The following is a 56,774-nucleotide window of genomic DNA, read 5'->3' as shown; positions in this document are numbered from 1 at the left end:
GCATACAACCAGATTGCATTGATTATGAAAGATAAATAACTCACAGAAAGGAATGCATCTATGACTGCGTTTGAGATTGCGAAACAGGCAGTAAAGATTCTCGACAGCAAAAAAGCAGAAGAAATTAAGATGATTAAGATTGCAGATATTTCTGTTTTGGCAGATTATTTTGTCATCGCAACCGGCACAAGCAGCACGCACGTGAATTCTTTGGCCGATGAGGTAGAATTTAAACTCGAAGAGCTTGGAATCCAAGTCAGGCATAAAGAAGGGTACCACTCCAATTCATGGATTCTTCTGGATTACGGCAACGTTGTGGTTCATGTGTTTACTCCGGAGTCACGCAGTTTCTATGATTTGGACCGGCTATGGCGCGATGGCGAAAACATCGACATTTCAGAATTTCTGAAGTAATTTGAAATGCCGGAATCGTTTCCGGCATTTTTAATAAAAGTCGAATCAAAAATAGGGGCGAATAAAATGAAGTATGATCCGAAACAGATAGAAAAGAAATGGCAGGATGAATGGGAAAAAACAGGCGTTTTCCATGCTTCCAATGATTACTCGAAACCGAAATATTACGCGCTGATTGAGTTCCCGTATCCCTCGGGACAAGGCTTGCACGTCGGGCATCCGCGTTCCTACACGGCAATGGATATTATTGCACGCAAACGCCGCATGCAGGGCTACAATGTTCTGTATCCGATTGGCTGGGATGCATTTGGCCTGCCAACTGAGAATTATGCAATTAAAAATCATATTCACCCCTCAGTTGTTACCAAACAAAACATTGCGCGTTTTAAAAAGCAACTTAAGTCACTCGGCATTTCGTTTGACTGGTCGCGCGAAATCAATACAACTGACCCGGAATACTACAAATGGACACAGTGGATTTTCCTGCAGTTATTCAAACACGGCCTTGCCTATAAGAAGGAAATGGCCGTTAACTGGTGTACATCCTGCAAATGTGTTCTTGCAAACGAAGAGGTTGTCAACGGTGTCTGCGAGCGCTGCGGCAGCGAAGTCGTCCGGAAGGTAAAATCGCAGTGGATGCTGAAAATCACGGACTATGCGCAACGCCTTATTGATGATCTTGCTTTAGTCGATTACCCGGACCGTGTGAAAGCGCAGCAGAAAAACTGGATTGGCCGTTCAACCGGTGCCGAAGTTGATTTCTCTACAACAGCAGGGGACAAGCTTACCGTTTACACAACACGCCCGGATACACTTTACGGCGTAACCTACATGGTGCTTTCTCCGGAACATCCATATCTGGAAAAATGGAAAGACAAAATCAAGAATATTGAAGAGGTTCGCGCGTACCAGGCAGAAGCAGCGAAAAAGTCGGATTTCGAGAGGACCGAACTTGTAAAGGATAAAACCGGCGTTCGGCTCGAAGGAGTCAACGGAATTAACCCGGTAAACGGAAAGGAAATTCCGATTTTCATTTCCGACTATGTTCTTGTTACCTATGGAACAGGCGCTATTATGGCTGTTCCGGCACACGATACCCGTGACTGGGAATTTGCCAAGAAATTCGGCCTCCCGATTATTGAAGTTGTCAAAGGCGGAAATGTACAGGAAGAGGCCTTTACAGACTGCAACACCGGAATTATGGTGAATTCCGGTATCCTAGACGGACTCACAGTAGAAGAAGCTAAGAAGAAGATTATTGAATATCTGACGGAAAAGGGAATCGGAAGGCCGAAGGTCAACTACAAACTGCGCGACTGGGTTTTCTCCCGCCAGCGTTATTGGGGCGAACCGATTCCGATTGTAATCTGCCCCAAGTGCGGTTATGTGCCGGTTCCTGAGAGCGAACTTCCTCTCCGTTTGCCGGATGTAGAATCGTACGAGCCCACCGATAACGGAGAATCGCCGCTGGCGCACATGACAGACTGGGTCAACACAACTTGCCCGCACTGCGGAGGTCCCGCAAAGCGTGAAACGGATACCATGCCTCAGTGGGCCGGTTCTTCTTGGTATTTCCTCCGTTACATGGATCCTCACAACAACGAAAAGTTTGCCGACGAGAAAGCGATCAAATACTGGTCTCCTGTGGATTGGTACAACGGCGGCATGGAGCACACGACTCTACACCTGCTTTATAGCCGCTTCTGGCATAAGTTCCTTTACGACATCGGCGTTGTACCGACTCCGGAACCGTATCAGAAACGCACCAGTCATGGAATGATTCTCGGTGAAAACGGGGAGAAGATGAGCAAATCCCGCGGCAATGTCATCAACCCGGACGAAATTGTCAACGAATATGGCGCCGATACCATGCGCCTCTATGAAATGTTCATCGGCGACTTTGAGAAAGCCGCTCCCTGGAGCACACACGGAATCAAAGGCTGCCGCCGCTTCATCGAGCGCTACTGGAACCTGCAGGATATCCTCTGCGACGGCGAAGAAATTCGTGAAGAGCTCCAGATTCCGTTCAACAAGGCCATTAAAAAGGTCGGAGAAGACGTCGAGAACCTAAAATTCAACACGGCGATTGCTACGCTGATGTCACTGATTAACGACATCACGGCTGTCGGAAGCATTACGCGCGGAGAGCTCCGTATTTTCACCGTTCTGCTGAACCTCTTTGCCCCGCATGTCTGCGAGGAGGTTTGGTCTGTGCAGAACCTTGGCAGCGGCATGGTTTGCCAGCAGCCTTGGCCGAAATACGATGAGTCGAAGTGCGCCGATGCGACCATCGAGATCGCCGTTCAGGTTAACGGCAAGGTTCGTGCTCGTCTCACGCTGCCTTCAGACGTAACGAAAGAACAGGCACTTAATGAAGCGAAGACAAACGACAGAATTTCTCAGGTAATTGCCGGAAAAAATATTGTAAAAGAGATTTATGTACCCGGTAAACTTGTTAACTTGGTTGTAAAATAACTGCAACGGTTAAGGCCGCTTCCGAATGGAAGCGGCCTTTTTAGCAGTATACAGGCCGGCCTGCGTTCATAAATGAAAAAGGGCTTTCCGCTGTAACAAGCGAAAAGCCCTTTCCTAATATTCAAGCGTAATGTGCCACAGGGGTCAATCATAACCGAAAAACATGTCCCATATATATAAAGCAGTTAAAGCTTCTGCCCACAATGCGGACAGAAACGACTGCCCGGCGGTACCGCAGTACCACAGAAGGGACAATAATGCGATGCGCGCCTTGCCAGCCGGAATATTTTTTCAGGGTTTACTTCTGCGTTCGGGTCGTGCTCCAGCCGTTTTCCTTCTTCTCTGCTGATTTCGTAAACGGAGCCGCAGTTTGGGCAGGAGATAAAATAACGTTTCCCGAATCGAAACATGGGAATAAAAAAGAAAATAAACCGCTGACTTGCACAAGTGACAACCGCCATGGCATCTTTGATTCCACAGCAGGGGAAATATCGGCACTTCCGAGGGCCCAAATCTCGGGTGTCGCTCGTTATCGCAAAGAAGAAGAACATGAAATCACCTCACGAATATGACTGAAAGGAAGAAAAGAATGGTTATCCGTCTGTTGCGCAGACATGTTATTTTGGCATGTGTTATTATCCTTGCCGCTGTTATTGCAACAACTATGCTTGTAAATCTCAGTAAAGAACAAAAGAGTGTGTCAAGTTCAAATGCTTTACAGATTAACAGCGAATCGCCGATGGAAAGCGCCGCATCCAATTCTTCCGCCGTACAGACCTCCGGTTCCGTTGAAATGCGCGCTGTATGGGTTCCATACCTAAGTCTCAATATGAGCAACGAAACAGACAAAAGCGAACAGGCATTCCATAAAAAGTTCGATTCTATCGTCAGCACAGCCAAATCTTGCGGGATGAATACACTCATTGTTCAGGTAAGGCCGTTCGGCGATGCTTTTTACCAATCTGATTATTTTCCATGGAGCCATCTATTAACGGGAAAGCAAGGTGTTTCACCCGGATATGACCCACTAAAGTACATGGTTGAAGCAAGTCATAAGGCTGGGTTAAAAATCCACGCGTGGGTGAATCCACTGCGCATTCAGACGTCTGGTACGCCATCAATCTTATCGGAAAATAATCCATATTACAAATTCAGAAGCGATAACGCAAAATCCGATTATGTGTTAGATTTTCAGAACGGAGCGTATTACAATCCGGCTTATCAAGAAGTGCGCCAGCTTGTCGCTGACGGGGTAAAAGAAATCGTGCAGAAATATGACGTAGATGGGGTACAGTTCGACGATTATTTTTACCCGACGCAGGAGGCGCCCTTTGACCAGAAATCATACACTGCGTATTGTAATAATGCAAAAAAATCTGGGACGCCGCTTTCACTTGGAGATTGGCGCAGAGCAAACATCAGCGCACTTGTATCTCTTGTTTACCGAGAAGTCAAATCTGCCAATCCGAAGGTGGAGTTTGGAATTGCCCCTCAGGGCAATATAGAAAACGACATGAATATGGGCGCCGATGTCTATTCTTGGTGTGCATCGAAGGGATATGTTGATTATATCTGCCCACAGCTTTATTACAATTTCCAGAATCCTACGCTTCCGTTTAATACCGCAGCCGATAACTGGAAAAATATCGTGAAGAACAAAAATATAAAGTTATATTTTGGCTTGGCAATCTACAAAGCGGGTTCAGACGCCGACAGCGGTACATGGAAAACATCTTCGACCATCATCGCAAATCAGATTAAATATGGGCGCGATTCTAAATGCGATGGGTTCATGTTCTATTCGTGCGATTACCTTACGAGCGATCAGGCTAAGCAAGAGGTACAGAACGTCATTAAACTGCTGAATTAATTATGCCAGTTCACCGACGCAGTAATCCTTTTCTGCCTTTTTTATCGTGACAAACCGGATTTTCCCGGAAAGATTCGTTTTCGATGATGCCCGAACCGGAGTATAGTTTTCGGTATATCCCTCGTAAACGCCGTCTTCACATTCACGCTCAAATAGCACCGGCTCCACTTTGGCAATTTGCTGTTCAAAGAAGGCATGGCGCGTTTCGGCAGCGGCAGCAATCATTCTTTTGCTGCGTTCCTCACCAACCTGCGGCGGAACTTGGTTTGCAGCTTTTGCTGCCGGTGTGCCCGGGCGTCGTGAGTAGATAAAGACATGCACTTTTGCAAAGCCGATCTCTTTTTCAAAAGCAAGAGATTCGGAAAATTCTTCTTCTGTTTCACCCGGGAAACCGACCATAATGTCGGTTGTAATGGCGGCGTTTGGAAATACAGATCTGAGATTTTGAACAATTGTGCGGTACTCGTCTGGAGTGTAGTGCCGATTCATGCGCTTCAAAGTGGCGGCACATCCGCTTTGAAGGGAAAGGTGAAACTGCGGGCAGAGCTTTTTCTGTTTGCTCAGGCGCTGAATTACCTCCGGGCCAAGCTGCTCCGGTTCTAAGGAACCGAGTCGGACACGCTCAATTCCTTCCTGTGCACAGGCGGCTTCAACCGCATCGCAGAGAGAAAGGCCAAGTTCCTGACCGTAAGCGGAGAGATTGATTCCGGTCAGCACCACTTCACGGTATCCGTTTGCGGCAATTTGCCTCAGTTCGTGTTTGAGGTCTTCTAATGGTTTGGAACGCACACGGCCGCGTGCATAGGGAATAATGCAGTAAGAACAGAATCGGTTGCAGCCGTCCTCAATTTTTACAAACGCACGCGTTCTTTCGTAGAAGTTATCTACCTCAATTGATTCAAACTTATTTCCGTGAGGAGTAATGTCGATTACGCGCTGACGTGAATTGAGGAATTTTTGTACATCGGACAAAAGAGCGGAGCGGTTAGAATTTCCAAGGACCACATCTGCTTCGGTCAGACTTTCCGATACTTCCGGGAAAGCCTGCGGCATACATCCGGTCAGAACGATTACTGCATTTGGATTTTCGCGACGAGCATGACGCAGTGCCTGACGCACCTTGCGGTCGCTCACGGCGGTAACTGTGCAGGAATTGACAACGATAAGATCGCTTTGGGCATGATCATCGCATGCCGTAAAGCCTGCGCGCAGCAAATCGGCCAGCATTGCCTGAGATTCGTACTGGTTAACCTTACAACCAAGGGTAATAAAGGATACTTTCATTTGTTCACCTTACATAAAACTAAATAGATTATTTTACAAATAAATCATATCTATGGTCATGTTGTACATTGACCGATGGAGAAAAAACGGGTATGCTTTGGTTATGATAACAGATCATGTGTTTCATGGAGGGCACTGTTTATGTTTACGTCTACCATCGTTTTATCCAATATTGAAGCGGTCAAGAAGTTCGTAACTCTTACAAACAACTACAATTTTCCGATTAACCTCACTACAGATAAGTATAAAATCGACGCAAAATCCATTATGGGTATTTTTAGCCTCGATTTGTCCAAGCCTATTCAGATTGAAGTGGATGACAGCGAAGCGGATAAAGAAAGTGCGAAGGAATTTATTCAGCAGTTGGCTCAGTTCCAACCAGCTTTCGTAACAAAGGAAGTGCAATAAACAAACACCTAATCCGGCCGGTGCCGGATTTTTTTATGCCTGTTCATACTTTTGTGCCAGTACGCTCCATCGTTGAAACAAAGATTCATTCTCTTCTTTCAATTTGGCAAGTTCGTTAGAAATCTCCAATGCTTTTTCATAATCACAAGCAATGTCTGGCTCTGAGAGTTGTTGCTCCAGCTGGCTGATTGCGTTTTCTTTTTCTTCAATTTCTTTCTCAATCCGACGAAGCTCAGCTTTTTCTCTGCGAGCAATGGCCTCAAGCTCTTTTCGCCTTTGGTAATCGTTTTTTCGTTCCGATTTTTCCGGTTTTTCAGCTTCCGCAACTGTCTGTTTGCTTATTTGTTCAAGGTATTCGTCATAACCGCCGTTGAATAGTTTTGTTCCATCCGGTGAAAGGTAATAGATTTTGTCAGCCAGACGGTTGATGAGATAGCGGTCGTGAGAGACAATCAGCAGTGTGCCTTCATAATCGGAAAGGGCATTCTCAAGCGCTTCGCAGGAAGAAATATCAAGATGGTTGGTAGGTTCGTCAAGCAATAGAAAATTGTTTTGGGAAAGCATCAGGCGCAAGAGAAGAATTCTGGCTCTTTCGCCGCCGCTTAGTGCGGAAACCGGTTTGAAAACGTCCTCTCCTCGGAACAAGAAAACAGCAAGAGCCGAACGAACTTCGGTTTCCGTCATTCTGGGGTAGTAGTCCCAAACTTCATCAATAACGGTTTTATCTTGGCGCAAACCCGTTTGAAGCTGGTCGTAATATCCGACATCAACTCCCACACCAAAACGGAAGGAACCCTCCGTCGCGTGGTTAACACCGAGGAGTACTTTTAGAAACGAAGTTTTGCCGCAGCCGTTTGGCCCAAGCAGAAAAACACGCTCACCGCGATGAATCTCCATGTTGGCGTGCTGAAACAACTTGACATTTCCAAAAGAAAGCGCGAGGTCTTTTACACTGAGTACGTCGTTGCCGCTGCATCGCCTGATACCAAAATGAAAGCGGAGAGAGGCATTTTCTTTTTCCGGCTTCTCAAGGGTTTCTTCCAGCCTTTCGATTACCTTCCTTTTACTGGCTATGGTCTTATAATTCCGCTCCTGATTCCAGCGGCGCTGCTGTTCGATAATTCCGTTAATTCTTTGTATTTCTTTTTGTGTACGGTCATATTTTCTCGTTAGTGCCAAATCTAGCTCTTCACGCTGCTTGAGGTAGGCTGAATAGTTGCCCTTAAAAGTTTTGAGGTGATGATTCTTTAGCTCGAAAGTCCGGTTTGTCGTCCTGTCAAGAAAATACCGGTCATGCGAGATGATAATGTAGGAGCCTTCAAAGGAGCGCAGAAAATCTTCCAGCCACTCTACCGAGGAAATATCCAGATGGTTCGTAGGCTCGTCGAGAAGAAGAAGATTCGCTCCGGAAAGCAACAATTTTGCCAACTGAAGTTTTGCTCTCTGGCCGCCACTCAACACACCGACGGGGGAGTGAATCTGCTCTTCTGAAAAACCAAGCCCCTTCAAAGCAGAATTTGTTCTGCTGCGGAATGTTAAGCCTCCGCTGAGATTATATTGATCGGTCAGCCAAGCTTGTCTTTCAATTAGCTTGTCCTGATTTTCCGGTTTTTTCAGGAGCAGTTTTGAAATCTGTTCCAGTTCGGCCTCCATCTCCATCAAAGGTTGAAAGACCGTCAAGACCTCATCAAAAGAGGTGCGCTCCAGATTTTTGCAGACATGTTGCTCCATATAGCCAAGCTTTGTTTTGCCAGCAACATTCAATTCGCCGCTATCTGGAGACATTGCATCCGTCAGAATTTTCAACAAAGTGGTTTTGCCGCAGCCATTGCTACCGATAAGACCAATTCGGTCTCCTTCACGTACCTCAAAGGATATGTTTTCAAGAATAACTTCCGTTCCGAAAGATTTGCAAATGCCGCCTGCACTCAGCAGTGCCATGAAAAGTTACTCCTATCTTTATGTAAATCTGGCGCTGTTTTTCATACTATTATAACATCGGCGCTTCCGTTATAATAGCATAACGGAACAGCGCCTGTTTGTCAAGTATAATACCTTTACAGAAAACGCTTCAGCCTGTCAATATTCTGCTCTTCCGCAGCAATATATTCTTCCGCAATCTTTCTGGTCTTGGTATCACAGTCCGGCGCATGGTTCAGTACTTTTGTCATACCGATAATTCCCATGTTGGCTCCTTGAATCATCATTTCTGCTACGTGCTGAGGAGTATTGCGCAAAAATAACTCTGCTTTGACTGCGCCGGTAAGCATAGCCTGCATGTCTTTCCGAACGCCTTTCGGCTCTTCATTCTGCTGCTTGAGCAACGCACGAGATTTTTCCATTAAGTTGATATATCTTTCATCGTGACGCTTAATCTGCGAACTAAGGCTGCGGTTGCGCAAGTGAGGTATCACAATTTCTGAGGCTTCCATGCCTAATTTTGAAATTTTGTACAGCTCGTTTAGCACTTTTGAACGATCCGGATTCTTATGCATGATCATTACCTCCTTTCCAAGACCTCATCCTTCAGTGTTTCCAACGGCTATCGCAATTAGAAGCGGGAATGTCTGCCTTCAAAATTGGCGGCATAAACTAGACAATTGCACGATGGTCGAATATAATTAATCGGGGTGATTGAATGAAAGCTGGCATTTCCACAGCGTGCCTTTATCCCATGCTGCTTGAAAATTCCTTTTCGGAATTGATTTCACTTGGTTTTCGCCATTATGAAGTGTTTTTCAATACCGTGAGCGAATTGCGGGAAGAATTTCTTCACAAGTTAAAAGAAGCAGCAGATTCAAGCGGCAGCACGATTTGTTCCGTTCACCCCTTCACATCCGGCTTTGAAAATTTTCTTCTCTTTTCCGGCTATGAGAGAAGATACCGTGACGGCTTGGAATTCTATAAAAAATATTTCCATGCCTGCAATGTGCTCGGTGCAAAAATTCTTGTGCTCCATGGGCGAAAAAAAGACCGGCCGGATATTTCGGAAGAGATGTTTTTTGAGCGTTATCTGGGACTTTATGAACTCGGCAAAGAATTCGGCGTGACAGTTGCACAGGAGAATGTAAATCTATTTTGCAGCGACGACCCGTCTCTGATTCGGAAAATGCGAAAAGCCTGCGGCGAAAACTGTGCTTTCGTTTTGGACGTAAAACAAGCTGTTCGCGGCGGAACCGACCCTTTCGTTATGTGTGAAGCGATGGGGGAACAGATTTGCCATGTCCATCTCAATGACAACAGCCCGGAATCCGATTGTCTGCTTCCGGGGTTCGGCAAAATGGATTATGAACGGCTTTTTCGATGTCTAAGAAAAAATGGCTATGACGGCAGTGTCATGATTGAAGTGTACCGAAAATCGTTCGGTGATTTCACAGAGTTGCTGCAAGCGAAAAAAACAGTCGAAAAATTGTGTAGGAACTCATAATACCAAACAATTTACTCTTGCCGACGTACTAGAATTATGGTATAATTTACTAAATTTCAGGAAGGGATGAGGCTAATGAAGTGCCCATATTGCGGATATGGCGAAAGTAAGGTTATCGATTCCCGCCCTACCGACGAAGGGGCGAGAATACGAAGGCGCCGTGAATGCCTGAAATGTTCCAAGCGCTTCACAACCTATGAGGTCATTGAAACGATTCCGATTGTGGTTATCAAAAAGGACAAGTCTCGTGAAACTTTCGACAGAAGCAAATTGATGAATGGGTTGCTCCGTGCTTGTGAAAAGCGGCCGGTATCCCTCGAAACCCTTGAGAAAATTGTCGACGAAATTGAAAATATGCTTCAAAATTCCCTCGATCGGGAAGTTCCGTCCAGCTTAATCGGCAAATATGCCATGGAAAAGCTGAAAGAAGTGGACGAGGTTGCATATGTACGTTTCGCTTCGGTATATCGGCAGTTCAAGGATATCAATTCTTTTATGGAAGAATTGAGTAAAATGATGAAAATGAAAAAATAAATGCGTACACGGTAAGCGCAGCGCTTTAGCCGCCAGTTTCAGGCGGCTGTTTTTCTGCCAATATGAGTATCCTGTAAATTTTCGGGAAATTTATTGCCAATCTGTGAATTCAACGGCAATCATAGCCCTTTTCCTGCTGAAACGCTTTACTTTGCAAATCACTTATTGTAAAATGTAAGAAATTGAACGGGAGTGTTAATATTGCAGCCAAAATATCATAGAGTTTTGTTGAAACTAAGCGGCGAAAGCCTTGCCGGAAATCAATCCCACGGGATTGATTTCGATACTGTTATGAAAATCTGCCGCTCGATTAAATCTTGTGCAGACATGGGTGTGCAGATTGCCATTGTTGTCGGAGGTGGGAACTTCTGGCGCGGTCGTTCCAGCGGTAAAATGGATCGCACAAGGGCTGACCACATGGGAATGCTCGCTACAACCATCAATGCTCTTGGCATCGCCGACGCTTTGGAACAGCTTGGCTTAGTTGTGCGGGTTCAGACCGCAATTGAAATGCGTCAGATTGCCGAACCATATATTCGTAATCGTGCTGTCCGCCACCTGGAAAAGGGAAGAGTTGTCGTTTTTGGTTGCGGAACAGGAAATCCTTTCTTTTCGACTGATACTGCTGCGGCCCTTCGTGCTGCGGAAATTGACGCCGACATCATTCTGAAAGCTACCATGGTTGACGGCGTTTATGACAGTGATCCGAAGAAGAATGCAGACGCCAAAAAATTTGACAGTCTGACTTTTTATAATGTCCTTGAGAAAAATCTGCAGGTAATGGACAGCACGGCAGCTTCTCTTTGCCGTGATAACCATATTCCGATCTGCGTGTTCAGCATTGAAGATCCAGAGAATATCGTGAGAGCCATCTGTGGAGAGAAAATTGGAACCATTGTGAAGGAGGAGACTCAATGAAGGACATTCTGAACGATGCGGAAACCCGCATGAAAAAAAGCCTGTCCGTTCTTCAGTCTGATTACGGTGCAGTGCGTGCAGGACGTGCAAATCCTGCCGTGCTAGACAAAATTCGTGTGGATTATTACGGTACGCCAACACCGATCAATCAGATTGCTGCAATCTCCGTCACGGAAGCTAGGATTCTTACCATTCAGCCTTGGGATATCTCTAGCTGCAAAGCCATTGAAAAAGCAATTGAAACATCAGATTTGGGAATTAATCCCCAGACAGATGGAAAAATAATTAGGCTGACGTTCCCTCCGCTTTCGGAAGAGCGCCGCAAAGAACTTGTCAAGGAAATCAGCAAAATGAATGAGGAATGCAAAATTGCAATCCGTGCCATTCGTCGCGATGCCATTGACAAGCTGAAAGAAGCAAAAAAGAATTCAGAACTGACGGAAGATGACCTGAAGCATGCTGAGAAAAAAGCGCAGGATTTGACCGATAAGTACTGCAAAGAAGCCGACGAGCTTTTTGAAGAAAAGAAAAAGGAAATTATGGAGATTTAGGAATATGCCACAAAGGGTTTTACCTAGGCATCTCGGAATCATCATGGACGGAAACGGCCGCTGGGCAAAAAAACGTGGCCTTCCACGCTCCGCGGGCCATGTTGCCGGTGCCAAAGTTTTCAAGACCATCGTACGGTACTGCAGCCGAATTGGAATCGAATATTTGACGGTTTACGCTTTTTCTACCGAAAACTGGAAAAGGCCACAGGAAGAAGTCTCTTCTCTCATGAGCCTTTTCAAAACGTATCTTCGGGATGCGCTTGACAATTTTCTGAGTGAAAACGTTAAGGTTCGGTTTCTGGGCGATACCTCTGTTTTTGACCCGCAGCTTAGAGAACTGATTCAGAAAGTGACAGAGGTTTCAGCAAATCGGACGGGTATGGTTTTGAATATTGCTTTAAATTATGGCGGCCGTGCGGAAATCGCACGCGCCGTCCAACTTTTAGCGAAGGATGTACAAAACGGTTTGCTGAAACCAGAGGAGATTACAGAAGAGCTGATTTCATCTAAGCTCTACACGGCGGGCCAGCCAGACCCCGATCTCATCATTCGGCCAAGCGGAGAAAACCGTATATCAAATTTTTTGCTTTGGCAATCAGCCTATTCAGAATATCTCGTTATGGATATTTTATGGCCTGATTTTACCACAAAAGATTTGGAATATGCCTTTGATGTTTATGCATCGCGCAACCGACGCTTTGGAGGGGTTTAATTGAGAGAACGAGTGACTTCAGGCATTACACTGGTATTCTTTCTGGCGGCGGTTGTCGTGTTCAACAACTCGTTTCGTCCGGCACTGAATATAGCCATTGCGCTTGTTTCTGTCCTAGGTGTTTATGAGATTATTTCTGCGCTTGGTTTTACGAAAAATCTGATGCTGATGATTCCAAGCCTGATTTTCGCGTGTGTGTTTCCGTTCTGTGACACACTTTTATGGCGTGAAGTTGCGTATTTTCTGTATAATGTCGTCATTTTTTCTGGCCTCATTTTTTACCACACAGATGTTACATTTCGTGAGGTCGGCGTTATTTACAGCATGGCGCTGATGATACCGACCGCATTGAGCACGATGATTAGTCTGCGCGATATCGGTCAAAACCACGGAATGTTTTATGTGATTATTGCAATATCTTCTGCTTGGATTTCCGATGTTGGTGGCTTTTTCGCAGGCCGCCTATTCGGGAAGCACAAACTTTGCCCAAACATCAGCCCCAAAAAAACCATTGAAGGCGCGGTAGGTTCCTTTTTCCTGAACATTTCCGCTATGATGCTGTTTGGGTTAATTTTTGAGAAAGTTTTCCCTGCAAACGGTGTAGCCGTTTCTTATCTGCCGCTGCTTATCATCGGTGTCTTTGGCACCCTGCTGTCTATCCTCGGAGATTTGAGTTTTTCGCTAATCAAGCGCAGCTGCCATATTAAAGATTTCGGCGAGATTATTCCGGGGCATGGAGGAATCCTTGACCGCTTCGACAGTGTTATTTTTGAAGCACCATTTGTATTCCTTCTTGTTCAGTTCCTTCCGATTGTGCAATAATCGGCTGCAATATTTTGGAATCATGGTGAATACTAATGAAAAGATTTCTTTCTGTTTTAGGGTCGACCGGTTCCATCGGAACACAAACCTTGGACGTTGCCCGTAAACTCGGTCTTAAGGTGTGTGCGGTCGCCGCTAATCGGAATATACGCCTCCTGGAGAAACAAATACGGGAGTTCAAGCCGGATCTTGCAGCTGTCTTTGATGAATCGGCTGCGCGCGATTTGAAAATCGCAGTAGCAGATTTGCCGGTTCGCGTTGTTTCTGGAATGGAAGGGCTTTGCGAAGCGGCTTCTTACAGTAAGGCAGACCTTATCTGCAATTCCGTCGTAGGCCTAATCGGCCTTCAGCCCACGCTGGCTGCGATTGCTGCAAAAAAAGACATTGCGCTCGCAAACAAAGAAACTCTTGTCGCCGGCGGCGCAATTGTGATGAAAGCGGCGAAGGCTGCCGGAGTAAAAATTCTGCCGGTTGACAGCGAGCACTCGGCAATCTTTCAATGCCTTCAGGGGTGCCCAGATAAAAAAATATTAAAACGCATTATTCTAACGGCCTCAGGAGGGCCTTTTTTTGGATGGAGCACTGAGCAGCTCAAGCAGGTCACTCCCGAACAGGCTTTGCGGCATCCAAACTGGAATATGGGTCCGAAAGTTACAATTGACTCTGCTACCATGATGAACAAAGGCCTTGAAATTATGGAGGCCTCTTGGTTGTTTGATTTGCCGGCCTCAAAAATTGATGTGCTTGTTCAAAGGGAAAGCGTTGTGCATTCACTGATTGAGTATGTGGATAATTCCGTCATTGCTCAATTGGGCGTACCGGATATGAGAATTCCGATTCAATATGCGATTACCTGGCCGGAACGCTATGTTTCGCCGGTTAAACAGCTTGATCTCGCTGAATACGCGACCCTGACCTTCGCACGGGCAGACGAGGAAACGTTTCGCTGTTTGCGCGCATGCAGAAACGCGATGCAAAGGGGTGGTCTTGCCCCGGCAGCAGCAAATGGCGCAAACGAAGTTGCCGTGCGCTTATTTCTGGAGCATAAGATTTCTTTTACGGACATTGGGGAACTTGTTTCTGATGCGGCGCAACACCAGCCTGACGTGGCAGGAGATGTGTCTGTTGATGATATTCTGAACGCTGATGCTGAAGCACGGCGCTATGTGCTTAAAGTATCCGGCTGTATGAGGTGATTGTCATTAAGGTCCTGTTGATTATAATTGCTGTTCTGCTGTTCGGATTGATGATTTTCATTCATGAATTCGGGCACTTTTTCACCGCAAAATTGTGCGGAATCCGTGTAAATGAATTTTCAATCGGTATGGGCCCGACATTGTTCCATTTTCAGCGCGGAGAAACAAAATACGCGCTTCGTCTTCTGCCGATTGGCGGTTTCTGCGCAATGGAAGGCGAAAACGGCGACAGTGATGACGAGCGTTCTTTCTACAAGAAATCGGTCTGGAAGCGCATGCTTGTCGTCGTCATGGGCGCGGTTATGAACATCGTCCTCGGGCTTGTCTTAATGATGATTCTTCTGAGCCAAGAATCTGCGTTCAATTCTACAACCGTTGCTGCTTTCGCAAAGAATTCTGCATTTCAGGCCGCCGGCTTGAAAGAAGGCGACACCTTCGTTTCTGTGGACCATTACCGCATTTACGGCGACAGAGACCTTAGTTTTGCGCTGGCGACTGCAAACCCTTCTTCGGTAGATATTGTTGTCCGCCGTGACGGGAAAGAAGTGGCCTTCAACGATGTTAAGCTGAACAATCAGACAATTGACGGAAAGACGATCGTTTCTTTGGATTTTTATGTGGAACCCATTGAGAAAAATTTCGGAACTTTGCTGACGAAAACCTTTCAGGACACTGTGTCTGTTGTTCGTCTCGTGTGGTACAGCCTCATCAGCCTGATTACAGGGAAATTCGGCTTTAACGATATGGCCGGACCTGTCGGGGCAGCAGACGCGGTAGGGCAGGTTATTACATCCGGTCTAAAGGAGAGCTTCCTTGCAGGCCTAAATAATGTGATTTATGTAATGATGCTGTTTACCATCAACCTTGGTATTTTCAATCTAATTCCTTTTCCGGCACTTGACGGCGGCAAACTGTTCTTGTTCATCGTTGAAGCAATTCGCCGGAAACCGATTCAGGAAAAATATGTCGCAGTTGTTGAGACGGTCGGTTTTGCTTTGTTGATGTGCCTTATGCTCATCGTAACTTACAGCGATATACTTAGACTTGTAACCGGAAAGGGCCTCGGAGGATAGCAATGAGAAAATCAAAACGGATAATGGTTGGAAATGTTCCCATGGGCGGAGGAGCACCCATCACGGTACAGTCTATGCTGAATGTGCCCGCCAGCCAATTGGAAAAAAGCGTTCAGCAGGCGAAAGAACTTGCCGAGGCCGGCTGTGATATTCTTCGTGCGGCGATTCCGAATGAAGAAGCCGTTGCCTTGATTCCTGCCATTAAAGAAGCTGTTTCCATTCCGCTGGTTGCGGATATTCATTTCGATTACAGGCTTGCTCTTGCAGCAGCTGACGCCGGGGTTGATGCGATTCGCATCAACCCCGGAAACATCGGTTCCGACGACCGAGTGAAGGCTGTTGCCGAGGCCTGCCGAGCAAGGCATATTCCAATCCGAATCGGAGTAAACTCCGGCTCCGTTCAGAAGCAGTTTTTAGAAAAATACGGCGGGCCTACGCCGGATGCTTTAGCCGAAAGCGCGCTGTACCACGCTTCTTTGCTTGAGAAGTTCGATTTTACGGATATTGTCATTTCTATCAAGTCTTCCAACGTAGAAACGATGATTCGAGCAAATGAAATCGTAGCGGAAAAGTGTGATTACCCGCTGCATCTTGGCGTGACAGAAGCCGGAACCGAAAGAATCGGAATTATGAAATCTGCCCTCGGCATCGGCTCGTTGCTTCGCAGCGGTATCGGCGATACGATTCGCGTTTCTCTGACTGCAGACCCCGTGAAAGAAGTGGAAGCGGGAATTGACTTGCTCAAAATTCTGGGCCTGCGCGGCGGTGTTAAAATCGTTTCCTGCCCAACCTGCGGTCGCACAAAGATTGACCTGATTGCGATTGCTTCCGAAGTGGAAAAACGTTTGGCTAATTGCCGCAAAAACATTACGGTTGCTGTCATGGGCTGCGCTGTCAATGGACCCGGTGAAGCGCGAGAGGCCGATGTGGGCATAGCCGGCGGAGACGGATGCGGCTTAATATTCAAAAAGGGGCAGATTGTTCGCCGCGTCCCGGAAGAAAAACTGATTGACTGCCTAATGGAAGAAATCAATCATTTGTAAAGGGAGACGTACCATTGAAAACATTCGGGGAATTTTTCAGTCCGTACATAGATATGTCTGGCTTTCCACCGCTGATTTCCAGCGGGGAAGTCCGGAAAATCCAAATTGACTCCGAAAACAGGGTATTATCGGTTAAAATCAGGTTTTCTTCGCCTGTAGAACGTGAAACTCTGTATAAACTTGAAAATCAGGTTGCCGCATGCAAACAGCTTCGCCTGAGCCGTGCGGTTATTTCTCCTGAGTATCCTGCCGAGTGCTTTTCACTGGATTATTACCCCAACCTCGTGCTGGAATTAAAGCGTCGTGAAGCAAGCATCAACGGAACATTGAAAGACTCGTCTCCCCGGTTGGAGAACGGTGCACTGGTTATTTCCCTGCACCACGGTGGGGGCGAGTTTTTGCTTTCAAAGCATGCAGATCACATTCTTTCCAACCTGATTTATGATGAATTCGGTATCAAGCTGCCGGTACGTTTTGACGGTGTTTTGGCAATTGACGAGACAAATCCTGTTCACATCGAACGCATGAAGCAAACGGAGGAAAAGAAGCGCCGCCAAGCTGTTGTGAAAATGGTTGAGGAACATGAAGCAAGCCTGAAGCAAGCTCCTAGAAAGACAATCAGCATTCGCAGTGGCGATACTCTCATGCCTTGCATAGTCCCCGAAACAGCAAGAGAGATTTTCGGGCATATCGGAAAGGGAAAACCGGTTGCTCTTTCTACCATAACGCCGGATATCGGAAGCGTTATGGTTTGGGGAGAGATTTTTTCCGTAGACCAAAAAGAAACAAGGGACAAGCAGCGGAAAATCTATTCGATTAACATTACCGATTATACCGGATCCATCACCTTGAAGATCATAGAAATGGTCAATCAATGTAAAACCTTAGATACGCTCACAGTTGGCTCGACAATCCTTGTCCGCGGCGATGTCGAGTATGATAAATATGACCATGAAATTGTTCTTCGGCCTCGCGGCATAGCCACTGTGGAACAATTAAAAGTTGAAGACACCGCGCCGGAAAAACGTGTGGAGCTACATATGCACACAAGCATGTCCTCGATGGATGGCGTCAATTCCGCAAGTGATCTTGTCAAACGCGCGGCGCAATGGGGACATCCTGCCGTGGCAATTACGGACCACGGCGTTGCGCAGGCATTCCCCGATGCAATGAATGCCGCTGCCGAAATGGCGAAAAAAGGCAAACCCATCAAAGTTATCTACGGCATGGAAGCCTATTTTGTCAATGACCTTGTTCCTGCCGTAAAAGGGGAAACCGACAAGACTTTCCAGGACGAATTCATTGCTTTCGATATTGAAACGACCGGCCTCAGCCCGAACAGCGACAGAATTACGGAAATCGGTGCAGTAAGGATTGTAAATGGAGAGGTGAGGGATTCCTTCGATACTTTCGTAAATCCAGAACGTCCGATTCCTGCCAAAATCACTGAGCTGACCGGCATTACGGATGAAATGGTGAAAGATGCTCCCAGCGAAGAAGAAGCCCTTCGATCTTTCTTTGATTTTTGCGGGGAAAACGCCGTCCTGATTGCACACAACGCGGATTTTGATACTTCCTTCATACGCACCGCTGCCTTAAGGCATGGAATGGAATTCAAGAATACATATATTGATACAATTCCAATGTGCCGCTCTCTGCTGAAGGGAATTAAGAACTATAAGCTGGACACTGTTGCCAAATTTCTGAAGCTCGAAGATTTCCATCATCACCGTGCCTGCGACGATGCCGCAATTCTGGCAAAGATTTTTCTTTGTCTGCTCCAGCGCACAGCAGAAGATACCGGCGCAAAGAGAATTTCCGAAATCAACACGTCGCTGGCCGGCGGTGATGTAAAGAAAATCAAATCCTACCACATGATTGTCTTGGCAAAGAACCGGGTTGGCTTGAAGAATCTCTATAAATTAATTTCAAAGTCGCATTTAGACTATTTTTATCGGAATCCGCGTATTCCGAAAACAGAACTGATGCGGCTTCGTGAAGGACTCTTAATCGGCAGCGCCTGCCAAGCAGGTGAGCTCTATGAGGCTATTTATGAGGGGCAGCCTTGGCAGCGGCTTTGTGAAATCGCGTCCTTTTACGATTATCTTGAGATCCAGCCCCTTGGAAACAATGAATTCATGATACGGGAAGGCATGGTACCCGACGAAGAGAAACTCCGTGAATTTAACCGCACCATCGTTCGCCTTGGTGAAAAACTGAATAAACCGGTCGTCGCAACATGCGATGTTCATTTCATGGACCCGAAAGACGGGGCATACCGCAAAATCCTCATGGCCGGTCTAGGTTACAAAGACACTGATGAACAGGCACCGCTCTATTTCCGTACCACAAACGAAATGCTTGAGGAGTTTTCTTATCTCGGAAAAGAGAAAGCCTACGAAGTCGTTGTCAAGAATACCAATTTAATTGCAGACATGGTTGAACAGCTCAAGCCGATTCCGGACGGTACCTTCCCGCCGTTCATTGAAGGCGCCGAGGAACAGCTGACGAATATTGTCTGGACGCGGGCTAAGGAGATATACGGCGACCCGCTTCCGGAGATTGTTCAGAAGCGGCTTGAACGAGAACTTGATTCCATCACAAAGCACGGTTTTTCCATTCTTTACATGACAGCGCAGAAACTTGTGGCCGATTCCGTCAAACATGGATATCTCGTTGGTTCGCGTGGTTCTGTCGGTTCTTCTTTTGTCGCCAATCTGGCTGGAATTTCTGAGGTTAATCCGCTTGAACCCCATTATGTCTGCCCAAAATGCAAGCACAGTGAATTTATAACGGACGGCAGTTATGGAAGCGGTTTTGACCTTCCGCCCAAAAAATGCCCTGTCTGCGGGACGGATTACAACCGCGATGGCCACACGATTCCGTTTGAAACGTTCCTCGGCTTTGACGGAGATAAAACACCGGATATTGACTTGAACTTTTCTGGTGAATATCAATCTAGTGCACATCGCTACACAGAGACGCTTTTCGGAAAAGACAACGTTTTCAAAGCAGGAACGATTGCAACGGTTGCGGATAAGACTGCAATCGGTTTTGTAAAAAAATATGAGGAAGAGAAGGGCATCGTTCTGCACCGTGCGGAGGAACTGCGTCTTGCTATGGGTTGCACCGGCGTAAAACGCACAACCGGTCAGCACCCGGGTGGCATGGTTGTTGTGCCCAAGGGAATGGAAATCTATGATTTCTGCCCAGTTCAGCACCCCGCCAACGATGCAACTTCCGACAGTATCACAACCCATTTCGACTTCCATTCCATTCATGACACGATTTGTAAACTTGACGAACTCGGCCATGATGTTCCGACAATTTATCGCTACCTTGAAGACTACACTGGAATACCGGTGATGAACGTTTCCATGAGTGACCCGGAGGTCATGTCCCTTTTCCGATCAACGGAAGCGCTCGGCGTCAAGCCGGAGGACATTGATTCTCCCACCGGTACTTTCTCCTTGCCGGAAGTCGGTACGAATTTTGTTCGCCAAATGCTGGTTGATTCCAAGCCAAAAACATTTTCCGACCTGCTGCAGGTTTCGGGTTTGTCGCACGGAACGGACGTATGGCTTGGCAATGCGCAGGAATTAATTAAAAACGGAACCTGCACCATTTCGGAAGTTATCGGAACACGCGACAGCATTATGACGTATTTGCTGCACAAAGGTTTGGAGCCGAAGATGGCATTTAAAATCATGGAAATTGTCCGAAAAGGAAAAGCTCCAACAAAATTGACCGCAGACTATATTCAGGCGATGAAGGACCATGGTGTACCCCAGTGGTACATTGATTCTTGTATGAAAATTAAATACATGTTCCCAAAGGCACATGCTGCCGCCTATATGATTTCCACCCTGCGCCTCGGCTGGTATAAAGTACATCGCCCCGTGGAATATTATGCGGCCTACTTTACGGTCCGCGGAGAAGATTTTGACGGTGCTCTTGTCATGCAAGGCCGAGAGGCCGTGCGCCGCAGAATGAACGAAATCAGCATGAAGGGAAAAGATGCCACTGCGAAAGACGAGGCCGCCTACGCAACTTTACAGATTGTCAACGAAATGCTTGCCCGCGGAATAGAGGTTCTGCCGGTTGACCTCTATAAATCCGAAGCAAAAAAATTTATCGTGGAAGATCAAAAAATTAGACTTCCGTTCATGTCTTTGGCGGGAATCGGCGAAGCTGCCGCGAAAAGTCTCGCAGAGGCCAGAAAGAAAGGGAAAATCCTTTCCATTCAAGATCTTCGCGAACGCACAAATGTCTCAAAATCCGTAATTGAAACACTGGCTGCGGCCGGTGTGCTTGACGGTCTCCCGGAAAGCAGCCAAATGACGTTGTTCTGATTGACAAGGATATTTTATTATGGTATTATGTTAGCACGATAAAGTGCTTGCTGACAGGAGTACCTCGCATGAAAAAAAACAGCCGCATTACACCGGAAGGAACAAAGGACTATCTTTTTGAAGAATGTACGCTTCGCCGCAAAATTCAAAAACAGCTTTCTGATGTATTTGAAGGCCATTGCTATCGGGAAGTCATGACACCGGGATTTGAATTCTATGATGTTTATGACCCCGATTTTTCCGGAATTCCGCAGGAAATCATGTATAAAATGACCGATCGGCTCGGGCGCCTTCTTGTAATGCGGCCTGACAACACGATTTCCATTGCCAGGCTTACTGCAACGAGGCTTCAGAATCTTCCGAAACCGATTCGGTTATTTTATAACCAACCGGTTTGCCGCAATAACCCAGGTTTAAGCGGACGTATCAATGAAAATCTGCAAATGGGAATTGAACTTCTCGGTGCCGATGGATTTCGGCCTGACCTTGAAGTTCTGGCAATTGCCGTCGAATCATTGAGCAAGTGCATGCCCGGTTTTCGCCTTGAAATCGGGCACGCCGGATTTTTTCAGGCTCTTTCCACTTCTCTCCCGGTTTCGGATGAGACAAGGGAAGATATCCGTGCCGCAATCGAGTCGAAGAATGACGCGGCTTTGCAGTCTTTGCTCGCTCCGCTTGAAGAAAGCGATGCAGTACGGGCCCTTTGCTCATTGCCTCGTCTTTTCGGCGGGGAGGAAGTTTTTCAGCAGGCCGAGAAATTCTGTACCGGTGACTTGAAAAACACTCTTGATTATTTGCACGGAATCTATCGCTCCCTCGCTGAATACGGCCTTGGAAGCAGCTTGATTGTAGACCTTGGGCTTGTGCAGCGAAACGATTATTACACAGGAATCGTTTTCAGTGCATATGTCGAGGAATACGGTGACGCCGTACTTCTCGGTGGCCGATATAATAACCTTCTCAGCCATTTTGGAATGCCGATGCCCGCTGTGGGATTCGGTGTCAACGTAGACGCGATTGCGCAGACTCTTTCCCAGCGGCAGCGAATCAGTTTCCCACAAAAAGCTGAGCTGTTGGTGCACGGAGAACCAGGCTATGAAACCAAGGCGCTTCATTATGCCTCTCAGCTCATCGCAGAAGGGAAAAAATGCGAAACCAGTGTGTTTTCTTCGGAAAACGAAGCTGCTGCTTATGCTTTGAAAGCAGGAATTGAACGTTTGGACATCGTGGGGGAAACCATCCGCACGGTTGACCTGAAGGGAAGGAAATTATGAGGCCGCTCAGAATTGCCCTCACAAAGGGAAGACTGGAAGAAAAAACGATTGATTTGCTCGAAAAGATTGGCTGCGATTGTTCTGCTGTTAGAAATAAAGGGCGCAAGCTGATTTTGCCGGTGGACAACGGAAAATACGAAGTCGTGCTTGCCAAAGCCGCCGACGTAATTACATATGTTGAGCATGGTGTTTGTGACCTAGGCGTAGTCGGAAAAGATACCATCATGGAACACGGCGGCAGCTTTTACGAAGTGCTTGACCTTGGTTTTGGAAAATGCCGTTTTGCCTTGGCAGGGCCAAAGGGCTGCGACTTTTTCACGGGATATTCTTCGAGAACGGTTGCCTCAAAATACCCCAATGTGACGGCGGAGTATTTTAGCGGCAAAGCAATGGACGTACGAATTATTAAAATTGAAGGCTCGGTGGAGCTCGCTCCGTTGCTCGGCCTTTCCGATGCGATTGTCGACATCGTAGAAACCGGTTCGACCTTGAAGGAAAACGGCCTTGAGGTTATTGATACTGTTTGTGATATTTCAGCCAGACTGATTGTCAATGCAGCCAGCATGAAACTTCGCAAAGACGAAATTGAGGAACTTGTAAACCAGATGAAAAGGGTAGTCCACAAGGAAGCCTGACGGGGAAAGAGGTTACAGTATGCAGATTTTGAAAGAGAAGGAAGGATTCGGTCCTGAACTGATTGCTCAGTTGAAAAAGCGCTCCAACAAAGCAACTGCACAGATTGAATCCTCCGTATCAGAAATTATCGCCAAAGTTCGGGAAGAGGGCGACCGTGCGGTAGCCGAATACACAAAGAAGTTTGACGGTTCCGTTCCGGAAACAATAGAACTTTCAAAAGAGCAGATGATAAGCCTTGCCGCGCAATGCGGAGAAGAATTTCTCGGTGCATTGCATCGCGCCGCACAGAATATCCGTGAATTCCACGAACGTCAGAAACAGCAAAGCTGGTTTGAAACCCGCGAAAACGGCGTCATGCTGGGGCAGAGGATCCGTGGGCTGTCTCGCGTAGGGATTTATGTGCCGGGCGGAACTGCCGCATACCCTTCTTCGGTACTTATGAACGCAATCCCTGCGAAAATTGCCGGCGTTGGGGAAATCATCATGGCAACACCTCCTTCAAAAGACGGAAAACCAAATCCGGCCATTATGGCTGCAGCAGTTGAAGCCGGAGTTGACCGCGTCTTTCAGGTAGGCGGAGCACAGGCCATTGCGGCCATGGCATTCGGAACCGAAACCATCCCCGCAGTCGACAAAATCGTAGGGCCTGGAAATATTTTCGTTGCAACTGCAAAGAAGCAGCTTTACGGAACAGTTGGCATCGATATGGTGGCAGGCCCAAGCGAAATTCTGATTCTAGCCGATGAAACGGCAAATCCGAAATTCCTCGCTGCTGACCTGATGTCTCAGGCAGAACATGATGTTTTAGCTTCTGCCATTCTGCTCACCACTTCGGAAAAAATCGCAGAAGAAACACTCAAGGAGCTGGAGCGTCAGAAATCTTCGCTGGAGCGTAAAGATATTATTACGCAGTCACTCGATAACTTCGGTGCGATTGTCGTGTGCAGCAGCATGGATGAAGCAGTGAATTTTGCAAATGAACTTGCTCCCGAGCATCTTGAAATCTGCACGGAAAATCCAATGGATTACATTGGGCGCATTGATAATGCCGGTTCCGTTTTTTTAGGTCATTACGCGCCGGAACCTCTCGGAGATTACTATGCAGGCCCGAACCATGTTCTGCCAACGGGCGGTACTGCTCGTTTCTTCTCGCCGCTTTCTGTTGACAGCTTCGTGAAGAAGTCGAGTTTTCTGTATTACACAAAAGAAGCGCTCGCCGAGGCACAAGAAGATATTATCACTCTGGCAAACGCAGAAGGTCTGACCGCCCATGCAAATTCCATAAAGGTGAGGGAATAACATGGCTTATGAAGTAAACGAAAAAATCCGAGAGCTTGTTCCGTATCAGCCGATTACGGGAAATTACCGCATTCGGCTGGATGCCAATGAATCGTTTCTTGTTCCGGAGAATGAGATTCTGAAAGCCATCCAGAAAGATGCTGTTTCCGTAGCGTTCCAGCGTTACCCTGACCCGATTGCACAGGAGCTTTGTGAGGCATTTGCGAAAGCATATAATGTCAATGTCGAAAATGTTGTAGCCGGAAATGGTTCGGACGAACTGATTTCTCTGCTTTTCTCTTCCTTTTTGATGAAAGGTGAGTGCGCAGTTACGTTGTCACCGGATTTTTCGATGTACAGCTTTTACTGCGGCATTGCGGAAGGGCAGAATAAAGAATTCAAAAAGAGAGACGACTTTTCGTTTAGTATTGATGATCTGATTGATTTCGTAAACAAAAACAAGGCTCGCATGCTGATTTTTTCCAATCCGTGTAACCCGACTTCTCTCGGCGTCAAGCGCGAAGAAATCCGAAAACTGGTTTCGTCAGTTAATGCCCTTGTTGTTCTCGATGAAGCGTACATGGATTTCTGGGATCAGTCCATGCTTTCGGAAGTCAATCAATATGATAACCTGATTATTCTACGCACATGTTCCAAAGCGATTGGTGCGGCATCTTTACGCCTTGGCTTTGCTGTATCCAACGTAAATCTGATTCGGTTCTTAAAAGCAGTTAAGTCGCCCTATAACGTCAATTCTATTTCCCAGAAAATCGGTGCTGAAATTTTAAAGAGAAAAGATTGGCTTGCCTTCTGCCGGCAGAAAATTTGTAAGTCAAGGGATGAACTGTTCAGCGGCTTGAAGAAAATAGAAGAGAAAAATCTGGGAAGAATGAGGGTACTGAAACCTGTTACGAATTTCGTCACCGTAAAAACACCGGAATGCACTTCTATTTATCAAAAGCTTCTGAAAGACGGAATTGCCATTCGTTGTTTCGATGGTTTTCTGCGCATCACAGCAGGAAGTGAGACCGAAAACGAGGAATTGCTCAGTGCTTTTGAAAAGGCACTGAAAGAATAGGAGCGATAAAAATGCGCACTTCTGTTCAAAAGCGCACGACGCGCGAAACCGACGTTTCCGTCAGCTTGAACCTCGATGGAGGAGAAAGCAGTATTTCTACCGGAATCGGCTTTTTCGACCACATGCTGAATTCCTTTGCAGTCCATGGTGGTTTTGGCCTGACAGTAAAGGCGGTCGGAGACCTGAATGTAGACTGCCACCACACCATAGAGGATACCGGAATTGTATTAGGCAAAGCGTTCGCCGAAGCCCTTGGAGATCGTTCCGGAATTGCTCGCTTCGGCAGCTCTTATGTTCCAATGGATGAATCGCTTGCTTTTACAGCAGTGGATATCAGCGGAAGGCCTTTCCTTGTTTTCCACGCTGATTTCGCGCAAGACCGTATAGGGGAATACGATACTTGCATGACGGAAGAATTTTTCAGAGCTTTTGCATTTCAGGCTGGTTTTACGATGCATGCTCGTGTGGAATATGGAACAAATGCACATCATCAGACAGAAGCGCTATTTAAATCTGCCGCTCGTGCTATCCGCTCTGCGGTAACGATTTCCGGCGGCGGTGTACTTTCGACAAAAGGCATCCTTTGATGAAGATTGGAGGGCATCACTATGCTGCTGATACCTGCAATTGATATTAAAGACAACAAGTGCGTGAGACTGCTTCGAGGCGATTATTCTACCGCCCATCAGGTAGCAGAAGATGCCGTTGAAGCTGCGAAATCTTTCCGCAAGTGCGGTGCCGATTGGGTTCATGTTGTTGACTTGGACGGTGCCAAAGATGGGATGCCGAAAAATTCCGAACTGATTTTTCGGATTCAAAAGGAATCCGGCTTAAAGCTTGAAGTCGGCGGCGGCATCCGTTCCATGGATACAATAGAATATTACCTCTCGAACGGAATCTCCCGTGTGATTCTTGGCTCCGTATCAGTTGACAACCCGGCTTTTGTGCGCGAAGCCGTAAAAAAGTACGATGACCGAATCGTTGTCGGCATTGACGCCAAAAATGGCATGGTCGCTCAGAATGGCTGGCTGAAAACATCGAATGTCAATTATCTGGATTTGGCGAAAGAAATGGAACAAGCTGGCGTAAAGTATATAATCTTTACAGATATAAACTTAGATGGCACTCTCTCCGGCCCAAATCTGGATATGCTTGACGAACTCAACCACGCTGTGAGCTGCAACATTATCGCAAGCGGTGGCGTGGCAAATATGAAAGACATTGTTAATCTGCTTGATTTGGATATTTACGGTGCAATTTGCGGCAAAGCGATTTATAGCGGTAGCCTCAACCTGCAAAGCGCGATTCGTTTTTGCAAAAGAAGGGAAACGAATGGAATCTGATGTAAAGTATAATGCCTTGGCAGATAAATTCTTTCAAAAATCAGAACTTCTGCCGGCAATCGTCCAGGAAGAAGGAACCGGTGAGGTTCTGATGCTGGCTTATATGAACCGGGAATCCTTTCAAAAGACATTGGAAACCGGCTACACTTGGTTCTGGAGCAGGTCACGGCAAGAGTTATGGAACAAAGGCGCAACATCCGGTCATTTTCAGAAAGTAATCCGCATTATGGGAGACTGTGACAGTGACACAATACTTGTTCAAGTGAAACAGACCGGCGCAGCCTGCCATACAGGCCACCACAGCTGCTTTTTTGAAGAGATTTGGAGGAACAAAGATGACTGATGTTTTAGATGAACTCTACCAAACCGTTCTGAACAGAAAGAGTGAAAAGAAAGAAGGGTCCTACACCTGCTATCTGTTTGAGCAGGGCTTGGATAAGATTCTGAAAAAATGCGGGGAAGAATGTAGCGAAGTCATTATCGCCGCAAAGAACAAGAACAACAGCGAAACAGTTCTTGAAATTTCCGACCTTCTGTATCATCTAACGGTTCTGATGGTAAATGAGGGAATTACACCGGAAGATATAAAAGCCGAATTGGAAAAGAGAAGCAAAAAGCAGGGGAATCTCAAGAAGTTTCATGTAGTTGATAAAAATACATAAAATGAAAATGCCGAGGCCTTTCCAAAACAGCCTCGGCTCTTTTTATGAAAACCGATAGAATTCCGGAAGGAACCAAATGTTTTTCGCTTCAAATTCCTTTCCGTTCAGATAATTCAACATACCTGCATCCGTCGTGAATTTGAACTTTAGTTTATAAGAATACAGCGCTTGGTAGGGAAAACCGGATTGCTTGTTAATGGAATTCTTGCCGTATTTCCCGTCTCCCGCAAGCGGGTGACCGATTGAGGCAAGGTGGGCACGGATTTGATGCGTCCGGCCTGTCAATAATTCAACCTCAAGAAGGGAAAACTTGCTTTTTTCAGCCAATACCCGATAACGGGTTATAATGGTTTTTGCATCTTTGGAGGGCCGCTGAGAAATATAGACACGGTTCTGCTTTTCATTCTTGGAAAGATATGCTTTTAGGGTCGCACATTTTTGCTCCATTTTGCCGCAGACAACGCAGAGATACAACTTTTCAAGCTCCCGATCCTTCACTTTTTGATTCATAATACGCAGTGTCTCTGCATTTTTCGCTGCCATTACAATTCCGCCGGTATTTCGGTCAATTCGGTTTATCAGTGCTGGTGCAAACGAATTTTCCGCTTCGGGATCATATTCTTTTTTTGCGTAGAGGTAATGCTGAACCCGCGCAATCAGCGAATCAAACTCATAATGCTCATCCGGATGAACGATGAGTCCTGGCTTCTTATCGAGAATCATGATATTTTCATCTTCATAAAGAATGGTAAGATTCTGCGGTGCTTTCAAAAAATCATATTCCTTGGGCTGCGTCTGGAAAAACTCGTCTTTCATGTACATGGTAAGCACATCGCCGACTTTCAGACGAGTAGAAATCTCGCAGCGCTTGCCATTACATTTGATATCTTTTTTCCGGATGCATTTGTACATCATTGATTGGGGCATATTGGGAAATGTTTTTGTCAAAAATTTATCGAGACGCTGTCCCGCGTCGTTTTCTCCTATTGTTACAGTCATCATAGGTGCTGAGGTTCCTTTCTCTTCGATGATTCCTCACTCGAAGGCATATCAATCGGGCAAGTTATATTATAGCATCGTAACGGTTTTTGGAAAAGGGAAAAGGCTTTTCAAAGATTCATAAATCGTTTATAATAAAATGTAAAACTTAGTTGTTCAGCCTCACATTGTAAAAGCGCTTTCTTTCCGGGAAATGATTTTCATAGGAGGAATTCCTGCCTTGAGTAAAAAAGGATATTCGCCTGGAAAAGAGGAGCAAGGAAAGCTCTCCGTGCATGCCGGCCACCGAGAACGCGTAAAAGAATTGTTTTTAAAAACGGGCCTGGATTCATTTTCGTCTCACTCAGTTTTGGAATTGCTCCTTTATTACGCAATACCGCAGAAAGACACAAACGCCCTTGCACACCGGCTGATTCGTCAGTTTGGGTCGCTTTCTGCAGTCTTTGATGCACCGTTTGAAGAACTTTTGAAAGTGGACGGAATCGGTCGTTCCGCAGCAATTCTCATAAAAATGATTCCTCAGCTTTGCCGCAGATATGAAGAAGACCTTGAAAACGGGCAAATGGCAATATTTGATTATGAAGAAGCGGGGAAGCTGTTTGTTAAGAAATATATCGGGCGGAAAAACGAATCCGTCATGCTCATGCTTCTTGACAGCAGAGAGCGTATCCTATACTGCGATGTTGTGAGCGAAGGAAATGCAACAGCCGCAAATATTTACATTAAGAAAATTGTCAGCCTTGCCTCCCGCTATGATGCTGTTTATGCAATCCTTGCGCATAACCATCCAAGCGGGGAGTGCCTTCCATCCAAGCAGGATTTGGATACAACTCGATGGGTTTATCATGCTCTCGAAACAATAGAAGTGCAGTTGATTGACCATATCATTGTGGGAAGCAATAATTATATCTCATTGGCAAAGAGTAAAATAATGCCGGAACTTTTTAATCAGGAACTGGATATGGAGTAAAAATGGATTTTAAGCTTGTTTCCAAATACAAACCGACGGGCGATCAGCCCAAAGCAATTAGAGAGCTGGTAAAGGGTCTTCAGGCCGGCTATAAAGAGCAGACAATGCTTGGTGTAACGGGCTCCGGAAAAACTTTTACCATGGCAAACATCATTGCCCAAATGAACCGCCCCACACTTGTGCTGGCCCATAACAAGACTCTGGCAGCCCAGCTTTGCTCAGAATTCCGTGAATTTTTCCCGGAAAATGCTGTTGAGTATTTCGTAAGCTATTACGATTATTACCAGCCGGAAGCCTACATCCCTACGACGGATACTTATATTGAAAAGGATTCCGCCATTAATGATGAAATTGATAAACTGCGCCACTCCGCGACGTCTGCTTTGTCCGAGCGGCGTGATGTGATTATTGTGGCGAGCGTTTCGTGCATTTACAGTCTCGGCGACCCAATCGACTACCGCACCATGGTTATTAGCCTTCGTCCCGGGATGAAAAAGAATCGGGACGAGCTTCTGAAAAAGCTGGTTGAAATCCAATATGAACGCAACGATATCAACTTTACCCGAAACAAATTCCGTGTCCGCGGCGACGTAGTTGAGATTTTCCCGGTTCAGTCCAGTGAGCACGCGGTTCGCGTCGAATTCTTCGGGGACGAAATTGACCGCATCAGCGAGTTTGACCCCGTGACCGGAAAAGTTGTTGCCGACTTGAAACATATTGCAATTTACCCGGCATCCCACTATATTGTTCCACGCGAAAAGATGGAAAAGGCCGTTCGGGAAATCGAGAAAGAGATGGAAGAGCGCGTCGCATGGTTCAAAAGCCAGGGGAAATTGATTGAAGCGCAGCGCATCGAGGAACGTACCCGCTATGACATGGAAATGCTTTTGGAAGTCGGGTTCTGTAAGGGCATCGAGAACTATTCGCGCATCCTTTCGGGGAGAGCGCCCGGAAGCTCTCCGTTTACCTTGCTCGATTACTTCCCAAAAGATTTCCTGATGTTTGTGGATGAATCCCATGTAACGCTGCCGCAGGTGCGTTCCATGTATGCAGGTGACCGCGCAAGGAAGGATACCCTTGTTCAGTACGGTTTCCGCCTGCCATCCGCTTATGACAACCGCCCGCTGAGTTTCGACGAGTTTTATCAACACATCAACCAAGTCATTTTTGTCAGCGCAACACCGGGCGATTTTGAATTGCAAAAATCTGCGCAGGTCGTTGAGCAGGTCATTCGGCCAACCGGTCTGGTCGACCCTGAAGTCATCGTAAAGCCAACCGACGGCCAGATTGACGACTTGATTTCTGAAATCAACATCCGTTCCGCAAAAAACGAACGTGTCCTCGTAACCACTCTGACGAAAAAGATGGCGGAAGACCTTACCGCTTATCTCGAAAGCATGGGGATTCGCGTTCGGTATATGCATTATGATATTGACACCGTTGAACGTATGGAAATCATCCGCGACCTTCGTCTGGGCGAATTCGATGTTCTTGTGGGAATTAACTTGCTTCGCGAAGGTCTGGATATTCCGGAAGTTTCGTTGGTTGCCATTTTGGATGCGGACAAGGAGGGGTTCCTGCGCAGCGAGCGCTCGCTGATTCAGACAATCGGGCGTGCGGCGCGTAATGCAAATGGCAAGGTAATTATGTACGCAGATTCCGTTACGCCATCTATGGAAGCTGCCATTCGAGAGACAGAACGACGCCGGACTTTGCAGATTAACTTCAACAAAGAGCATGGCATAGTTCCAAAAACCATCGTCAAACCTGTTGCAGAAATTCTTCAGATTTCGACACACCGCGAAGACGGCAAGAAGAAGCACGGCAGGCTTTCAGCGGATGAAAAAGCACGCCTAATTGAGCAATTAACACGGGAAATGAAAGATGCAGCAAAGCTGCTTGAATTCGAGCATGCGGCATATCTGCGCGACAAAATTAAAGAATTACAGTCGCAGAAATAGCACATAAAACGGAGGGAAATATGTCAGCAAAGACGATATATATTAAGGGCGCAAGGGAACACAACCTAAAAAATATCAATATTGAACTGCCGCGCGACAAGCTGATTGTGTTTACCGGGCTTTCCGGGTCCGGTAAATCGTCCCTCGCGTTTGATACCATATATGCCGAGGGGCGGCGCCGGTATGTGGAATCACTCTCTTCCTACGCACGTCAGTTTCTCGGCCAGGCGAACAAGCCGGATGTGGATTACATTGAAGGACTTTCTCCGGCTATTTCTATTGACCAAAAAACAACATCAAGAAACCCGCGTTCCACCGTGGGAACCGTTACGGAGATTTACGATTACCTGCGTCTGCTTTACGCACGTATCGGAATTCCGCACTGCCCGATCTGCGGACGTGAGATTAAACAGCAGACCGTTGACCAAATTGTCGACCAAGTTCTAGCTTTGCCGGAAAATACGAAAATCATGGTTCTTTCACCCGTTGTCCGGGCAAGAAAAGGGGAGCATACTAAGGAACTGGATGCCGCACGCAGGAGCGGCTTTGTTCGGGTCCGCGTTGACGGCGTCCTTTATGATTTGTCCGAGACAATATCTCTTGAAAAGAACAAAAAACATACCATTGAAGTCGTCGTCGACCGTCTGGTCATTCATCCGGACATTCGTTCCCGCTTAGCGGATTCGATTGAAACCGCTTCATCTTTATCAGGCGGATTGATTATTATTAGTGTGGTAGGTGGGGAAGACCATCTCTTTTCGCAGAATTACGCCTGCCCGGACCATGGTATCAGCATCGAGGAATTAACACCGCGCATGTTTTCCTTCAACAGCCCGTTCGGCGCTTGTCCAAAATGCTCGGGCCTTGGGGTTTTTATGAAAATTGACCCCGACCGCATTATGCCAGACAAATCTCTTTCCATTAATCAAGGCGGTCTCAAGGCCAGTGGTTGGGCAATGGAAGGCAACACCATTGCTGCCATGTACCTGAAAGCTCTTTCCCAAAAATACAAATTTTCGCTCGATACACCCTTAAAGGATCTTCCGCCTGAGATTATTGATATTCTTTTGTATGGCACAAAGGGCGAAAAAATCAAGGTAGAGCGCGATAGCAGTTTCGGCCACAGCACCTACGAAACCCCATTTGAAGGAATTATCAACAACCTTGATCGGCGTTTCCATGAAACCCAAAGCAACTGGATTCGCGATGAGATTCAGAACTACATGTCGGCAATTCCGTGTGACGCATGTAAAGGGAAACGCCTTGCTCCTATAAGCCTGGCTGTTACGGTCGGCGGAATCAATATTTCGCAGTTCTGTGACATGTCAATCACCGAAGCTCTTGACTTCTTGGAAAACCTCAAACTGACAGAACGTGAAAGCCAGATTGCCCGCCTGATTCTGAAAGAAATCAAAAGCAGGCTAACGTTCCTGAAAAACGTAGGGCTTGAATATTTAACCCTTTCCCGTTCCGCCGAAACATTGTCCGGAGGCGAGAGTCAGAGGATTCGCCTTGCGACGCAGATCGGTTCTTCTTTGACAGGCGTTCTTTATATTCTTGACGAGCCAAGTATCGGATTGCATCAGCGCGACAATGCCAAACTGCTTGCCACGCTCAAGCATCTGCGCGACATCGGCAATACGGTCATTGTCGTTGAACATGACGAAGAAACGATGCTTGCATCGGACCATATTGTTGACATCGGGCCAGGTGCGGGCGTTCACGGCGGACAAGTTGTGTTCAGCGGAAAAGTTGAAGACCTTATCAAATGTGAGGAATCCATCACCGGACAATATCTCAGCGGGAAGAAGAAAGTTGAGATTCCAACACACAGGCGTAAAGGCAACGGAAAAAAACTCAAAATCATCGGAGCATCCCAGAATAACCTGAAAAACATCAATGTTGAGATTCCTCTTGGAACCTTTGTGTGTGTCACAGGAGTATCCGGTTCCGGCAAATCTTCTCTTATTAACGAAATTCTCTACAAATACCTTGCTGCGGAACTGAACGGTGCCAAGACACACCCCGGGGCATTTGAGAGAATCGAAGGTGTTTCGGCGCTCGATAAGGTAATCGCGATTGACCAGTCGCCGATTGGACGTACTCCGCGTTCCAACCCCGCTACTTATACCGGTGTGTTTAATGATATTCGTGCCCTTTTTGCTTCAACGCAAGATGCAAAGCTCAGGGGGTACACATCGGGACGGTTTTCCTTCAATGTAAAGGGCGGACGTTGCGAGGCCTGCGAAGGCGACGGAATTATCAAGATTGAAATGAACTTCCTGCCGGACGTTTATGTGCCCTGCGAGGTCTGCAAAGGAAAACGGTATAATCGAGAAACGCTTGAAATTAAATACAAAGGGAAGAACATCTACGACGTTCTTGAGATGACGGTCGAAGAGGGCCTTGCCTTTTTCGCCAATGTGCCCAAAATCGAACGTCGTCTGAAAACGCTTCAGGAAGTCGGGTTGGGCTATATTAAAATCGGACAACCTGCCACAACGCTTTCCGGCGGTGAAGCTCAGCGCGTCAAGCTTGCAGCGGAGCTCGGAAAACGTTCAACCGGCCGCACGATTTATATTTTAGATGAACCAACGACCGGACTTCATATCGCTGACGTTCATAAGTTGATCGAGGTTCTTCAGAAGCTCGTTGACAGCGGCAACACGGTTGTGGTCATCGAGCATAATCTTGACCTCATAAAAACCGCAGATTACCTGATTGACCTCGGACCGGAAGGCGGCAACGGCGGAGGCAGAATCGTTGCCTGCGGTACTCCGGAACAGGTCGCGCAAGTACCAGAATCATACACCGGCCAGTATCTCAAAAAAATTCTGAAATAATCACTGCCAAAGCACACCGGGTAAAAACCTCGGTGTGTTTTTTCTTAGGCGAGCCTCTTTTGGAGGCCCGCCCTTTTTTCATAATGGGGGATGTCCAAATTTTATGTTCTATTCGGATTGCTTTGTCCATAAGAATGTTGTGAAGGGAGAGGACAAGGCAATGAAAGAAACCGGTGAAAAAAGATTTGATTCCGCGTCATTAGGCGTTTGTGATAGTGTCAGAAAACACTTGTTGGCTTTGCCTTCTGAAATCAAGAATCGTGCACAGGAAATCCGCCTTCGTGTAGGGAGGCCGGTTACTCTTTGTTGCCCGGAAGGAATATATTTTCTGAAAAACGGCGGAGGGATTGCTTGTACCGCTGGCCCCAATTGCGTTATTACCGGTAAGAACGAAGTAGAAGAAAGTTTTCGCATCCTGTGCGGAAATTCCATCTATAGTCACGACACGGAAATCCGAAACGGGTATGTAACACTACGCGGAGGACATCGAGCAGGAATCTGCGGAACTTCTGTTTTTCAAAACGGCACCGTTTCCGGGCTGAGAGATATTTCCTCCATTAACATACGCATCGCACACGAGGTTCCCGGATGTGCCAACGCAATTCTCGGTGAGCTTAAAAATTCACTGAACGGGGGACTTCTTCTTGCCGGGCCTCCGTCGAGCGGAAAAACAACGATTCTAAGGGACATTGCAAGGCAGTTATCCAGCGGATTTTACGGCAACATCTACAAGGTTGCGGTGGTAGATGAGCGCGGAGAAATTGCCGGTACCTATCGTGGCGTCCCGCAAAACGATATCGGCATTTGCTGCGATGTTCTGGATAGCTGCCCGAAAACCGAAGGAATTCTTACAGCTATAAGAACATTGTCTCCGCAATTTATCATATGCGATGAAATCGGCACAGAAGAAGAAGTCCGAGCGGTGGAACAAAGCCTCAATGCAGGCGTTTCCGTTATCGCAAGCATTCACGCAGGGACGAAGGAAGAGCTGATAAGTCGAAGACAAGTTGCTTCCTTATTAAAGACCGGTGCATTTCAAAACGTAGTTCTTCTTCGAGGATCAGGAAAGCCGGGGGAAATTTCTGAAATTTGCATGGCGGGTGAATTGTTACATGAAGTTGGCGGGAGCGTTGCTGCTAATAGCCGCGGGATTTCTCGTGGGATATATGGAATCGCGTAAATTGACAGTGCGCGTAGAAAAACTCGAAGCATTCCTGCGCTTTTTGTCTTCCGCCCGTGCTGAAATTCAGTATTCGGCCATTCCGGTGGAGTCAATCCTTCAGAAGCATGGAGAAGGTATTGATTTTTTTCATTATCTGCAAGATGTGTCCGACTGCGGAAACTGGCAAGAAATGTGGAGTAAGGCCGTCTTGGAGCACGCCAAGAACGAGGGTTTTTCCAAAAAAGATTTGGATTTGTTGAACGGCTTCGGTACCGGCTTTGGCGCAAGCGACACAGAAAGTCAGGTAGCGCATTTCAACCTTTACGAAACATTAACCGTGTCCGCCATAAACGAAGCGAGGTCAGAACGGGACAGAAAGTCAAAATTATACTTGATGCTGGGCGTTTTCGGCGGAATGGCCGCCGCAATCCTGCTCTGCTGAAAACGGAGGAATTTGAAATGGATGTTGACCTGATTTTCAAAATCGCGGCAATCGGCATTATCGTTGCGGTTCTTAATCAGCTGCTGATCCGTTCCGGGCGCGAAGAGCAGGCATTGATGACAACTCTTGCTGGTTTGATTGTCGTTTTGATGATGCTTGTGCAGCAAATCAGCACTTTGTTTAAGACAATCAAATCTGTTTTTGGGCTATGACGATGGATATTATCGGAATTGCGGGAATTGCCGTTCTCGCTGCTGTCGTAGCAGCGATGCTGCGCCGGTACCATCAGGAATATGCCGTACTCATAAGCATTGCTGCGGGTGTTGTAATCCTTTTTGCGATATTTTCCGGCGTTCAGCCCGCAGTCAGCCAAATCGGAAAGCTGCTTTCCGCTGCCGGTCTTTCCGCGAGTTACACGGTCATCCTTCTGAAAACGCTCGGAATCTGTTTTCTTGCTCAGTTTGCCGCGGACGCCTGCCGTGATGCGGGAGAAAACGCTTTGGCCTCAAACGTTGAATTGGCGGGAAAAATTGCAATTATCATTCTTGCACTTCCGTTATTTGAAGATATTGTCCAAACCGCAGCAAAACTTGCCGGTGCATAGGAAAGGGACGTGAAAAGAATGGGGAAAAAAGTGTTTTGCATGGTTCTGGCGATGCTGGCTTGTTTGCTTTTTCAAATACCGGCATTTGCCGAAAGCTCATCTTCATCGCCGGATTACAGCAAATATTATCAGGAGCAAGCAAAGAAAAGCGGAGCAGATGAGTTACAAGAAAAACTTCCTGAGGATACACAGAAAATTTTGCGAGAGTTGGGCGTTGACTCAGCAGACTGGACTTCGATTACGTCTATAACACCGCAGAATTACTTTCAGAAGATTTTGTCCATTTTCTCCGGAAAAGCGGTAAACCCTCTTCGGGTTATGGCTTCGGTAATTGCGATTGTTTTACTCTGCGCTTTGTTGAACGGTCTAAAATTATCGTTCGGAGAAAAGCCAATGGGCGGAGTAATCGGAATGGTCGGAACCCTTTGCGTCTGTGCACTCATTGTGCAGCCAATTGTTTCTTGCATTTCCGACGCTTCCGATGTCTTGAAAGCTGCATCGGACTTTCTTTTAGCCTGTGTTCCCGTCATGGTAGCGATATTGGTCGCTGCTGGGCAATCGGTTTCTGCCGGGTCATATCATTTGTTAATGATGGCCGTGGGCAACCTTGTCTCCGTTTTCGCAACAACGATTCTTGTGCCAATGCTGAATCTTTTTCTTGCCCTTTCCGTTGTTTCCTCCGTTTCACCGGCAATCAACCTGAGTGGACTCTGTGACGTTCTGAATAAAATCGTGAAATGGATTATGGGCCTTGGAATGACTTTGTTTACCGGACTTGTAACCATGCACTCCCTGATTGCCGCTTCTCAGGACAACACAGCGGTGCGCGCGGCAAAATTCATCGTTGGCAGTTTCGTTCCGGTTGTCGGCAACGCGCTTGGGGAAGCGTTGAACACGGTTACAAGCTGCGTGAAAATGCTCAAATCCGGCGTTGGCGCATTTGGGCTGCTTGCAGGGCTCGCTATCTTTCTGCCTGTCTTAGCCGAATGTATTCTTTGGTACTTGACGTTACTGCTGTCGTCAGGTATCAGCCAGATGTTTGAATTGGACGGTATCACCGGTCTTCTCAAGGCGTCTGCAGATGTTGTTTCTACCATGCTTGCCATCCTTTTCTGCTGCATGACGGTGCTGATTATATCTACCGTGGTCATGATTTTGATCGGAGGCTTGGCATGAAAGAGATTCAACAATGGACAATGGTAATATGCCTAGCTGCGCTGACCGCTTCTCTCGCTCAGAGTATTCTTCCGGCAGGCTCCATGGAACGTATGGGAAAATTCGTCGTAGGCGCGTTTATCATCTGCGTCATGATTTCTCCGTTATCGAAATTCGCACCGCAGATTCGCATGAGCATCAATAGTGGAGGTGACTGGAAAGCATCGCAGAACACACAACTGCAATCAACCGTCAACGATCAGCTCAAGCAGGCGACCCAAGAAAGCATCCAAAATCTTGTAACAGCTGAGCTTGCGCGGATAAAGATTAAATGCAAAAATGTTTCTGTTATTATGGATACAAAAGAGGACGGCCGCATATCAATTACTAAAGTAATTGTTACACTTTCAAAACAGGACGTTGCGAAAACAAAAACAGCTCAGGATTATCTTGCAAAAGAGTTAGGACTGCAAATGGAGGTCGTTGCGGATGGCAGCTGAGGCAAATTCAAAAGAGCAGAAGAAAAAAAGTGCATTTCAGCGTCTTGCCGAAAACGATACATACCGCAAAATTGCTGTTGGGGGAGGAATTCTTGGAATTTTCCTGATTGCACTCTCCGGCAGCCTCAAAGGTTGCAGCACACAGACTTCCGCAGCACTTTCATCATCGAGCTCTGCGGTCAATGCTATATCCGCAGAAAGCTACGAAAAATTGTTGGAAGATAAGCTTACAAACATTATCTCGCAAATTGACGGCGCCGGAAAAGTGCGCGTCATGGTAACTCTTGAGCAGACAACTAAAGATGTATATGCAACAGAAGTTAAAACGGATGACCAAGAAAAAGGCGATAGCGCAGAAAGCGGAAGCGGTACGAAGGAAAAAAGCAACAGCAAAGAAGAGAAATATTTGGTCATCAAAGATGAGAACGGTGCTGAAAAAGTTGTGAAGGTTACGGAAATTCAGCCGCTTGTTAAAGGTGTCGTCGTCGTCTGTGACGGCGGTGATGATCTGAAAGTTCAAAAGAATATTACAACTGCCGTAACTACGGCTCTGAACATAACTTCTGTGCATGTTTGCGTGATTAAGGCAAAATAATAAAATCAGGGGGAATCATTTTATGGCTATGGGCAAACGGCAGCTCGTGCTTGCGGCACTAGTAGTTGCATTGGGTGCAGCCGTATATCTGAATGTAGTACTTTCAGGCAATAGCGCATCGCTCAAAGCAACGCAGGCCGTGGCTTCAAATACCGGCCGGCAGTTAGGTCAGACGCTGATGGTAAACGGCAGTGCACCTTCCGCAAAGAGTTCTGCTTCTTCTGCAAAGAGTCAGTCAGCTGCTTCTAGCTCGGCGGCAAAACAAACGGAAGCCAACACTTCAACGGATGACTTCTTTACGCAGGCTGCTCTGTCTCGGCAGAAGGCTCAGGACGAAGCAAAAGAAACCTTTGCAAAGATTCTGGAAGATACCTCAAAGAGTGATGCAGCTCATAAGGAAGCGGTAGATAAAGCGGCAAAAATGACGGAAAATCTTTTAAAGCAGGCAAACATTGAAACGCTCATCAAAGCAAAGGGCTATTCGGATTGCATCGTCACGTTAGGGGAAGATCAATGCAGTGTCATTGTGAAAACAAAGGAAAATTCCCAGAACGACGCAATCGTAATTCAGGATATCGTTGCTTCCCAGACCGGTCTCTCCTTTGATAAAATCCATATTATTGAACGTACATAGTTGTCAAAGCCGGGAAATGTGGTATAATATTCATGTGGAAGTTTGAAAATTTTACAGCTTTTTCTGGAACCCTCCACACACCCATGGAGGGTTCTTTTTATGAAAGATATCGGAGGATGTTATGAATCGTACAAAATCCCGTGAACAGGCCTTTATCCTCACATTTGAACGCAGTTTCAGCCACGATACCATCGAGAATATTATCGACGTCTCTGAGACTTCGCACAGTATCCACATTGAAGAATTCGCGGAAAAGCTCGCTCAAGGTGTAGAAGATCACGAGGCAGAACTGGATGAAGTAATCAGCAAATATATCCGCGGGTGGACGATGAACCGACTGTCACGTGTATCTCTGGCGATTCTTCGTCTTGCCATCTATGAAATGAAATATGAAGAAGATATTCCGGTGAGCGTTTCCATCAATGAGGCGGTAAAACTCGCCAAGAAATACGGCGGGGCAGAAGATGCGCCGTTTGTGAATGGTGTCCTCGGTTCTGCGGCAAAGGAGGCCGGGAACAAAAATGCCTGATGTTCTCGGACTCGATACCAGCAACTACACAACTTCCGCCGCTTTGCTTCACGATGGCTTAATCCAGCAGAGTAAACGCCTGCTTCCCGTAAAAAAAGGGGAAAAAGGCCTGCGCCAAAGTGACGCAGTTTTTCACCATGTGCAGCAGCTGCCTGAGGTTTTAGAAGCTCTTTCGTTCAGTGACTCCACGATTGCGGCTGTAGGAGTCTCCAACCGTCCCAGAAGTATGGACGGTTCCTATATGCCGTGCTTCCTTGTTGGTGTCGCTGCGGCAAAAACAGCGGCACTTTCGCTGAAAGTGCCGTTTCACTTTTTTTCACACCAGCAGGGACATATTGCCGCCGCCCTATATTCCGCAGGGAAAATCGGTTTGCTCTCCGAGCGTTTTCTCGCATTCCATGTTTCCGGAGGAACCACAGAAGCAATTCTTTGCCAGCCTGACAAGGAAAATATCTTTTCAACACAGATTGTTGCCGAGTCATTGGATTTGAAAGCTGGCCAAGCTGTTGACCGCGTCGGCGTAATGCTCGGCCTTCCTTTCCCGGCCGGGCCGGAATTGGAAAAACTGGCTCTAAAGGCACAAAAGTCCTATTCCGTACGCGCTTCGATGAAAGGGTGCAACTGTTCGCTTTCCGGCGTGGAAAACCAGTGCCGTTCCATGCTGGAAAAGGGTACTCCAAAAGAAGAAATTGCAGCATTTTGTCTTCAGTCGATTTATGCGGCACTTGACGCTATGGCGGAAGCGCTCCTTCACCAATACGGCGAACTGCCGATTGTTTTCGCAGGCGGTGTTATGAGCAATTCCATTTTGCGTGAAAAACTGTCGCAGAAGTTCGGCGCATGGTTTGCAGAACCTGTCTTTTCCGCCGATAATGCTGCGGGAATTGCGGTTCTTGCTGCGCTGAAGGAGGGAATTTACCCGTGATTACGCAACCGGAAGTGCTGACTGTCACCCAGCTGAACACTTACCTCAAATTTAAGTTTGAAGATGACGAAATCCTTTCGCACGTTTTTGTTACTGGGGAAATTTCCAATTTTACGTGCAATTATCGCTCGGGGCATTTGTATTTTACCCTCAAAGATGACCGATGTGCGATACATGCCGTAATGTTTTCCAGAAGCGCTTCCCGGTTAAAATTCAGCCCGGAAGATGGTATGAAGGTACTTGTACGAGGTAGAGTTGGAATCTATGAGGTTTCCGGGCAATATCAGTTGTATGTTGAGGATATGCAGCCTGATGGATTAGGGGCCTTGAGTCTCGCCTTTGCACAGTTAAAAGCAAAGCTGGAAAAAGAAGGGCTGTTTGACTCCTCTCGCAAAAAGCCGATTCCTCGTTTTCCGGAGCGTATCGGAGTAGTTACATCCCCGACTGGGGCTGCGGTACATGACATTATGACCATTCTCGCAAGGCGATATCCGCTTGCGGAAGTAATCTTCTGTCCGGTACAGGTGCAAGGGGATACTGCTGCACCGCAGATTGTGGCAGCGATTCGGCAAATCAATCGGTTAAAATGCGCCGATGTTATCATTGTTGGCCGGGGCGGAGGGTCCTTGGAGGACTTGTGGCCGTTTAACGAGGAAATCGTCGCGCGTGCTGTTGCGGAATCCGAGATTCCGGTCATTTCCGCCGTCGGCCATGAAACAGATTTTACCATCTGTGATTTTGCAGCCGACCTTCGGGCGCCGACCCCTTCTGCAGCGGCAGAGCTCGCCGTACCGGATTCCACAGAGCTGATGGCAAGCGTTGAGACGCTGAGAATGAATTTGATTCGTGCAGCATCGGATAAAGTAGCAAATGCAAAGGCGGAACTATCCGTGCTTTCCCAGAACCGCTTTCTGAAGAACCCGCTTGAAAGCGTTGAACTGAAAAAGTTGGAAGTTGACCGTCTTTTCGGTCAAATGACGGAATCCGCCCAGCGGAATATCGAACATGAGAAGGAACGCGTCTCAGCCTTATGCGGAAAACTGAATGCGCTGAGCCCGCTTTCTGTTCTTTCAAGAGGCTACGCGGAAGTCTTTAATGAGGAAGGAAAGATTGTGACGAGTGCGGAAAAGATTTCCGTCCATGATAAGATAGCAGTACGTTTTTCGGACGGAACCTTACACTGCACCGTCGATGAAAAGGAAGCTGAGGGCGAAAATGAATAAGAAAATGACATTTGAAACAGCCTTGAAAAGACTCAGTGAAATTGTAGATTTACTGGAAAAAGGCGATACGCCGCTTGAGGAATCCATGAAGCTTTTTGAAGAAGGTTCTGAGCTTGCTGCTTTTTGCTACCATAAGCTTTCCGCAGCGGAGCAGAAAATCAAAACAATAACAGAGAAGGGGGAACAGGCTGATGGGCAGGATTGACCGTGCCGATTACATTTCTGCGGTCGAGGAAGCCCTCGCCAGATATGTTCCCGAGACTACTCTGATGCAGTCGGAGCTCTTCCGCGCCATGCGGTACAGCTTGCTGGCCGGCGGGAAAAGAATTCGGCCGATTCTTGTCTTAGAATTCTGCGGCCTGTGCGGGGGAGACCAGGAGGCTGCGCTCCCGTTTGCTTGTGCGGTTGAAATGATTCACACATATTCCCTGATTCATGACGACCTCCCATGCATGGATAACGATGATATGCGGCGCGGAAAGCCTTCTAACCACGTCGTATTCGGAGAGGCACAAGCTCTTCTCGCCGGCGATGCTTTGTTGACAAGGGCGTTTGAAGTTATGCTTTCTTCTGAGAGTATCCGGCTTGTCGGAGCAGAGAAAGCAGCAAACGCTGCAGGGGCATTGGCCTTCGCTGCAGGTGCCTACGGAATGGCAGGCGGGCAGGCAATTGACCTGATGAGCGAAGGAAAGCAAATTTCCATAGAAACGCTTCAGAAAATGGATGAATGTAAAACCGGCGCGCTGATTCGTGCTGCTGCGAAAATGGGCTGTATATTGGCAGGCGCCGAAAGCAATCTGATTCGTGCTGCAGATGAGTATGCAGCCGCAGTTGGCTTCGCTTTTCAGATTGTTGATGATATCCTTGACGTCAAGGGAAACGCAGAAACTCTTGGCAAACCGATCGGGAGCGACAAGGAAAAAGAAAAAAGCACATACGTTTCTCTTTTGGGGATGGAAAAAGCGCAAAAAGCAGTCTCGCAACTGACGGAAGACGCCGTTCGCACTCTTGATGCATTCAACGGCGATACGTCTTATTTGCGCACACTTGCCATGGAACTCGCGCGCCGCGACCGATAAGATTTCCATGTTGACAAGTTTGACGGAATATGGTACTATAATCAAGCCGCTTATTGCGGGCTTAAGTGGTTTTATGCCCGCCCGACAATAGCGAGTCTAAGAAAAGGCAGGGCCTTATTGATGTTTGCAGTTATTGAAACTGGCGGCAAGCAGTACAAGGTTCAGAAAGATGATGTCATCTTTGTGGAAAAGCTTGCAGCTGAAAAGGATTCCACCGTTGAATTCAAAGTTCTTGCTCTGAATACTGACGATGGCATGAAGGTTGGCACTCCGTATGTAGACGGTGCTACCGTAACAGGTAAAGTGCTGAAAAACGGTAAATCTCGCAAAATTACTGTTTTTACTTACAAGCCTAAGAAAAACGAAAAGCGTAAAATGGGTCACAGACAGCCGTACACTCAAGTTCAGATTGAGTCCATTAACGCTTAAGCAATGATCCGCGCCGAATTTTTTGTGCGGAAAGGTTTACCGGCAGGGTTCTGCATCAGCGGACATGCCGGAATCTCGGAAGCCGGAACAGATATTTTATGTGCGGCGGTTTCTTCCGCTGCTTACATGACGGCCAACACCGTGACAGACATCATCGGTGCTAAAGCTGAGGTTTCTGTTGAAGAAGGCCGAATGTTCCTGATGGTTTCTGAAAAAGACGCCGCAGCATGCGGTGGGCTTCTCAGAGGATTTCGTTTGCACATGATGTCCTTAAAGGAGCAGTACCCTGAGAATATTACATTAACTGACACGGAGGTGTAACATCATGCTGAAAATCAATCTTCAGCTTTTTGCTCATAAAAAAGGAATGGGTTCCACTAAGAACGGCCGTGATTCAGAATCGAAGCGTCTTGGTGTGAAACGCGCCGACGGACAGTTTGTTCTTGCTGGCAACATTATCGTGAAACAGCGCGGAACACACATCCATCCGGGTGCAAATGTGGGCAGAGGCTCTGACGACTCCCTTTTTGCGCTTATTGACGGAAGAGTGAAATTTGAGCATTTCGGCAAAGACCGCAAGAAGGTCAGCGTTTACGCTGAGCAGTAAGCTCTACGGCGAAAACAGAAGGAAAATCCCGGGTATTTTCGCCCGGGATTTTTTTCGTGTTATCACGCAGAATATAGAGAGAACAGTACCAAACAAAGGATGAATAAGGAGCACTTATATGTTCATTGATAGTGCCAAAATCACTGTTTCTGCAGGGCGCGGTGGTGACGGCGCAGTTGCGTTCCACCGTGAGAAATACATTGCATCCGGAGGACCGGACGGCGGAGACGGCGGCCGCGGAGGAAATGTTGTTTTTCAGGTTGATGATAACCTTTCCACGCTATCCGATTTTCGTTATAAGCGAAAATTTTCTGCGGAACCGGGAGAAAACGGGCGCGGTAATCGTTGCAACGGAAAAAACGGTGCTGATCTCATTATTCGGGTTCCGCGCGGTACATTGGTAAAGGACGCCGCAACTGGCCGACTGATTGCCGATCTATCTACGGATGAGCCGAAAATTATTGCCAGAGGCGGCCGCGGCGGCTGGGGAAATGCACATTTTGCTACCTCGACCCGCCAAACACCGCGTTTTTCAAAACCGGGCGCCCCGGGTGAAAAATTAGAACTTTACCTCGAACTGAAGCTTCTGGCGGATGTGGGTCTTGTTGGTTTCCCGAATGTTGGAAAATCAACCTTCGTCTCGGTTGTAAGCGAAGCCAAACCACAGATCGCCAATTACCATTTTACAACTCTGACTCCGGTACTCGGCGTTGTTCGCCTGAACGATGAGCGTTCATTTGTCATCGCAGACATTCCCGGACTGATTGAAGGAGCAAATGAGGGCGCTGGGCTGGGACATGAATTTTTGCGTCATGTAGAACGCTGCCGTCTTCTTGTGCATATGGTAGACGTTTCAGGCAGTGAAGGCCGCGACCCGAAAGAGGATTTCAAGATTATCAATGCCGAACTGGAAAAGTTCAATCCGGAACTTGCAAAGCGCCCCATGCTTGTCGTGGGCAATAAATGCGATTTGGCAACGGATGAAGCAATTGCCGAATTCAAAGCCTTTGTGGAGAAGCAAGGCTATGAATTCTTCCCGATTATGGCGGCAATCCGCTATCAGGTCGATCCTCTGCTGAACCGCATCGGTGCACTGCTAGCAAAACTTCCTCCTGTAAAAGTTTATGAGCCCGAAGTGACACCGGAGCAACTGGTGCCGTCCAGCGAAAAGAAGGAAGTAACCATAACCCGTAAAGGAGACGTCTTTACCGTAGAAGGGGATTGGCTGCTTCAGGTTATGCGGACCATCAACTATGAAGACGAAGACTCTCTGCGCTATTTTGAAAGTGTATTGGAAAAAACGGGAGTCATTGAAAAACTGCGTCAAGCCGGCATACAGGAGGGAAACACCGTCAACCTGTATGGGTTTGAATTTGAATTTATGGAGTAAGATGGCGGGGAATGGAACGTTTTTTGCAAGATTCATGTGACCCGAAGCAACTGAGCCCGTTGACGCTGGCATTTCTCGGAGATGCTGTGTTTGAAGTTCTCGTGCGGGAAAAAATCGTATGCCAAGGCAGCCGGCCGGTTTCACAGCTTCACCGTCTTTCCGTTCGTGATGTGTGCTGCAAAGCACAGGCCGCGGCAGGAAAGGCGATTTTACCGGAACTTACGGAAGAAGAAGCTGCGGTTTACCAGCGCGGCAAGAATGCCCATCCAGGGCATGTGCCGCAAAATGCCGATCAGACAGATTACCACGAGGCAACAGCTTTGGAAGCACTGTTTGGCTATCTTTATCTTTGCGGAAAAATTGATCGTCTAACATATCTTTTTGAAACAATACAGACTTTTCAGCACAAGACGGAGAATGATAAGGGTACCTGACTTAGAAGGGGTGGTTCCATGCCGCCAATTCAAAACTTCAAAAATAAATTAGCGGATTATTTGAAAGATATTTTCGCATATGTTGCCGGCAGTGTTTTGCTTGCGTTATCCATTGATATTTTTACAGCGCCGAATAATATTGCTCCGGGCGGCGTTTCCGGCGCCAGTACGGTAATAAATTACCTTACACAATGGCCAATCGGCTCAACGTCGCTGATTCTGAACGTGCCAATTTTTATTTGGGCATTTGTCGAACTTAGTTTTGAGGGCGTTTTCAGAAGTCTGATTGCGACTGTGCTATCCTCTGCTGCAATTGATATTTTAGTTGCTTTTGTTCAGCCTTATGAATCAAACGTTCTGCTTGCCGCAATATTCGGCGGCGTTTTGCAAGGGATTGCGCTCGGCCTTGTTTTCATGCGGAGTGCAACGACCGGTGGAACCGATTTAATCGCACGCCTTTTGGGGCGTCATGTGCGCTTTATGTCCGTCGGGCGTCTTATGATGATCGTCGACGGGGTTGTCGTGATCGTCTCCGCTTTTGTGTACAACAGCATTGATAATGCGATGTACGCAATCATCACGATTTTTGTCAGTTCAAAAATCATCGACACGATTCTCTACGGTACTGACATCGGCACCGGCAAAGTGCTGTTTATTATTTCGCCGAAGAATGAAGAAATCGCTCAAGAAATTCTCAGCAGTATGGAACGAGGCGCTACGATGCTACAGTCGCGCGGAGCGTATTCCGGCAGGGAAGGGGAAGTCCTTCTTTGCGCGGTAAGACGCTTTGAAGTGGCAAAAGTGAAAGATATTGTCCATTCCATCGACAAAAACGCGTTCATTATTGTCGGTGATGCGGGAGACATCACGGGCGAAGGATTCCGTCCTCCGAAAGAAGAAAAGTCTTCCGGGCTTAGCAAAATCATAAAAAAGCAATAGTATAGTCAAAATGCAAGAAACGGCTTCGTGTCCTCCACGAAACCGCTTCTTTTTCTTATATTATTAGTCGTATTATTAGTCGCAATTTTCTGTTCTGCATGTGTTATTAGAAGACGTGTTGTTAGAAGATGTGTTATCCTGTGCCTTAGAACGGTTGCAGTTGTCCTTCGTTGTCTGACAGTTCCGATTGGAAAAATCGTCTTTTTTATTGTTGCAGTTGTTCTGTTTCTCCAAATTCGTTCACCCCCTTTGCACGTTATTGTTTGACCGGAAAGTAAATATTATGCAGTATGCGGGTTTTGAACGGTTGATGATATTAGTAATATAAATCCATCTTGCGGCATCCATTGAGATTCTTTAACACTACACAATAATAATTAGTTAAAGCTTGAAAAAGCACAGAAAAGATGATATAACTATAAACAATAAATTTGTGATTTAATATTTTGAAAGAAGGGCATTCAAAAAATGCAGGAGATCAGGTATGAATTAACAAAAACGCCGAAAAAGAAACCTGCACCGGGAGATCCGCTGCCGTTCGGTACCATCTTTACCGACCACATGTTTATGATGGATTACACCGAAGGCAAAGGGTGGCACGATCCTCGAATCGTACCGTATGCACCGCTGCAGCTTGACCCGGCGGCAATCGTTCTGCATTATGCGCAGGAATCGTTTGAAGGCATGAAGGCTTATCGTACCAAGGACGGTACCATTCAACTGTTCCGTCCGGAAAAGAATGCTGCTCGATTCAGATCGACACATGAGCGCATGTGCATGCCCCCTGTTCCGGAAGAAGACTTTGTTACAGCTGTCAAGGCTCTTGTAAAAGTGGAAAAAGACTGGGTCCCCTCCCAGCCGGGCGAATCGCTTTACATTCGTCCGTTTTGCATCGCAACGGAACCGCACCTTGGCGTGAAAGCTTCCAATACATATTATTTCATCATAATTTGCTGTCCGGTTGCGGCATACTATCCCACCGGATTGAATCCGGTCAAGATTTATGTCGAAGATAAATATGTACGCGCAGCACCCGGCGGAACCGGATACATTAAGTGCGGCGGCAACTACGCTGCATCCTTGATTTCACAGGAAATTGCCGAATCCTTGGGTTATAGCCAGACTCTCTGGCTCGACGGCGTAGAGCGCAAATACGTTGAGGAAGTTGGTTCTATGAACTGCTTCTTCAAAATTGACGGAACGATTTACACAGCGCCAACGGTCGGCACCGTACTTCCAGGCATTACCCGTATGTCTTGCATTGAACTCCTGAAAAAATGGGGCTATAAAGTCTCGGAAGAACGTCTGGCAATTACCGATGTCATGAAAGCTGCCAGAGAAGGAAAACTGGAAGAAGTTTTCGGAACCGGAACCGCTGCTGTCATTTCACCGGTCGGCGAACTTCGCTATGAAGATGAAGTTGCTGTCATCAATAACGGTAAGATCGGCGAAGTTACTCAGAGGCTTTATGATACTCTTACAGGCATTCAGTGGGGCCTTCTGCCGGATGATATGGGCTGGACTACAAAAGTCTGCTGATTCCTGTAGAATGTGTTGCGCCGCTCTGCAATGCAGAGCGGCGTTTGTTTTATGAAGTCTTAAACAATGCATCAACTATGGAGATATAATTTAAGTATGCGCGAAATTAAATTCGTTGTCCCAGATCAAGATAGAGTACAATAAAGTTCGCAATTTCGAGAAGGTATAGAAAAGCCATTGGGACTCCTTTAAAATGAATGGTGTCAAGACATTCAAAAAGGAGTTGGTCCCAATGACTCAAGGAAAGAATAACACAGATCTTACGGAATTGCTACTGAAATGTATGGCGGAGCCCGACCCGATGCTCAGTATGCTGGAATGGCTCTGCGCTCAACTGATGGAGGCGGAGGTTTCCGGCCTTGTGGGGGCGGAAAAGAATGCGCACAATCCGTCTCGAAGTGACTACCGCTGCGGATATCGTCCCCGGAGGCTGGATACTCGCGTAGGGACGATGTATCTCATGGTGCCAAAGCTGCGCAGCCATGGATATATCCCGTTCTTTGTCACTGAACGCAAACGCAGCGAGGCGGCGCTGGTACAGGTTATTCAGGAGGCATTCGTGCAGGGCGTGTCCACACGGAAGATGGAAAAGTTGGCTCACAGTCTGGGGATAGAGAACCTCTCCCGCAGTCAGGTCAGTGAGATGACAAAAGGGCTCAATGAACAGGTACAGGAATTTCGCAACCGTTCTCTGACGGATACTCGTTATCCTGTCATTTGGACGGATGCCCTGTACGAAAAAGTCCGTATGGATGGCCGTGTCGTCAGCATGGCGGTGATGGTTGTCTGCGGCGTCAACGAGCAAGGGCACAGGGACATTCTCGCCGTGGAGCCGATGCTGGACGAATCCAAAGAGAGCTATTCCCAGTTGTTTCAAAGTCTTTTGGATCGCGGCTTGAAAACACCGCTGCTGGTGGTTTCCGATGCGAACAAAGGGCTGATTGCCGCCATCCGAGAAAGTTTTCCCGGCGCATCCTGGCAACGCTGCAAAGTGCATTTCATGCGAAATATTCTGGCCCATATACCGCAGAAAGAAAAAGAATCCTTTGCGGTCCAACTGAAAGAAATCTGGCTGGCGCCTTCCGTCCAATTAGCGCGACAGCGCGCAAAACAGTTGTCGGAGCAATATGGGAAGCGGTTTCCCAAAGCAATCGAGCTTCTGGAAGACGGGCTGGAGGACTCACTGGCTTTCTATGCATTCCCCGAGCTTGATGCCCGTAAAATCTCATCGACCAATATGCTGGAACGGCTGAACAAGGAAATCCGGCGCAGAACCAACGTCGTCGGGATATTCCCAAACAAAGATTCCTATCTGCGGTTGGTTACAACATATCTCATGGAATACGCTGAAGACTGGTCCGTTTCCAGAGCATATTTGAATCCCAAATCGATTCAGACACTTCTGCTAAGCGCAGCTTAATTCATTTCGTGGAGTCCCCAAATTGCGAACTTCTCTTGACATAGCCCAGATCAATACGATGGTATAACTCTGAAAAGTTTTCTCAGAAACTATGTCGGCCTCTCAGTCCGCCAAACTGCCAAACTGAAAAGAGAACAGAATGGCATTACAAGAAACGGAATAAAAATAACGGCTCCGGAACTGCTGCATGCAGGAGATTGTATTCAGTTGCGTTTCCCTGACGATGAAAAGATTCCGGAACCGGTTCCTCATCCAATTTCAGTAGTATTTGAAGATGACGACCTTCTGATTGTAGAGAAACCCGCTTTCATGCCAATGTACCCATGCCCAGGCCACGACTCCGACAGTTTGGCAAATGCCGTGGCGTTTCATCAATTGGCAATGGGAGAAAAATACGCATTTCGCCCGGTCTATCGGCTCGATCGAGATACAACTGGCTTAGTGTTGATTGCAAAGAATCCCTTTGCGGCTGAAAAGCTTGCCGGCAATATCCGCAAAACTTACTTTGCTATCATTGAAGGGGTTCTTAACGGAAGCGGAGTCATTGACCGGCCAATTGACCGCATGCCGGGGCATGCTATACAACGCGCCGTTATGCCTAACGGGATTTCCGCTGTTACGCGCTGGCGTGCGATTCAGTCGCTGAATGGTTGCACCCTTATTGCGGTAAGATTAAAAACAGGAAGGACCCACCAAATACGGGTACACTTTTCTTCCATTGGACATCCGCTTGCAGGCGATGATATGTACGGCGGGAGCATGGATAAAATATACCGGCAGGCTCTGCATTGCGGGGAAATTCGTTTTCGCCATCCAATTACAGGCAAAGCGATGCGCTTTTGCTCGCAGCTTCCCGAGGATATGCTTTCATGCATAAAAATTTGAAAATAGTTGAATATAAATTCAATTTTACTCTTGCATAATGTATATTTATGCGATATAATACAGACATACAAAACAGAGAATGATTTGGAAGAGGGAAATAATATGAAAAATCTTAAAAAAGTCGCAGCCATTTGCCTCGCGGCGGCAATGCTCGTTCCGTTTGCCGCATGTTCCAAAAAAGGTAACAAAATAGTCATGTCAACGAATGCGCAGTTCCAGCCGTTTGAGTATTATTCTGGAAAAGAAATCGTCGGAATTGATGTTGAGATTGCGAAGAAAATTGCTGCAAAAGTCGGTAAGGAACTCGAAATTCGTGACGTTGAATTCGATTCTTTGCCCAATGAGCTTTCTTCCGGCAAATGCGATTTTGTTGCAGCAGGTATGACCGTCACGGAGGACCGGAAAAAGAACATGGATTTCTCCGACACATATTTCGATGCAACACAGTCGATTATTGTTTTGAAAAACAGCTCCATCAAGAGCCGTACAGATCTGAACGGTAAGACGGTCGGTGTGCAGCAGGGAACAACGGGTGATACGTACTGCACTGACGAGGAGAAAACGTCGGATATTCACGTGAAAACCGTAAAGCGTTACAACAAAGGCAGCGATGCCATTTCGGACCTGATTGCTGGAAGACTCGACGCGGTTGTTATTGACGATTTCCCGGCACAGAAATTTGTTGAGAATAACTCCGACAAGATCGTTAAACTCGATGACGCTCTCACTGTCGAACATTACGCAATTGCCGTCAAGAAAGGCAATACAGATCTGCTCAACACGATTAACAGTGTTCTGGCAGAAATGAAGTCCAGTGGAGAACTGGATAAACTCATTGAGGAAAATAAAGCTGCATTAGAAAATAGCTAAGGAAACTTTTCGGGCAGCCCACAGGTAAAGGAAAGCAGGAAGCTTTTCCGCTTCCTGCTTTTAACAGTTAACAGGGAGGGTTTTAATGCATTCGTTAATGGCCGCTTTGCCGATGTCTTTCTTTTCTGAACTTACCGATCAACTACACCAAAGTTTTGTAGAACAGGGCCGTTACCAGTATATTTTAGACGGCCTCGGGAACACGCTGATAATCACTATTTTTGCTGTTATCCTCGGCGTAATTCTCGGTACTCTTGTTTCACTTGTCAAGGTAGCACACAGCAATGACCCATCGAAATTGCGTATTTTGAACGGAATCTGCTCGCTGTATCTAACCGTAATCCGCGGAACTCCTGTCGTTGTTCAGCTGATGATTATGTATTATATCATCCTGAACGGGACGGCCGTCAACGAGATTACAACTGCAATTTTAGCATTCGGCATCAATTCCGGCGCATACGTTGCTGAAATTATCCGCAGCGGTATCATGTCGGTCGACCGCGGACAAATGGAAGCCGGACGCTCACTGGGTCTTAGCCAACGCACCACGATGGTAAAAATCATCTTCCCGCAGGCTCTAAAGAATGTTCTTCCGGCAATTGGCAATGAATTCATCGCACTCCTAAAAGAGACCTCCGTAGCCGGATACATCGGTATTCAGGACCTCACAAAAGGCGGCGATATTATCCGCAGTATCACATACCAGGCTTTTACACCGCTGCTTTCAACAGCGGCGATTTATCTCGTCATCGTTGTTGGTCTAAGTGCTCTGCTTACCAAATTTGAAAGGAGGCTGCGCAGAAGTGATTACCGTTAAAAATCTTCACAAAAGTTTTCATACGCTGAATGGTGATGTTGATGTCTTGAAGGGAATCAATCAGGAAATTCAGCAGGGAGAAAAAGTGGTTGTCATTGGGCCTTCCGGTTCCGGAAAAAGCACCTTTCTGCGCTGCCTGAATCTTCTTGAAAAACCAACGGAAGGGGAAATCTGGTTTGAAGGCAAACAGATCAATTCTCCTGATTGTGACATTGATAAATTGCGTCAGAAAATCGGCATGGTATTCCAGCATTTCAACTTGTTTCCGCATTTAACAGTAAGACAGAACATTACGCTTGCTCCTGTAACTTTAGGTTTGAAAACAAAAGAAGAGGCTGACGCACAGGCTATTGAGTTGCTGAAGCGTATTGGCCTTGAGGAGAAAGCAGATTCCTACCCGGGACAGCTTTCTGGCGGCCAGAAGCAGCGTATCGCAATTGTGCGTTCTCTTGCGATGGAACCGGATGTTATGCTGTTTGATGAGCCTACCAGTGCTCTCGACCCTGAGATGGTCGGTGAAGTGCTCGCTGTTATGAAGGAGCTTGCCAACGAGGGAATGACAATGGTAGTGGTTACTCACGAAATGGCCTTCGCCCGCGAAGTTGCAACGCGTGTCCTTTTTATGGATGACGGACAGATTGTAGAAGAAGCTCCTCCGGAAGAATTTTTCAATCATCCCAAAAGTCCACGTCTGCAGGACTTTTTGGCAAAGGTACTTTAATCCTAAAAAGAAATGTGATAGTATGAAGGATACGGTTATCTGTATCCTTCTATTTTTTTATTTTCGGAGTGTTGATGGGGATGCCTGCCTTAATATGCCATTACCTGCATGCTCTGCGAGTTTTGAAAGCTTATGTTCAAAGTGGAAAAGCCCCCGTAGATCAAGATGCTTTTCTGTGGGGAGCACAGGGGCCTGATTTTCTGTATACTTCATTTACACTGCCCAAGGAGCGAAATCTCAGCCTTAGAAATACAGGTTTGCTTATGCATAAAGAGAATCCGCTTCCGCTTTTTCATTCGATAAATGAGTACACGATTCAGCATCCCGATGACCTTGCTGCGCGTTCCTATTGGCTTGGTTTCCTGTGTCACTACAGTCTTGATCGAACTTGCCACCCCTTTATTCATGCGCAGATAGAGGAATTCAGGAGCCATTATCCGGGAGCGAAGGATTCTTTTCTACACGCGAAGATTGAAACATCCCTCGATGTTATTTTGCTGCGATATGAATCCGAAATGCTTCCAACTGAATTCAATCTAAAAAAGGCTTATCCCAACAATCCGCTCGTAAAGCAAAGCATCGCATCCCTATATGTTTATGTTTTGCAGAACGTATATCAATTAAAATACTCTGAAAAGGAAATCATTCGCGTGGAAAGGGACTGCCGCTTTGTCACCGCATTACAAAATGATCGAACCGGCTTAAAGACACAATTTTTCAATTACCTTGAACGAAAGCGCGGAAAATACCTGCTTTCCTGCTTTCTGCGCGGCGTCATGGAAGATGATGATTTCGACTTTGCAAACATTCTTTCTTCACCATGGAGAGATCCGACAAACAGTTCCAGAGAGCATACGGAAAGTTTCTTTGAGCTTTTTGAATCAGCCATAGATGAAAGCGTAACATTTCTAAAAAGAATTGACCAAAACACCAACCTTGCCGAATTGTTCGGAAACAATCCATTTTTATAAAGGAGAGTTAAATGATGCAAAAAATTGCAAGCTTCTGCGTGGACCACACAAAACTTCTTCCCGGAATTTATGTTTCACGGGTCGATGGCGATATTACAACTTATGATATCCGCATGGTGCGCCCGAATACGCCGCCATACCTAAAAAACGGAGAACTGCACACCATAGAACACCTCTTTGCGACATTTGCGCGCAATTCTTCTTATGCAGACCGTGTGATTTACTTTGGGCCGATGGGGTGCCGTACCGGTTTCTATTTTCTGCTCCGTAATGTCCCACAAAGCGAAGCAGTACAGCTTATCATCGACATCTTCCAAAAGATTGCGGACTATGAAGGCGAAATCCCCGGGGCATCCGCGCAGGAATGTGGCAACTATCTTGATCACGATCTCGCCGGTGCAAAGCAAAGAGTATCTGAATTTTTGCCTGTCATCAAAGATTGGACCGAAGCGAAATTGAAATATTAAACAGCAATATAATTTCCTTTACGTGTTGCAAAAATAACGATTTTGTTATATTATTAATAAATAAGTTACAACTTTGTAATCGCGGAAGGAAAGGCTCTTATGAAGGTATCTCTAAAAAGCGCAATTGTCTGCTTTTTGAAAATGACTGCGAACTTTACGCGCAATCATTTTAGAGATTTTTGCCGTTTCACATATATCATCGGAATTCAGACAATACGCGCTTCAAAGAGAGTAGGAAGGAGAGTCTTTGCATATTTACTGCCTATTGGGTATTTCCTGAGGCATATTTACTCGGTTACTCTTGGCGTAAATTTGTACAGGCTGTGGAATAAAGTTAAAATTGCTCGAAGTGGAGCTAAGAAAATTAGGGCACGTGTAAAAAAAGCCAAACAAAGAAACTTTTTTGCGGCGTGCTCTATCTTTTTTTACTCCCTGCGTAAAAGTGCTTCCGCACATCGGGGTGTACTATCCACTGCATTAAATTTCTGCGTTTCGGTTATCTGCATTTTGCTTCTTGTTTCTTCGATTCGCTATTGGAAAAATCAAGAATTTAACCTCACACTTTCTAACCAAGGCAAAACAATTGGGACCATTCGGGATGAGAAAGTCTTTGAACAAGCGAGTGAACTTGTCAATCAACGCATGATTCATGGCTCATCACAAAGTGATGCGAGCATCCAGTTTATGCCGGCTTTCAAGCTGACAAGTGATAAATCCGGGCTAAAGAGCACGCAAGCGGTCTGCGATTTACTCATAAAGCAGAGTAATGACATCATTGATGAAGCCAGTGGCCTCTATGTTGACGGCGATTTAATTGGAGCTGTAAAAAGTTCTGCCGACCTTCGTTATATGCTTCAAAATTATCTTAACGAAGCAAAGGGGAACGATAAAGACGCGACTGCCAAATTTGTCAAGAATGTGGAAGTAATCAACGGCTTGTACCCGATTTCTTCCATTATCTCAACGGACAAGATGCAGGCTTACATTAACGGAAAATCAAGTGCCGGCACCACCTATACGGTGAAAGAAGGCGATACACTGACTTTCATCGCCGCCGCAAACAACATGTCAATCAGTGATCTTCGCAAGCTGAACCCGAATATCACTGAGTCGATTCATCCGGGAGACTTGATACAACTGAAAGTAGCTGTCCCGACGCTTGAAGTGGAAGTTATCAAAACGATATCCTACGAAGGCACGCTCCCTTATTCAACTGAAACCAAGAAAGACGATTCAAAATACAGCGATTATGTAAAAGTATTGCAAGAAGGGGTAGATGGTAAGCAATACTGTGTCGATCGCGTACATTATATAAACGGGATAGAGGTTTCACGAGAATCCGTGAAGAGGACAGTAACAAAACAGCCAATCAGCAAAATCGTGCTCACTGGAACGAAAAAGCGGCCGGTCAATGAAAAAGGCGTCGCTAGCGGAAAATTCATGTGGCCTGTACCTTCTCTTCACATGATTACTTCTACGTTTGGGTCGCGCTGGGGAGCGTTCCATAAAGGAATCGACATTTCCGGCTCGGGTGCCTACGGAAAAGTGATCGTTGCCGCTGATGGCGGGGTTGTTACACTTGCAGGTTGGAACGACGGATATGGCAAATGCGTAATCATTAACCACGGAAACGGGAAAAAGACGCTGTATGGTCATTGCAGTTCTCTGCTTGTATCGGCCGGCCAAGCCGTGTCAAGAGGACAGGCAATTGCCCGCGTCGGAAGTACCGGAGACTCCATCGGTCCGCATCTCCACTTTGAGGTTATTGTCGGAGGTTCCCATGTCAATCCACGAAATTATGTTTCGTAGATTATGCACACAGCGTATTATTTTTGAATAGAATAATTTTTAGCTGCAGAATGTAGATATACGGTTGACTTTTTGCGTTTTTTATATTATCATCAATATGTTGTTATTTTGTGGTTGTGTGGAAGTTTGTCATACAATTTCAGAATTCTTTTCTTTTGTTCTTTACTCCAAACACAATATTCCACGCAAATGTGAGATAATATTGATGTTTGATTTTTTGATTGGAGCGTACCGGATTGGATAAGTTTGTGATATCTGGCGGACACAACCTAAACGGCGAAGTTGAAATAAGCGGGGCAAAGAATGCGGCAATTGCAATTCTTCCCGCTACCATTCTTTCTGACGGCGTATGCCGTATTGAGAACATTCCAAATATAACCGACGTCAATTCCATGACGCGAATTCTATATGATTTGGGAGCAAAAATCAGAATTCCTAATAAAGCTTCCATTGAAATTGATCCTACTCCAATAAACACGTATATTGCATCAGAAGAACTTGCGCG

At 46.6% G+C, this 56,774-nt stretch carries 60 protein-coding genes and 1 other annotated feature (2 of these 61 only partly in view); of the genes, 55 read left to right on the top strand and 5 right to left on the bottom strand.

Translation table 11 applies throughout. From position 1 onward, the window contains the following. The 3 genes from yqeK to leuS all read left to right on the top strand — a co-directional run. Positions 1 to 39 carry the end of a bis(5'-nucleosyl)-tetraphosphatase (symmetrical) YqeK gene (gene yqeK / locus NOG13_RS03970; RefSeq protein ID WP_283110981.1) on the top strand. It extends 534 nt beyond the left edge of the window, so only the last 39 of its 573 coding nucleotides appear in the window; its start codon lies off the left edge, out of view; its stop codon occupies positions 37 to 39. A gap of 21 nt (positions 40 to 60) precedes the next feature. After that, entirely contained in the window at positions 61 to 414 is a 354-nt protein-coding gene (rsfS, locus tag NOG13_RS03965; protein ID WP_283110980.1) for a ribosome silencing factor, read from the top strand. A 66-nt stretch (positions 415 to 480) separates the two neighbouring features. Further along, positions 481 to 2,889 carry a leucine--tRNA ligase gene (leuS, locus tag NOG13_RS03960; protein ID WP_283110979.1) on the top strand — a complete coding sequence of 803 codons (2,409 nt, stop codon included), beginning with the start codon at positions 481 to 483 and terminating at the stop codon, positions 2,887 to 2,889. A 185-nt stretch (positions 2,890 to 3,074) separates the two neighbouring features. On the opposite strand, the gene NOG13_RS09500 is transcribed toward leuS, so the two are convergent. Next, positions 3,075 to 3,440: a zinc ribbon domain-containing protein gene (locus tag NOG13_RS09500; RefSeq protein ID WP_428849327.1), complete on the bottom strand. Its 366-nt coding sequence runs from the start codon at positions 3,438 to 3,440 to the stop codon at positions 3,075 to 3,077. A 38-nt stretch (positions 3,441 to 3,478) separates the two neighbouring features. Here NOG13_RS09500 and NOG13_RS03955 point away from each other — a divergent pair, with 38 nt between their 5' ends. Further along, complete coding sequence (locus NOG13_RS03955; RefSeq protein WP_283110978.1) at positions 3,479 to 4,759, top strand: glycoside hydrolase family 10-like protein; 1,281 nt, start codon at positions 3,479 to 3,481, stop codon at positions 4,757 to 4,759. On the opposite strand, the gene mtaB is transcribed toward NOG13_RS03955, so the two are convergent. Beyond that, positions 4,760 to 6,043, bottom strand: a complete 1,284-nt coding sequence (mtaB, locus tag NOG13_RS03950; RefSeq protein WP_283110977.1) for a tRNA (N(6)-L-threonylcarbamoyladenosine(37)-C(2))-methylthiotransferase MtaB — start codon at positions 6,041 to 6,043, stop codon at positions 4,760 to 4,762. Between the two features lie 141 nt (positions 6,044 to 6,184). On the opposite strand from mtaB, the gene NOG13_RS03945 reads away from it, so the two are divergent. After that, positions 6,185 to 6,451, top strand: coding sequence for an HPr family phosphocarrier protein (locus tag NOG13_RS03945; RefSeq protein ID WP_283110976.1), 267 nt, complete (start codon positions 6,185 to 6,187; stop codon positions 6,449 to 6,451). Between the two features lie 33 nt (positions 6,452 to 6,484). On the opposite strand, the gene NOG13_RS03940 is transcribed toward NOG13_RS03945, so the two are convergent. Together NOG13_RS03940 and NOG13_RS03935 are read right to left on the bottom strand one after the other, a co-directional pair. Further along, on the bottom strand, positions 6,485 to 8,392 hold the full coding sequence (locus NOG13_RS03940) for an ABC-F family ATP-binding cassette domain-containing protein (protein WP_283110975.1): 1,908 nt from the start codon (positions 8,390 to 8,392) through the stop codon (positions 6,485 to 6,487). A 116-nt stretch (positions 8,393 to 8,508) separates the two neighbouring features. Further along, positions 8,509 to 8,946, bottom strand: a complete 438-nt coding sequence (locus tag NOG13_RS03935; RefSeq protein ID WP_283110974.1) for a hypothetical protein — start codon at positions 8,944 to 8,946, stop codon at positions 8,509 to 8,511. A gap of 143 nt (positions 8,947 to 9,089) precedes the next feature. On the opposite strand from NOG13_RS03935, the gene NOG13_RS03930 reads away from it, so the two are divergent. The 18 genes from NOG13_RS03930 (at position 9,090) to hisE (ending at position 27,350) form a co-directional block, all read left to right on the top strand. Continuing rightward, complete coding sequence (locus NOG13_RS03930) at positions 9,090 to 9,878, top strand: sugar phosphate isomerase/epimerase family protein (RefSeq protein ID WP_283110973.1); 789 nt, start codon at positions 9,090 to 9,092, stop codon at positions 9,876 to 9,878. 75 nt (positions 9,879 to 9,953) lie between these two features. Beyond that, entirely contained in the window at positions 9,954 to 10,412 is a 459-nt protein-coding gene (nrdR, locus tag NOG13_RS03925; protein ID WP_283110972.1) for a transcriptional regulator NrdR, read from the top strand. 201 nt (positions 10,413 to 10,613) lie between these two features. Beyond that, positions 10,614 to 11,330, top strand: coding sequence for a UMP kinase (gene pyrH / locus NOG13_RS03920; protein WP_283110971.1), 717 nt, complete (start codon positions 10,614 to 10,616; stop codon positions 11,328 to 11,330). Beyond that, positions 11,327 to 11,881 carry a ribosome recycling factor gene (gene frr / locus NOG13_RS03915; RefSeq protein WP_283110970.1) on the top strand — a complete coding sequence of 185 codons (555 nt, stop codon included), beginning with the start codon at positions 11,327 to 11,329 and terminating at the stop codon, positions 11,879 to 11,881. Before pyrH ends, frr begins: the two co-directional genes overlap by 4 nt. Before the next feature lie 4 nt (positions 11,882 to 11,885). Next, positions 11,886 to 12,593, top strand: a complete 708-nt coding sequence (gene uppS / locus NOG13_RS03910; RefSeq protein WP_283110969.1) for an undecaprenyl pyrophosphate synthase — start codon at positions 11,886 to 11,888, stop codon at positions 12,591 to 12,593. Beyond that, positions 12,594 to 13,415: a phosphatidate cytidylyltransferase gene (locus tag NOG13_RS03905; protein WP_283110968.1), complete on the top strand. Its 822-nt coding sequence runs from the start codon at positions 12,594 to 12,596 to the stop codon at positions 13,413 to 13,415. A gap of 35 nt (positions 13,416 to 13,450) precedes the next feature. After that, a complete protein-coding gene (locus NOG13_RS03900) occupies positions 13,451 to 14,611 on the top strand; it encodes a 1-deoxy-D-xylulose-5-phosphate reductoisomerase (RefSeq protein WP_283110967.1) in 1,161 nt (386 codons plus the stop codon). Beyond that, positions 14,608 to 15,684, top strand: coding sequence for a M50 family metallopeptidase (locus NOG13_RS03895; protein WP_283110966.1), 1,077 nt, complete (start codon positions 14,608 to 14,610; stop codon positions 15,682 to 15,684). Before NOG13_RS03900 ends, NOG13_RS03895 begins: the two co-directional genes overlap by 4 nt. Positions 15,685 to 15,686: 2 nt before the next feature. Beyond that, positions 15,687 to 16,727 (top strand): flavodoxin-dependent (E)-4-hydroxy-3-methylbut-2-enyl-diphosphate synthase, encoded by a 1,041-nt coding sequence (gene ispG, locus NOG13_RS03890; protein WP_283110965.1) that lies wholly within the window; start codon positions 15,687 to 15,689, stop codon positions 16,725 to 16,727. Between the two features lie 14 nt (positions 16,728 to 16,741). After that, positions 16,742 to 21,079, top strand: coding sequence for a PolC-type DNA polymerase III (locus NOG13_RS03885; protein ID WP_428849326.1), 4,338 nt, complete (start codon positions 16,742 to 16,744; stop codon positions 21,077 to 21,079). Between the two features lie 68 nt (positions 21,080 to 21,147). Next, positions 21,148 to 22,353 (top strand): ATP phosphoribosyltransferase regulatory subunit, encoded by a 1,206-nt coding sequence (hisZ, locus tag NOG13_RS03880; RefSeq protein WP_283110964.1) that lies wholly within the window; start codon positions 21,148 to 21,150, stop codon positions 22,351 to 22,353. Then, positions 22,350 to 22,988 carry an ATP phosphoribosyltransferase gene (gene hisG, locus NOG13_RS03875; protein ID WP_283110963.1) on the top strand — a complete coding sequence of 213 codons (639 nt, stop codon included), beginning with the start codon at positions 22,350 to 22,352 and terminating at the stop codon, positions 22,986 to 22,988. Before hisZ ends, hisG begins: the two co-directional genes overlap by 4 nt. Positions 22,989 to 23,007: 19 nt before the next feature. Further along, positions 23,008 to 24,288: a histidinol dehydrogenase gene (hisD, locus tag NOG13_RS03870; protein ID WP_283110962.1), complete on the top strand. Its 1,281-nt coding sequence runs from the start codon at positions 23,008 to 23,010 to the stop codon at positions 24,286 to 24,288. 1 nt (position 24,289) lies between these two features. Further along, a complete protein-coding gene (locus NOG13_RS03865; RefSeq protein WP_283110961.1) occupies positions 24,290 to 25,345 on the top strand; it encodes a pyridoxal phosphate-dependent aminotransferase in 1,056 nt (351 codons plus the stop codon). Between the two features lie 11 nt (positions 25,346 to 25,356). Continuing rightward, positions 25,357 to 25,932, top strand: coding sequence for an imidazoleglycerol-phosphate dehydratase HisB (gene hisB, locus NOG13_RS03860; protein ID WP_283110960.1), 576 nt, complete (start codon positions 25,357 to 25,359; stop codon positions 25,930 to 25,932). Positions 25,933 to 25,953: 21 nt separating this feature from the next. Next, positions 25,954 to 26,688, top strand: a complete 735-nt coding sequence (gene hisA / locus NOG13_RS03855; RefSeq protein ID WP_283110959.1) for a 1-(5-phosphoribosyl)-5-[(5-phosphoribosylamino)methylideneamino]imidazole-4-carboxamide isomerase — start codon at positions 25,954 to 25,956, stop codon at positions 26,686 to 26,688. Further along, positions 26,678 to 27,031: a phosphoribosyl-AMP cyclohydrolase gene (hisI, locus tag NOG13_RS03850; protein ID WP_283110958.1), complete on the top strand. Its 354-nt coding sequence runs from the start codon at positions 26,678 to 26,680 to the stop codon at positions 27,029 to 27,031. Before hisA ends, hisI begins: the two co-directional genes overlap by 11 nt. Further along, positions 27,024 to 27,350 carry a phosphoribosyl-ATP diphosphatase gene (gene hisE, locus NOG13_RS03845; RefSeq protein ID WP_283110957.1) on the top strand — a complete coding sequence of 109 codons (327 nt, stop codon included), beginning with the start codon at positions 27,024 to 27,026 and terminating at the stop codon, positions 27,348 to 27,350. Before hisI ends, hisE begins: the two co-directional genes overlap by 8 nt. A 42-nt stretch (positions 27,351 to 27,392) precedes the next feature. On the opposite strand, the gene NOG13_RS03840 is transcribed toward hisE, so the two are convergent. Further along, entirely contained in the window at positions 27,393 to 28,352 is a 960-nt protein-coding gene (locus tag NOG13_RS03840; RefSeq protein ID WP_283110956.1) for an RluA family pseudouridine synthase, read from the bottom strand. 217 nt (positions 28,353 to 28,569) lie between these two features. Between NOG13_RS03840 and NOG13_RS03835 the strand changes: the two genes are divergently transcribed. The 32 genes from NOG13_RS03835 to murA form a co-directional block, all read left to right on the top strand. Then, positions 28,570 to 29,319 (top strand): JAB domain-containing protein, encoded by a 750-nt coding sequence (locus NOG13_RS03835; RefSeq protein ID WP_283110955.1) that lies wholly within the window; start codon positions 28,570 to 28,572, stop codon positions 29,317 to 29,319. Positions 29,320 to 29,321: 2 nt separating this feature from the next. Beyond that, on the top strand, positions 29,322 to 31,280 hold the full coding sequence (gene uvrB / locus NOG13_RS03830; protein WP_283110954.1) for an excinuclease ABC subunit UvrB: 1,959 nt from the start codon (positions 29,322 to 29,324) through the stop codon (positions 31,278 to 31,280). A 20-nt stretch (positions 31,281 to 31,300) separates the two neighbouring features. Next, a complete protein-coding gene (uvrA, locus tag NOG13_RS03825; protein ID WP_283110953.1) occupies positions 31,301 to 34,123 on the top strand; it encodes an excinuclease ABC subunit UvrA in 2,823 nt (940 codons plus the stop codon). A 103-nt stretch (positions 34,124 to 34,226) separates the two neighbouring features. Next, the gene (gene spoIIIAA / locus NOG13_RS03820; protein WP_283110952.1) at positions 34,227 to 35,303 is read left to right on the top strand and encodes a stage III sporulation protein AA; all 1,077 of its coding nucleotides are present in this window, start codon (positions 34,227 to 34,229) and stop codon (positions 35,301 to 35,303) included. Continuing rightward, positions 35,236 to 35,727, top strand: a complete 492-nt coding sequence (locus NOG13_RS03815; RefSeq protein ID WP_346347667.1) for a stage III sporulation protein AB — start codon at positions 35,236 to 35,238, stop codon at positions 35,725 to 35,727. The genes spoIIIAA and NOG13_RS03815 overlap by 68 nt, the downstream gene beginning before the upstream one ends. Positions 35,728 to 35,744: 17 nt before the next feature. After that, positions 35,745 to 35,939: a stage III sporulation protein AC gene (gene spoIIIAC, locus NOG13_RS03810; protein WP_283110950.1), complete on the top strand. Its 195-nt coding sequence runs from the start codon at positions 35,745 to 35,747 to the stop codon at positions 35,937 to 35,939. A gap of 2 nt (positions 35,940 to 35,941) precedes the next feature. Next, on the top strand, positions 35,942 to 36,331 hold the full coding sequence (locus tag NOG13_RS03805; protein WP_283110949.1) for a SpoIIIAC/SpoIIIAD family protein: 390 nt from the start codon (positions 35,942 to 35,944) through the stop codon (positions 36,329 to 36,331). 18 nt (positions 36,332 to 36,349) lie between these two features. After that, positions 36,350 to 37,507 carry a stage III sporulation protein AE gene (locus NOG13_RS03800; RefSeq protein WP_283110948.1) on the top strand — a complete coding sequence of 386 codons (1,158 nt, stop codon included), beginning with the start codon at positions 36,350 to 36,352 and terminating at the stop codon, positions 37,505 to 37,507. Further along, positions 37,504 to 37,986: a stage III sporulation protein AF gene (locus NOG13_RS03795; RefSeq protein ID WP_283110947.1), complete on the top strand. Its 483-nt coding sequence runs from the start codon at positions 37,504 to 37,506 to the stop codon at positions 37,984 to 37,986. Before NOG13_RS03800 ends, NOG13_RS03795 begins: the two co-directional genes overlap by 4 nt. Next, complete coding sequence (locus NOG13_RS03790; RefSeq protein ID WP_283110946.1) at positions 37,976 to 38,581, top strand: stage III sporulation protein AG; 606 nt, start codon at positions 37,976 to 37,978, stop codon at positions 38,579 to 38,581. Before NOG13_RS03795 ends, NOG13_RS03790 begins: the two co-directional genes overlap by 11 nt. Before the next feature lie 22 nt (positions 38,582 to 38,603). Continuing rightward, positions 38,604 to 39,215: a SpoIIIAH-like family protein gene (locus NOG13_RS03785; protein WP_283110945.1), complete on the top strand. Its 612-nt coding sequence runs from the start codon at positions 38,604 to 38,606 to the stop codon at positions 39,213 to 39,215. Positions 39,216 to 39,336: 121 nt separating this feature from the next. Further along, the gene (gene nusB, locus NOG13_RS03780) at positions 39,337 to 39,744 is read left to right on the top strand and encodes a transcription antitermination factor NusB (protein ID WP_283110944.1); all 408 of its coding nucleotides are present in this window, start codon (positions 39,337 to 39,339) and stop codon (positions 39,742 to 39,744) included. Beyond that, positions 39,737 to 40,669 carry a Kae1-like domain-containing protein gene (locus NOG13_RS03775; protein WP_283110943.1) on the top strand — a complete coding sequence of 311 codons (933 nt, stop codon included), beginning with the start codon at positions 39,737 to 39,739 and terminating at the stop codon, positions 40,667 to 40,669. The genes nusB and NOG13_RS03775 overlap by 8 nt, the downstream gene beginning before the upstream one ends. Then, complete coding sequence (gene xseA / locus NOG13_RS03770) at positions 40,666 to 41,892, top strand: exodeoxyribonuclease VII large subunit (RefSeq protein WP_283110942.1); 1,227 nt, start codon at positions 40,666 to 40,668, stop codon at positions 41,890 to 41,892. The genes NOG13_RS03775 and xseA overlap by 4 nt, the downstream gene beginning before the upstream one ends. After that, positions 41,885 to 42,097 (top strand): exodeoxyribonuclease VII small subunit, encoded by a 213-nt coding sequence (gene xseB / locus NOG13_RS03765; RefSeq protein ID WP_283110941.1) that lies wholly within the window; start codon positions 41,885 to 41,887, stop codon positions 42,095 to 42,097. The genes xseA and xseB overlap by 8 nt, the downstream gene beginning before the upstream one ends. Next, the gene (locus NOG13_RS03760; protein WP_283110940.1) at positions 42,084 to 42,971 is read left to right on the top strand and encodes a polyprenyl synthetase family protein; all 888 of its coding nucleotides are present in this window, start codon (positions 42,084 to 42,086) and stop codon (positions 42,969 to 42,971) included. Before xseB ends, NOG13_RS03760 begins: the two co-directional genes overlap by 14 nt. A 33-nt stretch (positions 42,972 to 43,004) precedes the next feature. Then, positions 43,005 to 43,079: a sequence feature (ribosomal protein L21 leader region), on the top strand. A gap of 12 nt (positions 43,080 to 43,091) precedes the next feature. Beyond that, positions 43,092 to 43,400 (top strand): 50S ribosomal protein L21, encoded by a 309-nt coding sequence (rplU, locus tag NOG13_RS03755; RefSeq protein WP_283111147.1) that lies wholly within the window; start codon positions 43,092 to 43,094, stop codon positions 43,398 to 43,400. 3 nt (positions 43,401 to 43,403) lie between these two features. Next, on the top strand, positions 43,404 to 43,721 hold the full coding sequence (locus NOG13_RS03750) for a ribosomal-processing cysteine protease Prp (protein WP_283110939.1): 318 nt from the start codon (positions 43,404 to 43,406) through the stop codon (positions 43,719 to 43,721). A 4-nt stretch (positions 43,722 to 43,725) separates the two neighbouring features. Next, positions 43,726 to 44,007, top strand: coding sequence for a 50S ribosomal protein L27 (gene rpmA / locus NOG13_RS03745; protein ID WP_283110938.1), 282 nt, complete (start codon positions 43,726 to 43,728; stop codon positions 44,005 to 44,007). A 118-nt stretch (positions 44,008 to 44,125) separates the two neighbouring features. Beyond that, positions 44,126 to 45,397: a GTPase ObgE gene (gene obgE / locus NOG13_RS03740; RefSeq protein ID WP_283110937.1), complete on the top strand. Its 1,272-nt coding sequence runs from the start codon at positions 44,126 to 44,128 to the stop codon at positions 45,395 to 45,397. Positions 45,398 to 45,408: 11 nt separating this feature from the next. Then, positions 45,409 to 45,831 (top strand): Mini-ribonuclease 3, encoded by a 423-nt coding sequence (locus NOG13_RS03735; RefSeq protein WP_283110936.1) that lies wholly within the window; start codon positions 45,409 to 45,411, stop codon positions 45,829 to 45,831. An 18-nt stretch (positions 45,832 to 45,849) separates the two neighbouring features. After that, positions 45,850 to 46,770, top strand: coding sequence for a YitT family protein (locus NOG13_RS03730; RefSeq protein ID WP_283110935.1), 921 nt, complete (start codon positions 45,850 to 45,852; stop codon positions 46,768 to 46,770). 468 nt (positions 46,771 to 47,238) lie between these two features. Next, a complete protein-coding gene (locus tag NOG13_RS03725; RefSeq protein ID WP_283110934.1) occupies positions 47,239 to 48,309 on the top strand; it encodes a branched-chain amino acid aminotransferase in 1,071 nt (356 codons plus the stop codon). A 232-nt stretch (positions 48,310 to 48,541) separates the two neighbouring features. After that, entirely contained in the window at positions 48,542 to 49,729 is a 1,188-nt protein-coding gene (locus tag NOG13_RS03720; RefSeq protein ID WP_135661204.1) for an IS256 family transposase, read from the top strand. Positions 49,730 to 49,792: 63 nt separating this feature from the next. Beyond that, entirely contained in the window at positions 49,793 to 50,614 is an 822-nt protein-coding gene (locus tag NOG13_RS03715) for an RluA family pseudouridine synthase (RefSeq protein WP_346347671.1), read from the top strand. Between the two features lie 102 nt (positions 50,615 to 50,716). Next, positions 50,717 to 51,484 carry a basic amino acid ABC transporter substrate-binding protein gene (locus NOG13_RS03710; protein ID WP_283110933.1) on the top strand — a complete coding sequence of 256 codons (768 nt, stop codon included), beginning with the start codon at positions 50,717 to 50,719 and terminating at the stop codon, positions 51,482 to 51,484. Between the two features lie 112 nt (positions 51,485 to 51,596). Next, entirely contained in the window at positions 51,597 to 52,301 is a 705-nt protein-coding gene (locus NOG13_RS03705) for an amino acid ABC transporter permease (protein WP_346347670.1), read from the top strand. Continuing rightward, positions 52,288 to 53,022: an amino acid ABC transporter ATP-binding protein gene (locus NOG13_RS03700; RefSeq protein WP_283110931.1), complete on the top strand. Its 735-nt coding sequence runs from the start codon at positions 52,288 to 52,290 to the stop codon at positions 53,020 to 53,022. The genes NOG13_RS03705 and NOG13_RS03700 overlap by 14 nt, the downstream gene beginning before the upstream one ends. 74 nt (positions 53,023 to 53,096) lie before the next feature. Further along, complete coding sequence (locus NOG13_RS03695; RefSeq protein ID WP_346347666.1) at positions 53,097 to 53,993, top strand: zinc dependent phospholipase C family protein; 897 nt, start codon at positions 53,097 to 53,099, stop codon at positions 53,991 to 53,993. 14 nt (positions 53,994 to 54,007) lie between these two features. Continuing rightward, complete coding sequence (locus NOG13_RS03690) at positions 54,008 to 54,460, top strand: S-ribosylhomocysteine lyase (protein WP_283111145.1); 453 nt, start codon at positions 54,008 to 54,010, stop codon at positions 54,458 to 54,460. A 507-nt stretch (positions 54,461 to 54,967) separates the two neighbouring features. After that, on the top strand, positions 54,968 to 56,269 hold the full coding sequence (locus NOG13_RS03685; protein ID WP_283110929.1) for a peptidoglycan DD-metalloendopeptidase family protein: 1,302 nt from the start codon (positions 54,968 to 54,970) through the stop codon (positions 56,267 to 56,269). Positions 56,270 to 56,505: 236 nt separating this feature from the next. After that, positions 56,506 to 56,774, top strand: the start of a protein-coding gene (murA, locus tag NOG13_RS03680) for a UDP-N-acetylglucosamine 1-carboxyvinyltransferase (protein WP_283110928.1). 1,015 nt of this gene lie beyond the right edge of the window; 269 of the gene's 1,284 nt are visible here — the first part of the coding sequence; it begins with the start codon at positions 56,506 to 56,508; its stop codon lies off the right edge, out of view.

It is taken from the genome of Thermocaproicibacter melissae (genome assembly GCF_024498295.1).
In the GTDB taxonomy this organism is placed as follows: Bacteria; Bacillota; Clostridia; order Oscillospirales; family Acutalibacteraceae; genus Thermocaproicibacter; species Thermocaproicibacter melissae.
This window is presented reverse-complemented; position numbering and strand designations above follow the sequence as displayed.

Excerpts from the sequence above, each read along its gene's own strand:
- NOG13_RS03785 (WP_283110945.1), top strand. The coding sequence starts at position 38,604 with ATGGCTATGGGCAAACGGCAGCTCGTGCTTGCGGCACTAGTAGTTGCA.
- obgE (WP_283110937.1), top strand. The coding sequence starts at position 44,126 with ATGTTCATTGATAGTGCCAAAATCACTGTTTCTGCAGGGCGCGGTGGT.
- NOG13_RS03930 (WP_283110973.1), top strand. The coding sequence starts at position 9,090 with ATGAAAGCTGGCATTTCCACAGCGTGCCTTTATCCCATGCTGCTTGAA.
- leuS (WP_283110979.1), top strand. The coding sequence starts at position 481 with ATGAAGTATGATCCGAAACAGATAGAAAAGAAATGGCAGGATGAATGG.
- NOG13_RS03935 (WP_283110974.1), bottom strand. The coding sequence starts at position 8,946 with ATGCATAAGAATCCGGATCGTTCAAAAGTGCTAAACGAGCTGTACAAA.
- hisZ (WP_283110964.1), top strand. The coding sequence starts at position 21,148 with ATGAAAAAAAACAGCCGCATTACACCGGAAGGAACAAAGGACTATCTT.
- NOG13_RS03725 (WP_283110934.1), top strand. The coding sequence starts at position 47,239 with ATGCAGGAGATCAGGTATGAATTAACAAAAACGCCGAAAAAGAAACCT.
- NOG13_RS03795 (WP_283110947.1), top strand. The coding sequence starts at position 37,504 with ATGAAAGAGATTCAACAATGGACAATGGTAATATGCCTAGCTGCGCTG.
- NOG13_RS03900 (WP_283110967.1), top strand. The coding sequence starts at position 13,451 with ATGAAAAGATTTCTTTCTGTTTTAGGGTCGACCGGTTCCATCGGAACA.
- NOG13_RS03805 (WP_283110949.1), top strand. The coding sequence starts at position 35,942 with ATGGATATTATCGGAATTGCGGGAATTGCCGTTCTCGCTGCTGTCGTA.
- uvrA (WP_283110953.1), top strand. The coding sequence starts at position 31,301 with ATGTCAGCAAAGACGATATATATTAAGGGCGCAAGGGAACACAACCTA.
- nusB (WP_283110944.1), top strand. The coding sequence starts at position 39,337 with ATGAATCGTACAAAATCCCGTGAACAGGCCTTTATCCTCACATTTGAA.
- NOG13_RS03790 (WP_283110946.1), top strand. The coding sequence starts at position 37,976 with ATGGCAGCTGAGGCAAATTCAAAAGAGCAGAAGAAAAAAAGTGCATTT.
- spoIIIAA (WP_283110952.1), top strand. The coding sequence starts at position 34,227 with ATGTTCTATTCGGATTGCTTTGTCCATAAGAATGTTGTGAAGGGAGAG.
- mtaB (WP_283110977.1), bottom strand. The coding sequence starts at position 6,043 with ATGAAAGTATCCTTTATTACCCTTGGTTGTAAGGTTAACCAGTACGAA.
- hisG (WP_283110963.1), top strand. The coding sequence starts at position 22,350 with ATGAGGCCGCTCAGAATTGCCCTCACAAAGGGAAGACTGGAAGAAAAA.
- NOG13_RS03735 (WP_283110936.1), top strand. The coding sequence starts at position 45,409 with ATGGAACGTTTTTTGCAAGATTCATGTGACCCGAAGCAACTGAGCCCG.
- NOG13_RS03945 (WP_283110976.1), top strand. The coding sequence starts at position 6,185 with ATGTTTACGTCTACCATCGTTTTATCCAATATTGAAGCGGTCAAGAAG.
- NOG13_RS03760 (WP_283110940.1), top strand. The coding sequence starts at position 42,084 with ATGGGCAGGATTGACCGTGCCGATTACATTTCTGCGGTCGAGGAAGCC.
- hisD (WP_283110962.1), top strand. The coding sequence starts at position 23,008 with ATGCAGATTTTGAAAGAGAAGGAAGGATTCGGTCCTGAACTGATTGCT.
- hisB (WP_283110960.1), top strand. The coding sequence starts at position 25,357 with ATGCGCACTTCTGTTCAAAAGCGCACGACGCGCGAAACCGACGTTTCC.
- NOG13_RS03690 (WP_283111145.1), top strand. The coding sequence starts at position 54,008 with ATGCAAAAAATTGCAAGCTTCTGCGTGGACCACACAAAACTTCTTCCC.
- ispG (WP_283110965.1), top strand. The coding sequence starts at position 15,687 with ATGAGAAAATCAAAACGGATAATGGTTGGAAATGTTCCCATGGGCGGA.
- xseB (WP_283110941.1), top strand. The coding sequence starts at position 41,885 with ATGAATAAGAAAATGACATTTGAAACAGCCTTGAAAAGACTCAGTGAA.
- hisI (WP_283110958.1), top strand. The coding sequence starts at position 26,678 with ATGGAATCTGATGTAAAGTATAATGCCTTGGCAGATAAATTCTTTCAA.
- uppS (WP_283110969.1), top strand. The coding sequence starts at position 11,886 with ATGCCACAAAGGGTTTTACCTAGGCATCTCGGAATCATCATGGACGGA.
- NOG13_RS03695 (WP_346347666.1), top strand. The coding sequence starts at position 53,097 with ATGGGGATGCCTGCCTTAATATGCCATTACCTGCATGCTCTGCGAGTT.
- rpmA (WP_283110938.1), top strand. The coding sequence starts at position 43,726 with ATGCTGAAAATCAATCTTCAGCTTTTTGCTCATAAAAAAGGAATGGGT.
- spoIIIAC (WP_283110950.1), top strand. The coding sequence starts at position 35,745 with ATGGATGTTGACCTGATTTTCAAAATCGCGGCAATCGGCATTATCGTT.
- rsfS (WP_283110980.1), top strand. The coding sequence starts at position 61 with ATGACTGCGTTTGAGATTGCGAAACAGGCAGTAAAGATTCTCGACAGC.
- NOG13_RS03940 (WP_283110975.1), bottom strand. The coding sequence starts at position 8,392 with ATGGCACTGCTGAGTGCAGGCGGCATTTGCAAATCTTTCGGAACGGAA.
- NOG13_RS03750 (WP_283110939.1), top strand. The coding sequence starts at position 43,404 with ATGATCCGCGCCGAATTTTTTGTGCGGAAAGGTTTACCGGCAGGGTTC.
- NOG13_RS09500 (WP_428849327.1), bottom strand. The coding sequence starts at position 3,440 with ATGTTCTTCTTCTTTGCGATAACGAGCGACACCCGAGATTTGGGCCCT.
- hisE (WP_283110957.1), top strand. The coding sequence starts at position 27,024 with ATGACTGATGTTTTAGATGAACTCTACCAAACCGTTCTGAACAGAAAG.
- NOG13_RS03775 (WP_283110943.1), top strand. The coding sequence starts at position 39,737 with ATGCCTGATGTTCTCGGACTCGATACCAGCAACTACACAACTTCCGCC.
- uvrB (WP_283110954.1), top strand. The coding sequence starts at position 29,322 with ATGGATTTTAAGCTTGTTTCCAAATACAAACCGACGGGCGATCAGCCC.
- NOG13_RS03720 (WP_135661204.1), top strand. The coding sequence starts at position 48,542 with ATGACTCAAGGAAAGAATAACACAGATCTTACGGAATTGCTACTGAAA.
- NOG13_RS03840 (WP_283110956.1), bottom strand. The coding sequence starts at position 28,352 with ATGATGACTGTAACAATAGGAGAAAACGACGCGGGACAGCGTCTCGAT.
- NOG13_RS03710 (WP_283110933.1), top strand. The coding sequence starts at position 50,717 with ATGAAAAATCTTAAAAAAGTCGCAGCCATTTGCCTCGCGGCGGCAATG.
- NOG13_RS03800 (WP_283110948.1), top strand. The coding sequence starts at position 36,350 with ATGGGGAAAAAAGTGTTTTGCATGGTTCTGGCGATGCTGGCTTGTTTG.
- nrdR (WP_283110972.1), top strand. The coding sequence starts at position 9,954 with ATGAAGTGCCCATATTGCGGATATGGCGAAAGTAAGGTTATCGATTCC.
- NOG13_RS03815 (WP_346347667.1), top strand. The coding sequence starts at position 35,236 with ATGAAGTTGGCGGGAGCGTTGCTGCTAATAGCCGCGGGATTTCTCGTG.
- hisA (WP_283110959.1), top strand. The coding sequence starts at position 25,954 with ATGCTGCTGATACCTGCAATTGATATTAAAGACAACAAGTGCGTGAGA.
- frr (WP_283110970.1), top strand. The coding sequence starts at position 11,327 with ATGAAGGACATTCTGAACGATGCGGAAACCCGCATGAAAAAAAGCCTG.
- NOG13_RS03955 (WP_283110978.1), top strand. The coding sequence starts at position 3,479 with ATGGTTATCCGTCTGTTGCGCAGACATGTTATTTTGGCATGTGTTATT.
- NOG13_RS03705 (WP_346347670.1), top strand. The coding sequence starts at position 51,597 with ATGTCTTTCTTTTCTGAACTTACCGATCAACTACACCAAAGTTTTGTA.
- rplU (WP_283111147.1), top strand. The coding sequence starts at position 43,092 with ATGTTTGCAGTTATTGAAACTGGCGGCAAGCAGTACAAGGTTCAGAAA.
- NOG13_RS03730 (WP_283110935.1), top strand. The coding sequence starts at position 45,850 with ATGCCGCCAATTCAAAACTTCAAAAATAAATTAGCGGATTATTTGAAA.
- NOG13_RS03865 (WP_283110961.1), top strand. The coding sequence starts at position 24,290 with ATGGCTTATGAAGTAAACGAAAAAATCCGAGAGCTTGTTCCGTATCAG.